The sequence below is a fragment of the Thalassobacterium maritimum genome (assembly GCF_031127805.1).
Lineage (GTDB): Bacteria > Verrucomicrobiota > Verrucomicrobiia > Opitutales > Coraliomargaritaceae > Thalassobacterium > Thalassobacterium maritimum.
In genome coordinates this window covers 57,672-114,906 of record NZ_JARXHW010000007.1, presented here as the reverse complement: position 1 = coordinate 114,906, position 57,235 = coordinate 57,672, and the positions used below count along the sequence as shown (strand labels likewise).

Genomic DNA, 57,235 nt, shown 5'->3' with positions numbered 1-57,235 from the left:
ATTTTCACATCTGGACGCAAGGCATGCATGAAGAGCGCACGGGGCTTGAAGAGCAGCATATGGAAATTCTAGGTTTGAAAGTGCCCTTGATGGAGATCCCCGTTCGTCCCGGACGTGATATGGCGCGCTTGGTCGAGGTCGCTGCGATGGTGCAGGCGTTGATGAAAATCGGACATGATTCGGCGGCTGAGTTCAATGATCGCTTAATTGCGCATATGACAAAGTAGTGAATAACTGCCCTGTTTTTGAAAAATATTTCCCGTGCCAATTTAAAATTTCGCGCTTCCTTGCAAAAAAAAGAGGAGTTTCGATTGTAGCTCAGAGATTCCCGAAATGCCACTTTTTCAGTGGTTAACAGAACTGTCACAGGTACGTGACATTCATGGCAAAAAAACTTATAAACTTATTCGTGAGTCGAGTGTTAATAACTTGTGCAGAACTTGGCCTTGCCTTGTGCATTTTGCTGCCGATTCTTTGATCCATCGCCGACATTGAACATCTCAGTTTCGCTGATATTCAACCGCTTGCAGTTTATTTTTAATTGTAGGTGCCATATTTAATAAAAACATAACTTACTTATCATCAATTGCTAAGCTCTTGTTCTTCGAACATGCTTGCTGTGCTTTTTGATTTTAGGGATCCTATCTTTCATTCACAACTTTCAGTTTTTTCAGTCTCGCGTATCGAAGTGGCTCGCACTCTACGCAGGACTGTGAATAATTGGCGAGTTTCCCACTTCTCACACGTCCATGTCCTCAACACAAACAGCCGCCTCTCTCTGGCACAGCACCAACGAAGAACTCAAGAATCTCTTTCCCGCAGACGTTTACGAAATGTGGTTTAGTGAGCTTGTGTGCACTGTTGAGACGGACTCGAAGTTGGTATTGACGACCAATAGTGAATTCAACGCTATCTGGATCGAAAATAACTTTCTGGATATTATTACGCAACAAGCTCGTAGCTTTGCTGGCTCCGCACTTGAGGTTCGAATCGAAGCTGGCTCGGCTAAGGATGTTAAAGCTGCTAGCCAATCAGCTTCCGGAGGTCGTTTGGGCGCTCCAGCGAATCGGGCAAATGAATCGACTGTGGCTTCACCTGCGGGGCAAGGTTCTCAAACACCTGATCTACGTAATGATCGTCCGGTCAGCCAGGGGGCGCCTTCGCATCGTACGCTGATTAACCCGAGCAACACATTTGAGAATTATGTGGTGGGTTCAGGTTGTCAATTGGCACACGCGGCTTCGATCGCAGTGGCGAATGCTCCTGGTCGTGCGTATAACCCACTTTTTGTTTTTGGTGAGACTGGTCTTGGCAAGACGCACTTGATGCATGCGGTGGCGCATCAGATGCTGACTAATAATCCCAAGGCACGCATCGCTTACGTGTCTACCGAGAAATTCACGAATGAGTTTATTCACGCGATCCGCGAGAACAAGCTGTCGAAGTTTCGTCAATATTACCGCAATGTGGATGCGCTCTTGGTGGATGATATTCATTTCCTTTCAGGAAAAGAGAGCACGCAAGAGGAGTTTTTCCACACTTTCAACGATCTCTTCGAGTCTGGGCGTCAAATCTTTTTGGCGAGTGATCGCCCAGCCAATGAAATCGAGCGCCTTGAAAATCGTTTAATTTCACGTTTCCAATGGGGCTTGGTCACTGATATCCAAGCGCCTGATTATGAGACGCGGGTTGCGATCCTTAAAAATAAGGCTTCGACCATGAACCTTAAGCTCGACGACGAGATTGTGAATTTCCTCGCCGAGCGTGTGTCGCGCAATGTGCGCCGCATGGAAGGCGCGCTCACTCGTATCGCTGGTTATGATAATCTGATTGATCGCAAATTGGACTTGAACGCCGTCGAGCGCTTGCTGAGCGATCTGCTGCACGCCGAGGCTGTCAGCAAGGTGACCGTAGACCAGATTCAGAAGAAGGTGTCCGATTATTATAAGATTCGCTTTAGCGAGTTGATTGGTCGTCGTCGCACCAGTGCGATCGTTTTTCCTCGCCAAGTGGCAATGTATATTTCCCGCACTTTAACCAGCGACCCTTTGAAATCGATTGGTGATGCCTTTGGTGGTCGTGACCACGGCACTGTGATTCACGCCTGCAAGCAAGTGGAGAACATGATGGAGCAAGATGCCAGCGTGAAGCGCGGCGTCGATTATTTAATCCAGCAGCTCTCTAAAGAGCGCGCGTAAGTCGGCTGGGGCGTCGGAGCCCTAGTTCAGATAATTTGAAAACTCCGTTTCAGGAGTGGCGTATAAGCTGTGTAGCCTCGAAACTTCGTTTCGGGGGGAGCGTATCAGCTGTGTAGCCTCGAAACTTCGTTTCGGGGGGAGCGTATCAGCTGTGTAGCCTCGAAACTTCGTTTCGGGGGAGAGCGTATGAGCTGTGTAGCTTCGAAACTTCGTTTCGGGGAGAGCGTATGAGCTGTGTAGCCTCGAAACTTCGTTTCGGGGGGAGCGTATCAGCTGTGTAGCCTCGAAACTTCGTTTCGGGGAGAGCGTTTCAGCTGTGTGTGTCGATCGGCTATTATTGAACTTGTTGCACCCCGCAAGCTAGTTGGCTGATGCTGGATGAACCGCCGCAGTGTAGGCGCTTAAGCTCGTGCTTGCGCATTTATATCTGTGTGTGTGTAGGCCGTGTCACATATCTGCGCCATGGGTCTGACGACTGTGACACGCAGTGTGACACTATGGCATTTATTTTGTGTCTGAATCTATGCTGAAATGATCTAATATTTAATTATCATTCTGATTATCAGAGCCTTATGGATTAGTTTCTGTGATGGCATCAGGGGTGCTTAATGTTTGGCATGGGTAAAATCATTGGAATCGACTTAGGAACAACGAACTCTTGCATGTCCGTAATGGAAGGCGGGGAATCTGTTGTTATACCAAACTCGGAGGGTGCACGCACGACTCCTTCAGTAGTGGCATTTGCCAAGAACGGCGAGCGTCTCGTCGGTCAAGCGGCGAAGCGTCAAGCTGTGACCAATCCGAGCAATACGATCTTTTCGGCGAAACGTTTTATCGGCCGCAAGTTCGACGAAGTGCAGGAGGAGGCAGAGTCTCTTCCTTATAAAGTGGTCTCCGGTAAAAATGGCGACGCTTACATCGAAGCTGAAGTAGACGGCAAGAAGGAGACTTTCGCACCAGAGCAAATTTCTGCCATGGTCTTGCAAAAGCTCAAGGCCGACGCTGAGGCATACCTCGGTGAAAAAGTCACTGAAGCTGTGATCACCGTGCCTGCTTACTTTAATGATGCGCAGCGTCAGGCAACTAAGGATGCCGGTCAGATTGCAGGTCTGGAAGTGAAACGTATCATCAATGAGCCAACTGCAGCCGCACTTGCGTATGGTCTGGATAAGGGCCAAGACGAAGTGATCGCTGTGTATGACTTGGGTGGGGGCACATTTGACGTCTCGATCCTTGAGATCGGTGATGGTGTCTTTGAAGTTAAAGCGACCAACGGTGACACACACCTCGGTGGTGATAACTGGGACAGCGCTTTGATCGATTACTTGATCGCTGAGTTTAAGAAGAGCGATGGCATCGACCTGCGCACTGATAAGATGGCGCTGCAACGCTTGAAGGAAGAGGGCGAAAAAGCTAAGATCGCTCTGTCCTCAACACAAAGCACCGACATCAACCTTCCGTTCATCACTGCAGACGCATCAGGTCCAAAGCACCTGAACATCACACTTTCACGTTCCAAGCTGGAGCAAATCTGTGATTCGCTCTATCAGCGCACCATCGCTCCTTACGAAGCTTGCTTGAAGGATTCTGGCCACAGCAAGTCCGAAATCGGCGAGTTGGTGCTGGTCGGTGGTATGACACGTGCGCCTAAGGTGGTCGAGATTGCTAAAAACCTCACAGGTAAAGCACCGCACCAAGGTGTGAACCCCGACGAAGTTGTCGCCATCGGCGCGGCGATTCAAGGCGGCGTGCTGCAAGGTGATGTGCGCGACGTGCTCTTGCTCGACGTGACTCCGCTTACATTGGCGATCGAAACGGCCGGTGCAGTGGCCACGCCTATGATCGAGCGTAACACCACGATCCCAACCAAGAAGAGCCAAACTTTCTCGACCTACGCCGACAACCAAACTGCGGTGGACATCAAAGTCCTCCAAGGTGAGCGTCCTATGGCGAAGGATAACAAGATCCTAGGTAACTTCCGCCTCGACGGCATCCCTGCGGCATCACGCGGCACACCTCAGATTGAAGTGACTTTCGATATCGATGCCAATGGTATCCTCAACGTTAGCGCTAAGGATCAAGGCACAGGTAAGGAGCAAAAGATCACGATCTCCGGTTCTTCCGGTCTGGATAAGGACGAAGTAGAAAAGCTGAAGCGCGAAGCCGAAGCACACGCTGCTGAAGACGAAGCACTCAAAGCACGCGTCGAAGCTCGCAACGAACTCGACAACATCGTCTACCAAGCTGAAAAGCAAATCAGCGACATGGGCGACAAGATCCCAGCCGACAAGAAGACTGAGCTCGAAGGCGCGATCGCCGAAGCGAAGGCAGTTCTTGAAAATCAAGAAGCCGATGCCGAAGCTCTCAAGGCTCCTAAGGAAAAGATCATGGAAATCATGCAGTCTTTCGCGGAAGACCTTTACAAGGCACAGGCTGCTGAAGCCGGCGCCGCTCCAGAAGGCGACGCTGCTGCGGGTGCTGAGTCCAAGCAAGCTGAAGATGCGGACACTGTCGATGCCGACTTCGAAGTCGTCGACGAAGAAGACAAGAAATAAGCTTTTAACAAGTCGCGCTCAGACCATCCGTTTGAGCGCGGCTTTTTGTTAAAAAACATAAATCTCCAAAAACATACATAAAAACAAATATGAAAATCAAACCACTCGGTGAACGCGTTCTATTGAAGCGCATTGAAGAAGACGAACAGATCCGCGGCGGGATCATTATCCCAGACTCCGCTAAGGAAAAATCTCAGGAGGCAGAAGTTGTCGCCCTGGGCACTGGTAAGAAGGATGACAACGGTGACGTGGTCGCTTTCAACGTCGCAGTCGGCGATAAGGTGCTCCTTCCTCAATACGGCGGCACACCCGTCAAAGTCGATGGTGTCGAGTACATCCTGATCGATGAGGATAGCATTCTCGGCGTGATTGCATAAGTTCACTCCGCATTAAACTCTAAAATATAAAACTAAAGATAACATATTATGGCTAAGCAAATTCTATTTGATGAAGCAGCTCGCAAGAAGATCCTGAAGGGTGTTGAAACACTTTCACGTGCAGTGAAGGTCACACTCGGACCTAAGGGACGCAATGTCTTGATCGACAAGAAATTCGGCGCACCGACTGTCACTAAGGACGGCGTGACTGTGGCTAAGGAAATCGATCTTTCCGATGCTTACGAAAACATGGGTGCACAAATGGTGCGCGAAGTCGCTTCCAAGACTGCAGATTCTGCGGGTGATGGCACCACAACTGCTACTGTTCTTGCCGAAGCAGTTTACCGCGAAGGCATCAAGAACGTCGCTGCGGGTGCAAATCCAATCTACCTCAAGCGTGGTATCGACAAGGCAGTTGCTGCGGCAACTGAAGCCTTCGCGAAGCAAAGCAAGAAGGTTAAAGACCGCGAAGAAATCCGCCAAGTCGCGACTGTTTCTGCAAACTGGGACCGTGAAATCGGCGACATCATTGCAGACGCAATGGACCGCGTCGGTAAGGACGGCACCATCACAGTTGAAGAAGCCAAGGGCATCGAAACATCCCTCGACGTGGTCGAAGGTATGCAGTTCGACAAGGGCTACCTCTCTCCTTACTTCTGCACCGATGCAGAAGCTCAGGAAGTGAACTTCGAAGATGCGCACATCCTCATCCACGAGAAGAAGATCAGCAGCCTCAACGAAATCCTGCCATTGCTACAATCTGTGGCGAAGACCAACAAGCCATTCCTCATCATCGCTGAGGACATCGAAGGCGAAGCCCTCGCTGCACTGGTTGTGAACAAGCTTCGTGGCACACTCAACGTGGCTGCGGTCAAGGCTCCTGGCTTCGGCGATCGCCGCAAGGCAATGCTGGAAGACATCGCTGTCCTCACAGGTGGCCGCTGCATCACAGAAGATCTCGGCATCAAGCTTGAGAACGTTCAGCTCAGCGACCTCGGTAAGGCCAAGCGCGTTTCCATCGATAAGGAAAACACCATCATCGTGGAAGGTGCCGGCAAGAGCTCCGATATCCAAGGCCGCGTGAAGTTGATCCGCAAGCAAATCGAAGCCACTTCCTCCGACTACGATCGTGAGAAGCTGCAAGAGCGTCTTGCAAAGATCGCTGGTGGTGTCGCCGTCATCAATGTAGGCGCACAAACTGAGCCAGAGATGAAAGAGAAGAAGGACCGCGTCGACGACGCCCTGCACGCAACTCGTGCCGCAGTCGAAGAAGGCATCCTTCCAGGTGGTGGCGTGGCACTTCTTCGCGCTGCTGGTGCGATCGAAACGGCTGCTTCTGCGCTTGAAGGTGATGAAGCCCTCGGTGCCTGGATCGTGCGCCGTGCGATTGAAGCACCGCTTCGTCAGCTTTGCACCAATGCCGGTGTTGAAGGTTCCCTCGTTGTGGCTGAAGTCCTTAAGGGCAAGGGTTCCAACGGTTACAACGTCGCCACTGGCGAATACGTTGACTTGCTCAAGGCAGGTATCGTTGACCCAGCCATGGTGACACGCACAGCCCTTCAAAATGCTGGTTCCGTAGCTGGTCTGCTGCTCACAACTGAGTGCATGATCACCGACGAGCCAGAAGAAGGTGGCTCAGCTGGCATGCCTGACATGGGCGGCATGGGCGGCATGGGTGGCATGGGCGGCATGGGCGGCATGATGTAATCTCCGGTGGAGATACATTCGCTCACACCAAGCAACACATTCTAAAGCAAAAGCCCCGACCGAAAGGTCGGGGCTTTTTTTTAGTGCGACTTGCTGAACTGCGTGCCGAGCTGTGAAACTATTTGATCGCATATTGACTAGGGGATTGATTTGCCTAATGCGTACACTTTTACTCGGGTAAATCATGTATCCTTTGCTTCTAATATGAGTCAATCCAGAGTCGTTGCCGCCGTCGAAATTGGGACGTCCAAAATTGCTGTACTTTTGGGCGAGATTCTTGGGGACGCAGGTCTCAATATTATCGGGCACGCAGTGAGCTCTTCCAAGGGGGTGAAGAAAGGGGAAATTACAGATCTGGATAAGGCAAGTGATTGCGTGCATGCAGCTATTTTAAAGGCAGAGGCGAATGCGAAGACACGGGTGGATGAAGTTTATTTGGCCCAGACCGGGCGCCATCTTATGGGGAATTTTAATGTTGGTAGTTCCAATATCAGCTCTTCAGATGGAGTTGTGCGTTTAGCAGATATCGATGCAGCCAAGGAGGATGCGAAACGCCGGACGCTTCCGCGTGATCGAACCTACATTCACCACATTCAAAACCCATTTACATTGGATGGCCGGCCGGTGGATAACCCGCTCTCGAAGGAAGGGCGACAATTACAAGTTGGTTATTGGTCGGTGCATGGAGACAGCGAAGCAGTCAGTGACAGTTTGCGAGTGATTCGCGGCATAGATCTGGATGTGTCGGATATGATTATATCGAGCATTGCCTCTGGCGTGGTCTTACTCGAGGAATCCGAAAAAGAGAATGGAGCGCTGGTGATTGATATGGGCGGTGGCACTACTGACTATGTGCTCTATCGTAAAGGCTTTATTGTGAAGACCGGAGTGGTGCCGGTGGGGGGGGATCACATTACTAACGATCTCAGTATTGGGCTGCGGGTGGCACGCAAGAGTGCTGAAGAATTTAAAATAAAAAATGGTCGTGCGTATTATGAGAGCGAAGATCGCGAAGAGAAAGTCTGGCTCTTCGGAGACATGACGATCGGCGACCACGAGTATCCATTGGCAGCGATCACTAAAATCATCGAAGCACGGGTAGCAGAAGTTTTTGATATTATTAAAGAGCAATTGATCGCCGATGAAGTGTTTGAGCCGAGTGACATCGCTTCAGGAGTGGTGCTCACGGGGGGGAGTTCGCAGTTGGTGGGGATCGATGAAGCCGCCCGCCGCCGTTTCGGTTTAGATGCGCGGGTCTCCGAGGGCCCGAAGGATGTGGCCGAGGAACTACGTGTGCCAGAATACAGCACCACGCTTGGTTTGTTGCACTATGCATTGACTGGCCAGGAAGAAAACCAGCAACAAGCCAAACCCTCTGGGATCTTGCGCCGATTGACGGGCTTATTTAATTAGCGATTAAATGGATACGACGACCGACATAATGTTTGACCAAGACACAGCGCAGGCGGATCTTAAGATTAAGATCGTCGGGGTCGGTGGTGCCGGGACCAATGCAGTGGTCGGGCTCAAGCTAGATGATTTGGGCGATGTTCGGCTTGCTGCAATCAATACCGATGCACAGGCGCTCAATCAATCGCCTCTGGCTGAGAAGTTGGTGATCGGCCGCTCTGTGACTCGGGGGCTCGGCGCCGGGGGCGAAGTCGAAATCGGCCGAGCAGCTGCGGAGTCGGATCGCGATGGCATCTCGCGTCTAGTCGGCGATTCGGACTTGATCATTATTGTTGTCGGGCTCGGCGGTGGCACCGGGAGCGCCGCTGCGGCGGTTGTGGCCGAGGTGGCCGCGCAGACCAATGCATTGGTGCTGGCCTTTGCAACATTGCCCTTCAGTTTTGAGGGGGCACGTCGCAAGCGTATTGCAGAGGAAAGCATCGGCGAACTGCGTCAATTAGTACATGGGTTGATTCCATTGCCCAATGATGTGCTGTTGCAGGAGGGCGATGAAGACACCAGTGTGCTCAACGCATTTGCGGTCGCAGATAGTTGGATTGGGCGTGGGGTCAACTCGCTCTGTGCGATGCTCTTAAAGACCGGTCTCATTAATCAGGATTTTAGTTCATTACGCTCAGTCTTTCAGGCCCGAGGGGGGAAGACGATCTTCGGCACGGGCACCGCGACGGGGGGCGACTATGTGAAGGATGCCTTGGAGGAGCTGTTTATTTGCCCCTTGTTGCACCTTGGAGATCGCCCCGCGCAACTAGATCGTATTTTGGTTAACATCATTGGCGGCGCAGATCTCGGCATTGCCAAGGTGAATGAAATTATGACGCAAGTGACGCAGCGTTTCGGCTCGCGCGAAGATATCGTCTTCGGTGCGGTGATCGATGAGAGTCGTCGCGAAAGCATCGAACTGTGCATACTTGCTAAGGCAGAAATTGAGGCGCGTGTCGCACCGCCCGCGGAGCCCAGTGCATCGATGCCCAAGGCGAAGCGCGTGATGACGACGGGGCTCGGCCTAGAGACGGAAATCTCGCAGGACACCCGTGCGCCGCGCCCCGTTCATACCTCAAAGCTGCTGCAGAAGAAAGCATCTGATGAGAGCCAGGATGAGTTTACTTTCGTCGATGGTGAAGACCAGCGTGGCTATTTCGATAAGACTGACCGCAACGACTATAACGACGAAGATCTCGACGTGCCCACCTTCATGCGGAGGGGGATTAAGATTAAGATCAAATAACTACTATGCCTTGGTACCTTTACCATGCCCTGAAACAGTTGTTTCCTTCTGGGCGTTTCTTTTCCTTCTTCTCGCTGATGTCGATCATGGGCGTGATGTTAGGCGTCTGTGTTTTGATCATTGTGCAGAGTGTGATGAATGGCTTTGGCGAGGGGATTCGCCAGCGCTTAACCGAGACGCAGGGAGATATTCGCATACGCTCCAGCGAGGTGATCTATGATTGGGAGTCGGTGCAAGAGACTGTGCTACAGCAGGATTCAGTGGTGGGGGCATCGCCGTTTGCTGAGGGCGTGATTATGCTGCAGCATCAGAATCGGCCACAGTTCCCCTTTGTGCGGGGAGTGGATCCCTGGTCCGAAGAGGAGGTCGTGCCCATTAAGAAATTTTTGACTTTAGGAAATATGGAAGACTTCGACGATGATGGAGTTTTTCTAGGCGAAGGTCTCGCTTATGCTCTCAAGGCAGGGCCGGGTTCGACAGTCGAAGTCTTTACACCGTTGATGCTGGAAGCCTTAAAGCAGGATGAGGTGTTACTACCACGCGAATTTAAAGTGGTGGGGCTCTTTCGCACAGGATCGCCTCAAGTGGATGGCAATACGATGATCACAACTCTGCGTGTGATGCAGGAGCTTTACGGTTTAGAAGATGGTGTGCATGGCATCGTGCTCAAGTTACGCCCGGGGGTGAATGCGTATGATTATAGCGTCGATTTGGAACGCGAAGTTCTTCGGCCCGGCTTAGATGCCGTCAGCTGGATCGAGTCGAATCAGGATTTTCTTTTTGTGATCGAGCAAGAGAAACGAGTGATTTCTTTTATCATTATCTTTATCATTCTGGTGGCTTCGTTTTCGATTGCGATCGCTCTGATGATGGCCGTCATCCGAAAGACACGCGAAATTGGGCTATTAGTCGCGATGGGCGGGCGGCCGTATCAGGTGGCGTACAGCTTTTGTTTTCAGGGCTTCGTAATTGGTTTTGTCGGCACGGTGATGGGCATGTTGATGGCCTTAGTATGCTTGCACTATCGTCGCGGCATACTTTCCCTCTATACGGACATTACCAATACTCAGGCGAACTTCCTGGGGCAGTATGATGTCTACGAAATTCCTGTGCATTATTTAGCTTCCGACTTTATCACAGTGACTTGTTTCGCGCTCGTCATTTCGACACTGGCCGGGCTATTGCCCGCGCTGCGTGCTGCCCGACTTAAACCCGCTGATGCCCTCCGTAGTGAATAATCCATACTTACTTGAAGCCAAAGCGCTGGGGAAGCAATTTCCCGGTGCCGACAACGCGATCTCAGTGCTCGCAGGGGTGGACTTTGCGCTGCTGCCGGGCGAGAGCGTGAGTATCCGCGGTGAATCCGGGAGTGGTAAGTCCACTTTATTAAATGTGCTTTCGGGCCTGGAGCGTGCAGATGCGGGGCAGCTCTTTTGGCAGGGAGCAGAGGTCACCAAATTTTCTCTTTCGAAGTTGGCAGCGGCCCGCACGCGCTACATGGGCTTTGTATTTCAGGCCTATTATTTGGCCCCCGAATTAAATGCACTTGAAAATGTACTGCTGGGGGCGCGTATCTCCGGGCGGGTGGATTCGAGCGTTCGTGAGCGAGCCGAAGCTTTACTGGTGCGTGTGGGGCTTAAAGAACGTATTAAGCACAGTTCCACTAAAATGTCGGGCGGAGAGCGGCAGAGAGTGGCCGTGGCCCGCGCCTTAATTAATGATCCACCGCTGGTTTTGGCCGATGAGCCTACAGGGAATTTGGATGAAGCCACCGGTCTGGCCGTCATGGATCTCTTACTGGAAATCGCAGGGGAGGCTCAAAAAAGCTTGGTCTTGGTGACCCATAATCCTGAATTTGCGGCTCGAACACAGCGCCAACTTACATTGCATTTGGGGCAACTTTCTTAGACTGGCTTCAATCGCGCCAGCTTAGGCATTACAATTTATATCGAATGGATACGCATAAACTAAAAATTGGATTTATCGGGGCGGGGGCTAATACCCGCAAAATGCACATACCTGGCTTTCATAAACTAGAGAATGTCGAACTCTCTGTTGTGGCGAATCGCAGTGTTGAATCCGCCCAAGATGTCGCCAAGAAAAACGGTATTCAGCGCGTCGCTAAAGATTGGCGCGAAGTGGTCGAAGATCCTGCGATTGATGCCGTCTGCATTGGCACTTGGCCTTATCTGCATGCTGAGGCGACCATCGCTGCCTTGGAGCATGGCAAACATGTGCTTTGTGAGGCTCGCATGGCATGCGATCTCGCCGAGGCAAAGGCCATGTTGGCTGCTGCTCAAGCGCATCCTCATCTAGTGGCTCAACTCGTGCCCGCGCCGTTTTCTTTAGACTTTGATGCGACTATTCGCGAGATGCTACAAGCTGGCAAATTAGGTGAACTGTTGGAGGTGCGCGTCGTGCATACCAGTGGTCAGTCGGCAAATCCCGAGGCTCCTATGACGTGGCGGCAAGATGTCGCGTTGAGCGGTAAGAATATTATGAGTATGGGCATCATGCACGAAACGGTGGAACGTTGGGTGCAAGATGAGCCTAGCTGGTTGCTGGCCGATGGAGCCGTCTTTCAGCCACAACGCAGCTATCCGGATTCTGAAGAGCTTAAAGAAGTCAAAATACCCGATAGCCTAAGTGTGATGGGGCGCTTTGCTCAGACTGGTGCACGCTTAGTGTATCACTTTAGTAGCGTCGAGTCGGGCAAGCCACGCATGGAGTTTCGGCTCAACGGCTCTAAGGGAGCCCTGCGCTTTGATACCTATGATACCGAACTGCTCTATGCGGCCGCCGGGGAGGTGGAAGAGAAAAAAATCATTCTCTCGCGCGCGGAAAGCCGAGGCTGGCAGGTTGAGGCAGATTTCGTGCAATCGATACGCACAGGTGTGCCTGTTAAGCTCACTTCATTCGAGCAAGGGCTGCGTTATATGACCTTTACCGAGATGGTGTCGCAGTCCTTGGCCAACAATTCCAGCCGTGTTGATTGGCTGGGGTAAATATTACGAATGTAGTCTTGCATCTTAGCTGCGCTAGTCTCAATACTGTCTCAATAAGAAATATGGATGCCGAAAGTAAAACGACCACAGAAATTCGAGACACCTTTAAGGACTTTCTCAGTAGTAAAGGTTTGCGCGTAACCAACCAGCGCCTGGCCATATTCGATGCTGCGTATGAGCACCCGGATCACTTTACCGCCGAAGACTTGCTGGAGCGCTCACGCGAGATCGACGATTCGGTTTCTCGCGCGACTGTTTACCGAGCGCTTCCCATCCTTACAGAAAGTGGGCTGATCCGCGAGGTAGATGTGGGGCGCGATTATAAGTTTTATATGGCGAATCGTAACGCCACCACCTTTCAAGCTCAGGTTATATGTTTGGACTGTGATAAGATTTTTGAAATTGATGCCCCCTTCATGGAGTGGTATGGCAAGACGGTGGCGGATAAGCTCGGGCTCAACGTCGAAAGCCAACGCCTACAGGTGACCGCACGTTGCGATGAACTTCAGACGGCAGGCATCTGTAAACGCAGTGGCAAGAAAGCCTCTTAGCTTTCTTGATTAGAGGCTTGATTAGAGGCTTGGCTCGGCCACTTCGAAGCGTACGCCCAGCATATTATAGTCGGCGTGGGTGCCTTTCTCGAATTGCACTCCCTTGGGAGGATTGATCATGCGTCCGTCCACCACGATTGGGATTTCACGCATATGATAGCCTGGAGCACTGAGCCGTGCGGTGTAGGGACCGTCAGTTATATCTTTCAAGGGCATTAGATTGCGTCCGATTCGCAGGTTTTCGAGCGTATAGACTACTGAACCGTCCGGGGCGATCAGTTCGATGGTGGCGCCGGGGCCATTTTTACCATATTGATTAAAGGCCAGGCTCATTTCATTGGCATAGCGCACTCCGATGTGGACGATGCCAGGGGCGCGTTCCGTTGCTTTGGGCCCCAATGCTATAAAAAGCGAGCCCACGATGCCAGTCAGTAAAAAGAGAGCGACCACGACGATTGGACCTTTAAGTTCAAGAGTTTTAGACATGCGATAGATGAAATGAGCTGCATTCGTAGGCTTGTCAACTGGCCCGTGTTTCTTGCCACTGGCTTCTATCTGTGCGTTTTAGTGACATCTCTGGCGCCGATTAGCCTCTTGTGCTCGTGTGAGTCATTGCCGATAATCTCTTTATTTATGATTTATGAAGGCTTATAGTATCCTATTTCTAGCAGGACTTTTTTTTAATTTGTGTGGCTTTGCGGCTGAACCTCAGCCACAGAATGCAGATATTCAGCCTTTTGTGCATTGGTTGTTGGATGATGGGGAGCGCTTGGAAGATGTTCGCTTTGCGGCGGTGGCCGAGGCGGTTTCGGGGCGCCGAGTGTTGCCCGTCGATCGCTCGGACGCGGTGGATGCGGCGATGCTCGCTCAAGTCGAGGCAAGCTTGGATGCGATGTTGCTGGAATTGGCGAAGCCGGAGAATGCAATCCATGCGGTCGGGCGGGTGAACGAGATCAGCCGGCATGTGGAAGACTTTTTACTACAGCAGCTCAATGCGCTGGAGGGCTACGAATGTTCGATTCCGCCCAATGCCTCTGGCAAGGAGCAACGTTCTGGCTATCCAGATTTACGCTTCGTGCATTCGGCGAGTGGGCGGGTTTTTTACATTGATCCGAAGGTTTACAAACAAGGGAGTGAGCGTAGTAGCTTCCGTACCTTCTATTTTGAGCCCAAGCGCGCGACAAACAAGATTCTAGATGACGCGAGTCACCTAATCGTGGGGGTCGCGCACGCAGGTAAGGTCGACGGCTTGTGGCGGCTGAATGCTTGGAAGCTAGTCGATTTGATCGATTTTCGGGTGCGGCTCAAAGCGGAATTTCAGTCGAGTAACCGTGAGCTGTATCAGGCGGGCGCGGTCCTGAGCGAAGGAGGGCAATAAACGCGCTCAATTAGCGCGTAGTCGACTCTTGTCCCTCTTGGACCTCTTGCCCCTCTTGGACTCGCTCGATGCCGCTTTCTGTGATCAGTATTAGGCGCTGTTTGTAGAGTCTCCCGATTCCTTGCTTGAATGCCTTTTTGCTGGTGTCGAAAGTGGCGCGTATGTCTTCGGGGGTGCTTTTGTCATTGAAGGGTAATGCGCCGCCAGCGGCTTCGAGTTTCTCTAGGATGACTTTACTGACGCCGTCGACCCGGCCGTAGCCAGAAGGATCGCGCCGGAGGTCGATCTTGCCGTCGTTGTGAACCTTTTTAATATAGCCGGTAAATTGATCGCCAGGTTCGAGCTGGTCGGAGGTCTCCTCATGGTAGAGGAGGCCGCGGTAGCGCTTGTCGATGATGGATTTGAAGCCGAGTGGTGAGTCGCCGTAAATCAGCACCTGCACGGCATCGCCCACTTCGTAGGGTGGCTTTTCCGGTGGCAGGTGATTATGTAAACGGGTGGAGGCGACGACGCGATTGGTATATTCGTCGACATAGACGGCGACAATGGCTCCGTCGCCTTCGGTGAAGAGTGTGTTACCTTGCTCGCGGTAAGGGAGTAGCAGGTCTTTGCTCAGTCCCCAGTCAAGAAAGGCGCCCGCAGTGGGGTGCACGCTGATCACTTCAAGATAGGCGAATTCGCCGGCTTGTGCGTAGGGCGTTTCGGTGGTGGCTACCAGTCGATCCTCAGAGTCGTTATAAACAAAGACTTCGACTTCGGAGCCGATTGTCATTTCGGGGGTGACATAGCGTGTGGGCATGAGGATTTTTTCATGCGCGCCGCCGTCGAGATAAAGGCCGTGGTCGCTTTTTTCGAGCACGGTGAGGGTGTTGTATTTTCCAATATTAGCCATTTGATAGAGTGCTGCTAGTGTATACGCGTTTCGAGCTCGCGCACGAGATCAATTAGTAGCTTGTTTTCGCCGCCGAGCTTTTCGAGTGCTTGTATGGCCGCTTCGGTGTGGCGTTTGGCCTCGGCATGTGCGCCTTCGATCCCGTGGAGGGCGACATAGGTGGATTTGTCGGCAGCGGCGTCATTGCGGACGGGTTTGCCCATGGTTTCGGCGTCCGAGGTGGCGTCGAGTATGTCGTCGACGATTTGAAAGGCGAGCCCTAGGTGGTAGCCGGCTTCCTCGACGAGTTGAATCTGCTCGGGCGTGGGCGCGCAGAAAAAGAGGCCCATTTTGAGTGCGGCCGTGAGCAGGGCGGCCGTTTTATTTTCGTGTATGTAGCGCAGGGTGTCGGCATCGAGCGGTTTACCTTCGTTTTCGATATCTTCTTGCTGGCCTCCGATCAGGCGCTCGCTGCCGCTGGCGTCGGCTAGTTCGCCGATCAAGCGAGTGGCCAGTGCGGGATGCTCGCTGTAGGCACGAGCTAGTAGCTGGAATGTATAGGTCAGTAGCGCGTCGCCTGCCAGCACCGCGGTGGCTTCGTCGAACTGTGCGTGGCAACTGGGGCGTCCGCGGCGTAGCTCGCTGTCGTCGATCGAGGGCAGGTCGTCGTGGATGAGTGTGTAGGTGTGTAAGCACTCGATCGCAACGGCGGCGGCGAGCGGATCGGCCTGTGCTTCAAATAATTCGCTGGCGGCAAATAGCAATGCGGGCCGGATGCGCTTGCCGCCGGCTTCCATCGAATAGCGCATGGCAGCATGCAGCTTAGCCGGACGTGTGTCGGCTGCAGGTAAGAGTTGATCGATGCCGCTTTCAACACGTGCACGATACTGATCCAATTTTTCTTTTAATACGGGATTCACTGCGCTAGCTTGGACCATACTTTTTATGAAGGAAACGCCAATATTTGAAGAAGTTTTTAATCGTCTGCTTAAGTTGCCCGGATTTTGGGTGAATCTTTTGATCGGCGGCCTCTTGTCTTTCGTGCCGATTGTGAATCTGTTTGCCTTCGGCTACCTGTTCCGACTTTCGCATGCGGTGCGTCGATCGGGGCAGCCTGTCTTGCCCGCCTGGCGCGATTGGTCGGGCCTGTTTCAAGATGGTTTGCGCTTTGCGGTGGTTTGGTTGGGCTATTGGCTGCTGCCGATCTTGTGTGCGTGCTTTGTCACTTGGTTGATGGCATGCATTGGGCTGGGGGCCTTGAGCAATATTTTCCTATTGTCGGTGGTTTTATTGGCGACGCTTTTGTTTAGCTCTGCGCTCTATCGTTATAATATGCGCAAGGACTTTAAGGACTTGTTAGACTTCGCATTGATTCTTCGGATGACGCGGATGGAGTGGCCGCGCTTATTGGTGCCAGCTCTGGTTTTTCTTGGGATGATGGTGTTATTTTTACCATTTTATGGTTTTGCGATCTTCGCCGGCTTCCTCATGATGATTACCTATACGAGCTTGCGCTTCCGTAGTCTGGAGCAAAGTTAACTTTATTTTTTAAGATATGCCGATTGACGCTGAAAAAACACCGAGTGCCATAGGACTCTACTTATGTGCTCTGTTAATGGCCTTATTTGGAGCGCTTCTGGGCTTTGTTTACATGTCGAGTTTTCCGGCGCAGGCTTTTGGGAGTCAAGCTGAGTATAAAGCATCCTTGGCAGAGGCTGCCGCAGCGGTTGAAGCGGCGCAGGTGGCTGCCGAGTCGGGGGAGCCTATAAAAGGAAAGGATGCTGCCAGCGCTAAAGGGGCTTTGCCGACTTTGGGACCAAAGCCAGGAAGCGCACATTTTATTGAGGGCGAGGTTTATAGTTCGCGCACATGGGAAGCGAAACGTAAGCAGTTGAGCGCTGCAGGTGCGCAGAGCGTGGCATTTTCTGTCGGAGAGATGAATGCGTGGATGGCGTCTAAATTTCGTCCGGGGGTGGTTGATAGCGACGACGAGGAGGCGGCAAATTTATTGATTGTGCCAGGTGTGCCTAACCTCGGCATTGCGGACCAAGGAGAGTTTTATCTAAATGTGCCCACGAGCATCACAGCTTTCGGCGCGACTGGGGACTTTATGATATTTGCACGTTGTGCGCTAAAGGGGAATCAGGTGAAGCTGCGCTCTGTTAACGTGAGAAGTGCTAAGGTGCCACTACCAGGGATCTTGGGAGCTCGCATACTAGGGGTCTTAATGCAGGGCTTCGCCACGTCTGAAGAGTATCAAATTATCTCTGAGGCATTTGCACGTGCGGATACGGTCAAAATCGTGGACAATCAATTTGTCTTTGAATTGCGCTAATCGCTTCATATGCGTCGTTCTTTTGTTATGCGTAAATTAGTCTCCTTGTTGGCTCTTTGGCTGCTGGCCGTATCCACGCTGGGAGCGGCTCCCCAGTTGCGCACCGTGCGCAATCAGTATTTTGAAGTGCTGGGGCTGGATTTACGCTCCGTCTCTTATGTCAGCGAGTTGAGCGTATTTAGTGCAGAGATTGCGCAACGCTACTTGAAGGCAGAGGGCATGGATTTTCCGCAACCCATTTTGCTGAGTCTGCGCCCAGAGATACATGTTGATTTTGAGGGTGATTATCGAGTGGGGCTGGGCGAGCGTAATTCGGTGCAACTGGATGTGCGCTGGGAGGATGATATGACCTTACAGCGGACCTGCCGTGCACTGGCCGAGGCCTTGCTGCGCCAGTATTCGTTATTCAATTATGGCAGGCTCGCAGCCACTAATTTACGCGCTTGGCCAGTGGAGGCATTGGCCGACGAAATCTATTATGGCTTGCGCTCTGCCGAGTTTGTCGAGGCACTTGAGCGCAGACGAAAGAGCCCGCTCGGTTCGCTGCAGGCGATCGTCGCAAGGCTACAATCCGAGCATGCGAAGGCTGCCGGTAGTGTGGACTCAGATGCGGGCTACTGGTTACTCACTGCATTGAAATCGAGTCATTTAAAGCGTGATACTGTGGTGAGTCTATTTCAGCAAGCGACGGCGGGGAGAGATATCGAACAAGCCTTGAGGACAGCGATTCAGCCGAGTGGCCCCACGGCGGAGCCCGTGAGCGCAGAGGACTGGTTCCATGCGCGCATGGCGGATCTACTGGAACAGGAGTATGATGTGATCGACTCGATGGATACTTCGCGCGAATGGTTAACTACATTGGCCAACTTGCAGGAGCCCTTTGCCTTAGAGTCCGGCGAGAAAAAGTTAAACCTTCGTTCCTTGTGGCTACATCGCGCCGATCCTGCGGTGCAAGAGCGAGTTCGGGCACGTTACGAGATCTTGCTACTGCGTATGGCACGTATCAACCCCGCATACTATAATCCAGCCCGCTCTCTGGGCGTGCTCTTCGAGAGCATTCTTCAGGAGACGCCGTCGCATCTTTATTTACACCACTTGACGATTTATTTGAGCGATTGGGAAGATGCCAAGGAAATGCAGGCTGAAATTATAAAGCATTTATAATTAATTATCCTGTAAGCTATTGTCTAGGAGTTGGTTGTGTCGTGTTTTTGTTTTTTTGAAATAAAAATGTCTGAGAATTGAACGCGAGCAGGCCGACTGCGTCTATAACTACATACTGCATTATAGTTTTTTGTTAAGTTTGTTGTTTGTTTAAGCGCCGTCTCTCACGAGGGACGGCGCTTTGTTATACACATTGCACATGTGGACTAGACAAAAGCATATCAGCTCTCAATATTGTTCATTTTATGAAAATTTACTTAAATGATCAGTTAGTCGATGCAGACGAGGCCAAGGTTTCAGTATTCGATCACGGGCTTCTTTATGGCGATGGTATTTTCGAGGGCATCCGTCTGTATGATGGTTGCGTCTTTAAGCTAGAGGAGCACTTGGAGCGTTTAGAATACTCGGCGAAGGCGATCATGCTGAAGATGCCTTGGTCGCGCCAACAGATCTCCGATGCGGTCTGTGAAACTTGTCGTGCCAATGGTCTTAAAAACGGTTATATTCGTTTAGTGATTACGCGCGGTGTCGGAAGTCTGGGGCTCTCTATCAAGAATTGCGATCAGCCACAGCTCATCATCATTGCCGACACCATTCAGCTCTATCCTAAGGAGTTTTACGAACACGGTCTGCCGATCATTACGGTGCCCACACGTCGCTGTAACCCGGCAGCGCTGCCGCCTACAGTTAAGTCGCTCAATTATTTAAATAACATTTTGGCCAAAATCGAGGCGCAGCACCTTGGCTATCAAGAGGCGATCATGCTCAACGACCAAGGCTACGTGGCTGAGTGCACCGGTGATAATGTATTTATCATTCATAAGGGCGAGTTGATCACTCCGTCTGCGAGCGCGGGAGCACTCAAGGGCATCACGCGCGACACCGCGTTGGAGATTGCTGAAGAGCTGGGCATCCCTTGGCGGGAGTCGAATATGACCCGCTACGATGTCTGGGTCGCAGACGAGCTCTTCTTGACTGGAACCGCAGCGGAAATTGTCCCGATCGTTGAAGTCGACGCTCGCAAGATTGGTGACGGCAAGCCGGGCAAGATCACCGCTAAGTTCCTCGAAGCCTTCCGTCGCCGTGTGTGCGTCGAGGGCACGATGCTCTAGTTTTAATAGTTCATCTTACGATTGGCACAATTTATGCAAATTGATGTCAAATTTACGTGAACCCGTCAATTTTGGGATCGCATCGCTGAAGTCACTAAAAATTAGCTTTAGCTTTGCGATCTCAGTTGGCATCGCTATCTTTACATCATGGCCAAAAACCTGAAGTGCAGTCATTGCAATAATCCCGCAACCGTCCACCTGACTCAGATCGTTAATAATAAGATTATTAAAGTCGATCTCTGTGAGTCCTGTGCGCAAGCCAAAGGGGTGACCGACCCCGAAGGCTTCTCCTTGGCGGATTTACTCTCAAAGACCAATCTCACTCCTGAAAAGGGTGAGCCTCAAATCACATGTCCCGATTGTGGATTGAGCTCTGCGGACTTCCGTCGCACAGGCCGTCTCGGTTGTGCGGCTTGTTATCAGAGCTTTGTGCCTTTACTGCGCCCGGTCTTGGAAGATATGCACGCAGGCGTCGTCCACAAGGGCAAGGTCCCTGAAATCGCATTCTCACGCCAAAGTAGTGAGGCTGAATTGCAGACTCTCGAAAATGCTTTGCAGCGCGCCATCGAGGAAGAAGCCTACGAGGACGCGGCTAAATATCGTGATCAAATCCACGCCATTAAACAAGCTGCCGAAGCGGAGGCGGTCGAATCATGATTGAGTCTTTGATTAACTCCGACAACGCCGAGCTGACCCAAAGCACTAAGAAGGGCGCTCCCGTTGTGCTCAGCACCCGCGTGCGCTTGGCTCGTAATATAGTGGGCACACCCTTTCCGGAGCGTGCCAATTCGTCACAGCGGAGTGACGTTATGACTAGGTGTGCGGAGCAAATTGCGGATCTTACACAAATGAAGCACGGTGTTTTTTACGACATCGCTGAACTTTCGGACCTCGAAAAGCAAGTGTTGGTCGAGCGCCACCTGATCAGTCGCGAGCTCTGCGAGTCCAAGTCTGGCTCTGGTGTCTTTATCAACAAAGATCAGACCTGTTCGGTCATGATTAATGAAGAGGACCATCTGCGCATCCAATTTTTGAAGTCTGGCTTTAGCTTGCGTTCGGTCTGGAAGCAAATCGATCGTTTCGACACAGGCTTGGAGGACGGCCTCGACGTGGCCTTCTCACAAGAGTTTGGTTACCTGACTGCATGCCCCACCAACCTTGGCACCGCAATGCGGGCCTCGGTCATGCTGCACCTGCCAGGGCTGGTCATTTCGGAGCACATGGAAAAAGTCATCCGAGCAGTCAACCAACTCGGCATCACCGTGCGCGGCCTCTTTGGCGAGGGCTCGGATGCGACTGGACACGTCTTTCAAATCTCCAACCAACAAACCTTGGGCGAAAGTGAGCAAGAAATCATGTCGCGACTAGGGAGTGTGTTTAAGACGATCATCGATCACGAGATCAATGCGCGCTTTAAATATCTAGAGGAGAACCGCGCCCGGTTGTTGGACCAGATCGGGCGCGCTTTTGGTGTATTACAAAATGCGCACGTGCTTAACTCTAATGAGGCCATGAACCTGCTCTCGTTGATGCGTTTGGCTGTCGATTTTGAAATGCTACCAGAGGCCAACCGATCCGATGTCGACCGACTCTTCATCGAGTGTCAACCAGGCCACATTCAATATTCCGCAGGAGAGGGCATCGAGCCCGAGGCCCGCGATCTCTGCCGGGCAGATATTCTTCGCGAAAATTTTGCCCGTTTACCATCTCTCGATTTTGACAAGGTCAAAGACCTAGGTTAGATACATTTAAACGACGCTCTTATCGCACTTATGGAACCTATGAATAACTTTACCCCGCGCGCTCAACAAGTTTTAGCACTCGCTCGCAAGGAGGCCGACCGCTTTCATCACAACTACGTGGGCACGGAGCACCTGCTGCTCGGTCTTATCAATTTAGGCCAAGGGGTCGCTGTCAACGTGCTTCAAAAGATGGGGCTCGACCTGCAGACCGTGCGTTCGGCAGTTGAAAAACAAGTCGGCACTGGTCCCGAAAGTAAGCCCTCCGGGAATATCCCTTACACACCTCGTGTGAAGAAGGTGCTCGCACTTGCTGGTAAAGAGGCGAAGGCCCTCAACCATTCCTACGTCGGCACCGAACACATCTTACTCGGCCTGCTGCGTGAGGGCGAGGGGGTTGCTGCCCGTGTGCTTAAGTCGCTCGATGTTGATATCGAGCGTTGCCGCAACGAGATTTTGACCGAGCTTGATCCCAATTTTTCAGGTGAACCGGAGGCGGCGGCAGCCGGTGGTAAGGCGAATACGCCCGAAGATAAGAAAGACAGCAAAACGCCCGCGCTCAAAGCCTTTGGTCGTGATCTGACCGAGCTGGCTAAGAAAGGGGAGCTCGATCCCGTGATCGGACGTTCCGACGAGATTCGTCGCGTCGTGCAAATCCTTTGCCGCCGCACTAAGAATAATCCAGTGCTGATCGGTGAAGCTGGCGTTGGTAAGACTGCCATCGTTGAAGGCCTTGCTCAGGAGATCGCCTCTGGCATTGTGCCCGAAATTCTTGCTGATAAGCGTGTCATCACACTCGATCTCGCGCTCATGGTTGCTGGCACCAAGTATCGTGGCCAGTTTGAAGAGCGCATTAAGGCCGTGATGGATGAAATCCGCCGTGCCAAGAATGTGATCATTTTTATCGACGAGCTGCATACTATCGTGGGTGCTGGTGCCGCTGAAGGTGCCATGGACGCGTCTAATATTTTCAAACCATCGCTCAGTCGGGGTGAACTGCAGTGTATCGGTGCCACCACTTTAGCGGAATACCGTAAATACATCGAAAAGGACAGTGCGCTGGATCGTCGCTTCCAATCTGTCAAAGTGGAAGCGCCCTCGGTCGAAGACACCGTGCTTATTTTGAAAGGTATTCGTGGTAAATACGAAGATCACCATAAGTGCACCTTTACTGACGGCGCCCTCGAAGCAGCTGCCAAGCTCTCCGAGCGCTACATCACGACTCGCTTCCTGCCCGACAAAGCCATCGATATTCTCGATGAGGCCGGCGCACGCGCACGTATCGAATCCCTGCAACAGCCTTCAGAAATCGAGGCTATGACAGCAGAGATCGAGGAAGTCTGTGCTAAGAAGGAAGATGCCATCGCTAAGCAACATTTCGAAGGTGCCGCGAAATATCGCGACGAAGAGAAGCAATTGCGCAAGAAGCAGGCTGACTTCATCGAAGAGTGGAAGAAGAACCGTGAGGAGAACCGACTCCTTGTGGATGAAGAAGAAATGCTGCAAGTGGTCGCCGCATGGACCGGGATTCCGCTCTCACGCATGGAAGAGGCCGAAAGTAAGAAACTTCTGAAGCTGGAGAGTGAACTACAGCGCGAAGTGATCGGCCAAGGCATTGCCACCGAAGTTATTTCTAAAGCACTCCGCCGCTCCCGCGCCGATCTAAAAGATCCTAAGCGCCCGATCGGTTCCTTCATGTTCCTCGGACCCACAGGTGTGGGTAAGACTCTGTTGGCTAAGGTGCTGGCGGAAGAAATGTTCGGCGATAAGGATGCCATCATTCAGATCGACATGTCGGAATATATGGAAAAGTTCGCGGTGTCGCGCCTAGTGGGTTCGCCTCCCGGTTACGTCGGCTACGAAGAGGGTGGACAACTCACCGAAGCGGTGCGTCGCAAGCCTTACTCCGTCGTGCTCTTCGATGAAATCGAAAAAGCACACCCGGACGTGGTGCAACTGCTCTTGCAGGTGCTGGAAGAAGGTCGCCTCACCGACAGCCTTGGCCGTAAGATTGATTTTCGAAATACCATTTTGATTATGACCTCCAATGTCGGCGCTGACATCTTGCAGCGCAACACATCGATGGGCTTCGGGATCGAGAGCAATGCGGAAAACGAGTATGAAAAAATTCGCGAGAAAATCCTCGATGAAACTAAGCGCGTCTTTAAGCCTGAGTTCCTCAATCGCTTGAATGACCTAGTCATCTTTAAGTCACTTGCTCGCGAAGACATGAAGGCCATTGTGGAGCTTGAGCTTCGCAACGTTTCCAACCGTCTGAAAGAGCGCGAGCTCACATTTGATTTCGACGATGCTTCCAAGAGCTTCCTGATTGATAAAGGTTACGACGAGAAATACGGCGCACGTCCCTTGCGTAGAGCCGTAGAGAAATACCTCGAAGACTCCCTCGCTGAAGCCATCCTCTCCGGCGAGATCAAGCCAGGCGAAGTCATCAAAGTGACAGTCAATGAAGACGGCAAAGGCTTGCTATTTACTCAAGAGCAGCCCGTCGGCTCCTAAGCTCTAGAATCAAGTTTTCCAGCGCCCCTCTCGAGTCCGAGTGGGGCGCTTTTGTTTTCAAGGGGAGCTATCCAATCAAAATTAGTTTGTTGGGATAAAATTACAGCCCAAGTAAGCGCATTCCGAAGGTAATCCACAAGGGGATGGTGGCAAAGCTCACAACCGTGGTCGCGAGCACGACTTTTAGGGCCACTTCCGGTGAGCCATCAAATTGCCGGGCAAGTACGATCGGAAAGACGCCACAGGGCATTGCGGCTTGCACTAGCATCACCGCTTTGAGCTCTGTGGGGAAGGGGAACAGGAAGGCGAATAGTATTAAGAGCGCGGGAAAGATCCCGAGGCGAATTAACACCGCCACCACCGGTATTCGCAGGCGATTGAACATGCGCACGCCCTTGGCGAGGTCGGCGAAAGTGGCTCCGATAATGAGTAGTGCCAGTGGAATCGCGCATTGACCGAGAAGGTTGATCGATTCAAATGCGAAATTGGGCAAGTGTTGGTCGACCTTCAGCCAGTTCAGAGGGACTGCGATCAGAATCGCGATCACGGGCGCGCTCAGCAGGCGCCGCCAGATAGGCTTAGGATCGTTGGCCGAAAGGATATAGCCGACCCCGAGCGACCACATCGCGATTTCGACCCCAACATTATAGACTAACAACACGCCGGTGGTCTCGCGGCTGAAAAGCAGCGCGATGATCGGAATCGGGAAGTAGCCGTAGTTATAAATCCCAGTGCTGAAAGCGAAAGTGCGACATTCGCGCTGGTCCCCGATATTGAGTTTGCGCGCGAGCCACATAATACTACCAAAGCCTGCTATAATCGTGGTGAGTCCGATCAGCGGGGGCAGTACGATATTGGCCGGATCGCGTAGCGCTTCGTTGCCCAACACCAGCGAAAAGATAAAGGCCGGGTAGAGTAGGTTGACCACCACCGTCATCAAGCTGCGGTCGGCGGCTTCGTTCAGCCAGCCTAGCCGCCGAGCGATGAAGCCTGCCAATATAATGAAAAAAATCGGCGTGATGGCCGAGAAAATGAGTCCGGAGTCGTGCATGTGTTAATCGCTCTTCACTTACCGAGTATGCGCTTGAGCGAACTCTCAGATACGCGTTGATAGGCACGGTAGGCGTGTTGGGCAGATTCTAGTACCTGCTCGAATTGCGCATGCGCCTCGGCTGTCTCAAATTCAAAGCCCAGCAGTGCGCGGCCTACGCGCTCGCCGGAATATACATAATTAAAGTAGGCGAGATTAGAATGTGGACTGACTGCTCGCAGGAAGTCGGCGAGTGCACCGGAGCGTTCGTGGAACTCCAGCGTTATAAAAATCGGGTGCCGGAGCAATTTGGAATCATAGTGGATTAGTCGAAAGGCTACATCCACATCGGTCTCCGAACTGACTTCATTGTAGGGATAGTTGCCATCGCTGAGCGCTTGTGTGAGCACGCTAAATTGCATTGGCGACAGGTCAAAGCCGATCACCGGCCCCGCCAGTTCGGCGTCTGTTTTCCCGTATTGAAAGTCCACGATATTCACAGTGTCGGGCAGTGACTCAAGCAAACCATACATCGCGCCAGCTTTTTCTGGGATCTGGATTTTTAGATAGCGTCGCCGTGCCGCGCCGACCGCCGAGCGGCGTGCGATGGTGGCCAGCTGTTCAAAGTCCATGTTGGCCCCGCAGAGGACACTGAGCACGCGTTTTCCGGCGAGTGCTTCACGTTGTTTTAAAATGGCCGCTACCCCCATCGCGCCCGAAGGCTCGGGAATGCAGCGCAATTGCTCCCAGAGAAATTGAATCGCGGCTGAGACTTCATCGTTACTCACCGTCACCCACTCATCGACTAGTTCGGCACAAATCTGGTGGGTGAGCGTGCCGACTTTGCGCACGGCAGTGCCATCGCAGAAGACGTCGACTTGATCCAGCGCGACCGGCTTGCCTGCCTTCACCGCGGCTGCCATCGAGGCTTGTTGCACGCCTTCGACACCAATGATGCGGATGTCGGGGAAGTTCATTTTTAACCATGTGGCGGTGGCTGCCGCCATGCCGCCACCACCGACTTGTAGATACGCGACATCGAAGGGACCCTTGCCAGACATCACGATCTCGTCGGCCAGTGTGCCTTGGCCGGCCATTACCGCTAGGTCATCGTAAGCGTGTATGTAAGTAAGCCCATCTTGCGCGGCGCATTCGTGTGCGGCCGCGCTGGCGCTATCATAACTGTCGCCGTGCAGGCGGATGGTGACACAGTCGCCCCCATGGCGTTGCACGGCCACTTGTTTCATGCGCGGGGTCGAGAGTGGCATGTAAATGATTGCGTGGCAGCCCAGTTTGCGAGCGGCTAGGGCCACTCCTTGCGCGTGATTACCAGCAGAGGCGGTCACTACGCCGATGGCTAATTCTTCTGAGCTGAGCAGTGCCATGCGATTGTAGGCGCCGCGCCATTTGTAGGCATGGATCGGCGAGAGGTCTTCGCGTTTTACGAAAATCTCGAGCTCGGGCTCTTGTAGAATAATCGAATGCAGCGGCGTTGCTTCGCCGACCTCATAGATCCGGCGACGTGCAAAAAGTATCTCCTGACGGAGACTGCGCTGTAGTGATTCACTGTCCATAGGCTAGAGTGGACAGTGTTTTGTGCGCAGGCTCAACTTCGAAAGCGCCTTTGAGTGTGCATGTTTTAGCCAGAAACATGCTTTGCCCTGTTCCAGCCTTTACGCAGGAGAATGATTCTGCCTCAAATGGTGCGGCACTACATTCATGAAATCATCTACTTCAAATCTCCCTATTTACGATGTCGCCGACGATTTACTGGCAGGTCTAGCCGCCACGGGGCGTGTCGTGCTCTCTGCGCCCACGGGGTCAGGTAAGTCCACGCAGGTGCCGCAAATTCTATTGGACCGTTCCGGTATCGAGGGAGAGATCGTCGTGTTGCAACCACGGCGTTTGGCGGCGCGCTTGCTCGCCAAACGGGTCGCTTTCGAGCGTGGCGTTAAATTGGGCGAAGAGGTCGGCTACCAAATACGTTTTGAGAATGTAGTCAGCGCGAGGACCCGCATTCGCTTCGTTACTGAGGCGATTTTGTTACGACAGATCTTATCAGACCCGGGCTTAAAGGGCGTGGGGGCGGTGGTCTTTGATGAGTTTCACGAGCGACATTTGACCAGTGATCTAAGCCTCGCATGTGCCCTGCAATCTGTGGCTGCGCAGCGGCCCGATTTGAAGCTGGTTGTGATGTCAGCCACCTTGGACATTGATGTCTTACAGTCCTATCTGGACCCTTGCGCCCGAGTGGAAGCTTCGGGACGCATGTATCCGGTTGAGGTCAGCTACACTGGTGCCGCGCTCGGGCGGCAGGCGGCGCCCGTTTGGGAGCGGGCCGCCAGCGCTTTTAAGAAATCAATCGCGGGACAAGTGGAAGGCGATGTTCTGATCTTTATGCCCGGCGCATTTGAGATTCGTAAGACCATGGAGGCGATACAAGCACTGCCAGAATCGCGTGCGTATGAGGTGCTTCCCCTGCACGGCGAATTACCGCCTGATGCGCAAGATCGAGCGGTAAGCAGTGGTGAGCGCCCTAAAATCATAGTCTCGACCAACGTCGCAGAAACTTCGATCACCATCGATGGCGTGCGTGCGGTCATCGATGGCGGACTCGCGCGTATTGCACGCTATGATGCACGGCGTGGCATCAATTCTATCTTGGTCGAGCCGATCAGTCGTGCTTCGTCTGAACAACGAGCGGGTCGAGCGGGGCGGACGGGGCCGGGTGTATGCCTGCGACTATGGAGCGAGGCCGAACACCTGGCTCGCTCAGAGCGCGACGAGGCGGAAGTGAAACGGGTCGACCTCTCCGAAACGGTGTTGATGCTGGCGGCGGCTGGCATTTGTAATTTAACTGTGTTTCCATGGTTTGAAGCACCCACGGATGAGGCGCTGCGGCGCGCCTACCAGTTGTTGCAGGATTTAGGGGCCTTCGAGGGCATGGGCGCTGTCACTGACATGACAGAATCGGGGGAATTGGGCATCAGTCCGCTGGGTCGTCAGATGTCGGACTTCCCATTGCATCCCCGCTATGCACGCTTATTAATTGAGGGAGACCGCTTGGGGGTGCTGCCAGATGTGGCTTTGATCGCGGCACTCAGCCAGGGGCGGCCCTTCTACCGAGCCGCGCGTGAAGACCGTGTGCGGCGTGAGCAGTTGCGCCAGATTGAAGATCATGCCGATGCGCGCTCCGATTATTTTGTGCATTTAAAAGCTTGGGAGCTGGCACAAGCGGCCAAGTTTAATGCGCATGCATGTGCTGCTCTAGGCATACATGGAGGGGCTGCGCGGCAAGCCAGCGCCGTGGCGCAACAGATCTTGAGATTGGCCGAAAAGGCTGGCTTAGACACGCGTTCCGGTCCCTTGCCTGATTTCGAAGAGCGCATCTGTAAGTGCATACTGGTGGCGTTTTCGGATCATCTCGCACTGCGAAATGATCGTGGTACACGTCGCTGCCGTATGGTGCATGGGCGCTCGGGAGAGTTACGTCGCGAGAGTGTGGTTGAGTCTGTCTTGTTGGTCGCCTCTGAGCTCGAAGAGCGTGAATTACGTGGCGAGGTCACTGTGTTGTTGGGGCTCGCCACCGCGGTGGAGCCTCAGTGGTTGGAGGCACTGTTTGGCGCGGACTTCAGCGAGGGCACGGCCACTAGCTATGATGCTTCGGCGCGTAGAGTGGTCTGCCGAACGGAGCGACGTTTTCGTGATCTAGTGTTGCAGGCCAAAGATCAAGGAGAGCCTGACTACGACCAAGCCGCGGCTTTGTTGGCCGCTGAAGTGCAAGCTGGCAAATTGAATTTGAAGCATTGGGATGCGGCGGTCGAAAATTGGATTCAACGTGTTAATTTTGTAGCACGTCATTGCCCCGAAACAGAGATCGCCGCGATCGACGACGAGGCACGCCAGCTCTTGATAGAACAAATTTGCCACGGTGCTCTTAGTTACAAAGAAATCAAAGACCGACCAGTGCTGGATACTGTCAAAGATTGGATCCGCCCAGAGCAGCTATATTATATCGACACCTACGCGCCAGCTGAAATGGATTTGCCGCGCCGTAAGCGTCCCGCTCGTATTCGCTACGAGGCCGATGGGCGCGCGATTATCGCCTCTAAATTGCAGGACTTTTACGATGTGCCGGGCGCACAGCTACGAGTCGCCAATGGGCAGGTGCCACTGCTAGTCGAGCTACTTGCGCCTAATCAAAGGCCCGCTCATCTGACCGAGGATCTCGATGGTTTTTGGTCCGGCGCCTATGCGCATGTGCGTAAAGAGCTAGCTGGTCGCTATCCCAAGCACGAGTGGCGCTAGGGGAGCGCTGGTTGTCAGCCCCTTTAATCTTCCAGCAAGCGGATCATGGAAATGAAATCTTCCTTACTGTGGCCCGCAGCCTCGGTGGCGGCTAAGGTTTGTAAAGTGCGCTCTAGTTGAGGCAGCTCGCGCTTGGCTGTCTTTTTGGCCAAACGCATGTCTTTGTGCAGGTTTTTGACTGAAAATTGCGGACTGTAGTCTGCCTCGCGCAGCTTGGGCTCCTTTAATTCTGCCAAGCCGGACCAAGCTACGTTGGCGCGTAGCACATCGAAAAAGCAGTCGTCGCTGATCTCGGCGCCGCGTGCGAGGGTAATGCCCTCACAGAGTGCTTGGCTTAGGCTGGCGATTTGCAGATTCATGGCCAGCTTGATGGCGGTCGCCTGCTGGGGCTCTCCAATATGGAAGCGCTTATTGGAGACAGTGGCGAGCAGGGGCTCCACTTCTGCCACTAAGGAGGCATCGCCGCCCAAGAAGAATACTGTCTGGCGCTGCTCGGCGGCAGGCTTACTACCGGTGAAAGGGGCCTCTAAGTAGCGTGCGCCAGTGGCTTGCACCATGTCTGCAAACTCGCGCGCACTTTCGCCGTCGATGGTCGAAGATTGAATCACCACGTGCCTGGCGTTGAGGTGGGGCAGGAGTTGTTTTAAAACGTCCCGCACCGAGTCCGCGTCGTACAAGCATAGCTGTAGATATTGCGCCGCTGCGGCGCAGCCCGCCAAGTCCGTCTGTTTCAAGTCCAGCTGTGGCTTAGGTGTGCGGTTCCAGCTGGCTACCAGATGGTTATCTGAAGCGTAGTGCTGTGCCCAAGTGGATCCAATGATTCCCAAGCCGATGACGGCTACTTTTATTTCGCTCATGCTCTCAGGATTCGGTCTCCGAAGCAGATGTCAAACGCAGTGCCGACTCTTTGCGTGCTTTGTTTGGCGCGAGCTCATATTTTTGATCGACAGACGCGCGTGCATTCAGAGAACTAAGCGCATGTCTGAAACATTCGAAAACGTCACCATCATCAAAAAGGCCAATGTATATTTCGGCGGCCAAGTCACTAGCCGCACGGTGCAGTTCGCCGATGGCTCGAAGAAGACCCTCGGCTTTATGCAAGCTGGTGATTACGAGTTTGGCACGGAAGCACCCGAGTTGATGGAGATGCTGGGCGGCTCGATGGATGTGAAGCTCGACGGCAGCGATGAGTGGAATACCTACGCGGAAGGACAGTCCTTTAATGTCCCAGGTAACTCTAAGTTCAGTTTGAAAGTTGCTGAGGGCGGCGCTGATTACTGCTGCACCTATCTCTCGTAGCCACTGCATTTTGTACGCTTGCGCTCGGGCAGCGACTGGCTAGTTTAGCTGCTATGGATGGCGTATTAGTTCTAACGATTAGTGGACAGGACCGCGCAGGACTTGTCGAAAAACTCGCGGATGTGATCGCGACGCACGGTGGCAACTGGGAGCACTGCCGGATGGCACATCTGGCCGGACGTTTTGTCGGCCTGCTGGAAGTCACTGTTGCGGGCGATTTACAACAAGAGTTGGAGATCGCCTTGCGCACGATTAGCGACCTCGATGTCATGATCGCAGCTGGCTCGACCTGTTCTCCGGCGGAGCCACTGCGTCAGTTTGACTTGGAAGTGGTGGGCAGTGACCAACCGGGCATCGTGCGCGATGTCTTTAAGGCGCTGGCACTCGCAGGCGTCAATGTCGAGGAGCTCAGCACGCGCGCTTACAGCGCGCCCAGTTCGGGCGGCATGCTTTTTGAAGCCAAGGCCCGCTTGGGCTGTGATCCTGAAATCGATCGCGAAGCGATTCGTGCACGTCTAGAGCAAATCGCTCAAGATGTGATGGTCGATATCCGCCTCTTAGATTAAGAGGCGGTTGTCAGTCTCTAATTTTTTGCAGTTTCCTCGCTTGCTTCCGCAGTATCTGTGACTGTTTCGGGGGCATTGCTATTAGTTAACTGTAGCGTACCGCAGGGCAGCACTCGGTCGCTGTTATCAGCTAAAGCGACAAGCTTGTAATGGTTGATCGAGCTGTCTGCATTGATTGTTAGTTGCGCATTCGAGTGACCTTGCCAGCTTTCGGGCGTTGTCAGGGCTGCGCCGTAGGCGCGCAAAATGAAGTCACTATCGGTAATTTTAAGTGTCTTCTCTTTGAGCAGTGTGTGTATCAGCAATTCGTTAACAATTGTGTTCTCGAATTCGGAGCTCACCTTAAATATGTAAAGATCACCTAGATTGGACAGGGTTTCCAATGCATTCGCTTCGTCACGTAATTTGAGTTGGTCAGGTGTGCGATCAACTAGATTCTCGCTTTCTAAGCCTAGCTTTTCAGCGGAGTCTTTGATTTTGATCAAGTGGTGCGCGACAATTTGCTGCGTGCCCAGGTCGATGGCTCGCAAGGAGAGTAGCCCTGAACTGGAGCCCGCGGGTTGTATCATTTCGATCACTAGCAAAGCCTTTTTGTCATCTTTGAAAATGGGTGCATTCTCATATTCAAAGATACTGCTGGTGGAGCCAGTGGTGTCGGGCTTTAGCTGGAAATCCACTGGAATCGTGACGCTAAACGCTGTGCCATCAATTTTGATGAGTTGGTCGTAGGTGTTGTTGTGTAACTCGGGGCTGGATCGCTGCGTACTCTCGCTGTCTTGAATAAAGACGCCATCAAAAAAGAGGGTTTCATAACCGAGTTCCCAACAGGTATTTAGAAGTCGTTTACAAAGCACTGTGATTGCATCGTCGTAGTTGGCTGATTCGAGGTCGTAATCGAAGCGCTTTAAATCCACTGCGACCTGATGGGATTGTTGCTGTTGTACGATTTGTAAGAGTTCAACCAGTCCTTGTTGAGAATTTTTTATCTGCAACTGAGCGCTTTCAATGAGCAGTTTGCCACGTTCGATGAGCGGTTGCACATCTTGCTCGGGATTTAAATTAGAGGGCTTGCTATTCGCTAAGTATTGACCGCTCTTTAAATCCGACTGTGCCGAGTCGATTGCACGTTCTAAGCGCAGATACTGCATCTTCTGGGACGCTGTCATGTAAGGCATTAAAGTATCGCTTTGTTTTAGGATACTTAGATCTATGGCCTCATCGTTGCTGGCAGCATGTGTAAGTGCTGGCAGTAGGGACAGAGCTAGAAGGAGAGACTTTGCGTAGGATCTGATTTTGGATCGGAGCATTGTATGATATGGGGATGTGGACGGGATGAAAAGAGAGAGTATTTCAACAGCAATGGCACATTGCCAAGTATATTCCTCTGTTCTGGCCCGGCTGTTTCGTAAATGGTGCAAGCTTTATCTCCGCTGTGGATTGACATTAGTCGTGGTTATGCTGTTTTGAGTTCTATGCAGTTTAACGAAGAATTAACTCTTGTTCGCGATACCGAGGCCACAATCATTCCAGCGGGAGAGATTAAGGTGCTTAGCTCAGGCACGCGCGCAGTCATTTCGCAAGCACTTGGTGGTACAGTCACCATACGCACAGACTCGGGGCTTTACCGCCTTTCGAGCCGTGATTGGGATGCGCTTGGAGCTGAAGCTCAGGCTCAGCTCGATGCTAGCGTTGAAGCTGAGCAGTCGGCGGATAGTGATGTGCCTTTTAGTGAAGAGCTCGTGTGGGATGCCATGCGTGGATGCTTCGATCCCGAGATCCCTGTCAATATTGTGGATTTAGGGCTCATTTATGATCTGCAATTGAGCCAACCAGATGCGGAGGGCCAGCACCAGGTTGAGGTTAAAATGACTTTGACGGCCCAAGGCTGTGGCATGGGCCCAGTCATTGCGGAGGACGCCAAAAAGAATATTGAAGCACTGACTGGCGTCTCAAAGGCCCAAGTCGATATCGTCTGGGATCCACCCTGGACCCCGCATATGATTTCTGAAGCTGGCCGCCAGAAACTAGGGCTAGAGTAGAGGCTAGCGAAGTCCTTCGCTGATGCGGCCGCTTAATTCTGTTTTAATTTTAGCTTTTGACTGATTAGATTGTCTTGCCAGTTGGCTGAACGAGTACACATTACCAGCTTTTGGAATGAGGGTGTAGCTCAGTTGGATAGAGCATCGGTTTTCTAAACCGACGGTCCTGGGTTCGAATCCCAGCGCCCTTGCCATTGCGTAGTCATGCGATTACCGCGAAGCGGAACTGGGATGAGAATCCACTCGGGGGTTCGACGTAGCGAACGCAGTGAGCGGAGCAGGGGCCAGCTTTAGCTGGATCGCGTAGCCAAGCGATTGAAAGCTGAACTCTCTGCGAGTGGTTGACTCTGGTGGCGAATGAGCCCCTTGTGGTTTAAATTTTCGAAAGTTCGGCTTCCATTGGGAGGGGGAGTTATGTCATATCTCATCGTTCGCTCTTTCGGATACGCCCTTTTATATACACTCAACCCTTTATTATGATACGCACGCTTGGACGCTCAGCACTCAGTGTGGTCTTTGAGCTGGGAGAAATTTCTCTCTTTGGCTTGGAGGCGCTCCGTGGATTTTTTGTGCAACGTGGCCGCTTGGCTAAGTTGACGCAGGCGATCCATGAGATCGGTGTGCGCTGTTTGCCAATTGTGGCGACGGTGGGCTTGTTCACTGGCTTGGTGATGGGGCTGCAGCTTTATTATACTTTGGTGAAGTTTGGAGCGGAGTCGGCATTGGGCACGGCGGTGGCGCTTTCGCTCATTCGTGAGTTGGGGCCTGTTTTGACTGCCTTGATGGTGGTCGGGCAAGCGGGCTCGGCGATGGCTTCAGAGCTGGGGATTCAGCGTAATGATGAGCAGATTGATGCTTTGCAGACGATGAGTATCGACCCGCTGGGCTTTTTAGTGGGGCCGCGACTGGTCGCGACTTTGATTTGTTTCCCGATTTTGACTGCGGTCTTCGATTTAATTGGGATTTTTGGGGGCTATTTGACGGGCTCGGTACTTTTGAATTTAGACGCGGGCGTGTATTGGAACCGTGCGTTTGAGAGCGTCAGCTGGGCGGATGTGCAGGGGGGCTACATTAAGTCGCTGGTTTTCGGCCTATTGACGATTTCGATTTGTGCCTATCGTGGCTTTAACACACACCGCAAGGCCTCGTTCCCCGGAGTGCGCGGGGTGAGCGAGTCGGCCACGCGCGCGGTGGTGTGGTCGAGTGTAATGGTGCTGGCGGCGGACTATTTAATCACTTCTTTTCTTTTGTAGTATGGATGCCTTTCTCAAAATTCGTGGTCTTAAGAAGCACTTTGGAGACAAGCGTGTGCTGGATGGGGTCGATCTGGACGTGGCGGCAGCTTCGGTGACCACGATCATTGGCAAGAGCGGCATTGGTAAGTCGGTGCTACTAAAATGTATCGCAAATCTCCTGCAGCCGGATGCGGGCACGATTCAGTTAGACGGGCAGGCGATTTCGCAGAGTCGGCGGCGCGCGAATAGTGATGCGGGCGTGTCTTTTAGTTACATGTTTCAAAATAACGCCTTGTTTGATTCGCTGTCGACTTTTGATAATGTTGCGCTGCCTTTGCGTGAGGCGACGAAGCTGGGGCGGGTGGATATCCAGCAGCGGGTGAGTGCGATGCTGCAGCAGCTGGAATTGAGCGATGCCGCGGATCGTTTCCCCGGCGAGCTTTCGGGGGGCATGAAGAAGCGAGTGGCCCTCGGGCGGGCTTTGATTACGAAGCCGCAGGTGGTGCTTTTCGATGAGCCGACCACAGGGCTGGATCCCGAGCGTAAGTATAGCGTGTTTGAAATGATTGCGGACTATCGTGAGCGCTTTGGGTTTACTGCGCTTTTGGTCAGTCATGATATTCCGGAAGTCTTTGAGATCAGCGATCAAGTGGCTTGGTTGGACGGAGGCCGCATTCAATTTTGTGGTCCGCCCGAGGCCTTGAACTCGGAGGCGCAGACGGCTTTGTCGGGGTTTTTAAGTAAGGCAAACTATGGCCGGAAAGCATCCGCTCAGTTTGGAGGGACTCAGTAATTTATGAATAATCGTAGCATTGAATTTTTCGTGGGCTGTTTTGTGCTCGTGGGGCTGGCGGCCGTGCTTTATCTGGCGATCCAGGTGGGGGGGGCACGTTTCTTTGGTAGCGATCGCTACACGATTACGGCTCGCTTTAGTAGTGCGAGCGGTGTGAATCCAGGCAGCCGTGTCGAGATTGCTGGCGTGCGAGTGGGGACGGTCAAGGAGGTCGTCTTAAATGAACGTTTTGATGCGATCGTTACGCTAGAGCTGCCCAATTCCTTGGAATTGGACGAAGATACGATTGCCTCTGTGAAGACGGCCGGGCTGATCGGCGACCGTTATATCAACCTCTCGCCCGGTGGCGGCATGCCGATGGAGCCTGGCTACGAAATTGTTGACACCGAGTCGGCGCTTGATATCGAAAGCTTGATTAGCCGATTTGCCCTTGGAGGTATTGACGAGAAGTCTGAATAGCTTACCCACATTATTATGCTCAAATATTTAACTAAAGCGATTTTACTACTGAGTCTCATTTGGGGCGCTAGCAGCGTTTCAGTTTCGGCTGAAGAGGCCCAGCGTGCCAAGCTACAGGGCACGATCGATGCGGCGCTCAATGTCATTTATTCTGACTGTTGCGCGAGCCTCTCTGATGAAGAAAAACAGGCAAAGGTGCGTCAAACCATAGAAGCCAGTTACGATCTGGACGTGATCATACGCCGGGCGATCGGCCGTAACTGGGGCGTGCTGAGTCCGCGTGAACAAGGAGAGGTTTTGGAATTAGTGAAGCAACTGGTACTCAAAGCCTACGTGAAAGGGCTGAAAGGTAAAGGGCGCCCGCAAGTTACATTGGGAGAAGTTACTACGACCTCTGAGGGGCGTATGGAGATCGAGTCCAAGATTTTCTTAGACGGTAAGACTTTTTACGTGCTCTATCGTTTGCGCAAAATGCAGTCTGGTTGGCAGATTTACGATATTGTGGCGGAAAATGTGAGTGTGGTCTCCAATTACCGTGAGCAATTAGACGATCATTTTCGTAAGGGAACAGGCGCTGAGCTGATTACTCGATTGAAGGAACTACTGCAACAAGATGAGATCAATGAAGACACTAAAATCTAAATTTTTTATCGCTCCTGTTATGGGAGCTGCACTGCTGGGCCTTACGGGCCTGCAAAGCTTGTCTGCACAAGGCAGCACGCTCTCGGACGAGGACTTTTATTACGAGGATGTGGCCTCGAGCTCCGATGTGTATGATCCTTTGGAAGTAGTGAATCGCTACACTTTCGAGTTTAACGATTTTGTTTATTTACAGCTACTAGAACCCGTGGTGAATGGCTATACTGCCATTACACCGGACCCGATTGAGCGTGGCGCGAGTAATTTCTTCGATAATTTGAAATATCCAGTCCGTTTAGCGGGCAATCTTTTACAGGGCCGACTAAAGGGCGCTTGGGTGGAAACGGGGCGCTTTGCGATTAATAGTACCCTCGGGATTGCAGGCATCCTGACACCTGCGGATTCTATTGAGGGCTTTGCGCCGATTAAATCAGAAGATGTGGGCCAAGCGCTGGGAGCTTGGGGCATCGGAGAAGGGCCTTACTTAATCTTACCGCTGTTGGGGCCGTCCAATTTACGCGACTTAGGGGGCTTGATCGGTGATCGTTCGGTGAATCCTTTGAAGGAACCCTTCAGCTTGATTGATGACTGGGATTGGGAGGCGCGTCTTGCGCTTTCAGGCTCTGAGTTTGTTGCAAAGAGTCCCGAAATCCTTCAGCGCTATAAGCAGCTGAAGGGGAGCGCAATCGACCCTTATAGCTCGATGAAGAACGGCTATACCCAATTCCGCCGCGGCGCGATTGCAGAATAGTCGGGCGATCCGATTTGCTAGCTCTCGCTTTCCAGACTATTAAGATCTTTCGATGTCAGTAGATCGATGAGCTTTTTCATCGCAGGGGTCAGCACGCGACCCTTGCGGTGGATGAGCGCGAGTGGGCGTTTGAAGACCTGATCTTTAAATTTGATCACCTTGAGCAGGCCTTGCGCCTCTTCGCGGGTCACGGTGGTCTGCGGCAAGATGGCGATCCCGGCGTTGATTTCGACAGCGCGCTTGACGGTTTCGACATTGTCGAACTCCATGACGGGCTCCATCTCCAAGTTGGCTTCGCGGAAGATCTGATCGGTCGCTTTACGAGTAGGAATATCAGGCTCGAAGCCGATGAATTTCTGGTCGGAGATTTCTTCTAGAGTGACATTGCTGTTGCCGGCCAAGGGATGCTCCGGACTGACTACGAGCACCAAAATGTCGTCGTGGAAGGGCAGCACTTCGAGTTGCTTATGCTTTTGCGGGTATGCAACCAGGCCCAAGTCGATGGAGTTGGTGAGAATGTCTTCGTAGACATTGTTGGCGCGACGGTATTCGACCCGAATGTTGACTTCCGGATATTTGGATAAAAATGCTTTCACATACGGTGGCAACTCGTGCAGGCCGATACTATAAACGGTCGAAATGTGGATCGTGCCGCTGATGACCTTCTTCATCTCCTGCAACTCGCTGTTGAGCTTGTCGTAGAGATAGAGGATTTCCTTGGCGGATTCATACAGTTTTTGCCCTTCACGTGTTAGACGAAATTGCTTTTGACTGCGATCTACGATTAGTATACTAAAGTGCTTCTCCATCGCCCGCAGTTGCTGGCTCACCGCAGATTGGGTGATGCCGTTTAGCTTCGCGGCGCGAGAAAAGCTTTCGCTCTCAACTAAATCTGAGAATATTTTGAAATTTTCGACGTGCATGAGATATTTGTATAACTGAGGCTTATTGAAATGCAATAATAAATTAAGCGATTCTAATGCATCTTTTTTTATTAATAAATTTTCTGAATAACTTATGATTGATTACTCTATTTTTGAGCAAAACTTATCGGCTGTCAGAGCCCGAATGGTCCAAGCTTGCGAGCGCAGTGGGCGACCTGTGGATGCCGTAAGGTTGCTGCCTGTCACTAAGAACCATCCGGTGGCTGCGGTGGAATATGTGCTGCGCAGTGGGATGGGCGCAGTTGGCGAAAATCGTGTGCAAGAGGCTGCCGATAAGCACAGCTCATGCAATACGGGGCTACAATGGGAATTAATTGGGCATTTACAGAGTAATAAGGCTCAGGATGCGGTGGCGATTTTTGACCGTATTCAGTCGGTGGACTCCTTAAAGTTGCTTCGTCGCTTAGATCGTTTCGCGGGGGAGCAAGACAAGACTCTGGCTATATTATTACAGTGCAACACAGGGGAGGACCCCAACAAGCACGGTTTTAAGGTATCGGAAGCGGACCTCGTGTTAGAAACGGCGCTGGGGCTAGAGCACTTACGGGTCGATGGGCTGATGACGATTGCGCCCTTGAGCGAGAATCCTGATGTCGCGCGGGCGGCCTTTGAAGCTTTGCGCTGCCTGAGGGATTCTTTAACGGAGCGTTTTGCGGTGCCGCTGCCGGAGCTTTCGATGGGGATGACGGGCGATCTCGAAGCGGCCATTGCAGCTGGATCCACTCAGATTCGAGTCGGCACGGCGCTCTTTGGTGAGCGGGAATATTAGGAGGATTATACGCGGGTGTGCCATTTAGGCTCGGCTTTTTAGAGTTGCGGGGCCTTCTCTGGCACTTTGTTGTTAGCGGTTTTTCTACCCCCACAATCGCATCAAAATTTAGAATATGTATCTTAAAGAGATTGTCATTAGTGGCTTTAAGAGTTTTGCCGACCGCACTCGTTTGGATCTGCGCCAAGGCGTGACTGCTGTGGTGGGACCGAATGGTTGCGGTAAAAGTAATATCGTGGATGCGATTCGTTGGGTGCTGGGGGAGCAAAGTGCCAAGGCGCTACGTGGCGCATCTATGCAAGACGTGATTTTTGAAGGCACCGACAAGCGTAAGGGCTTGCCGACCTGCGAGGTCAAATTGACTTTTACCGACTGTGAGGCGGAACTGGGCACTCAGTTTAACGAGGTGGCTATTTCACGTCGCGTCAGCCGTGATGGGGGCAGCGATTATTATATCAACGGCAAGGTGTCGCGCTTGAAGGATATTCAACGACTCTTTGCCAATACAGGGGTGGGGCGTGTGTCTTACTCGTTCATGTTGCAGGGGCAGATTGACCAGATTTTGTCGACCAACCCCGCCGAGCGTCGCACTATTTTCGAAGAGGCTGCGGGGATCACGCTCTACAAGGCACAGCGCAAGGAAGCACTCAGTAAGCTGGCGCTCGTCGATGCCAATTTGGCTCGGGTGACAGATGTCATCGATGAAGTATCTCGACAGATCGGCTCTTTAAAGCGCCAAGCCAGCAAGGCGCTACGTTACCAGCGTATTAAACATCGTTTGACTCACCTTGACCTGGCCTATAGTGCTTATCGTCATTCCGACTTGAGCCAGTCAATCACTCAGTTGGCTGAGCGAGCCTCTGGACTGCGTAAGCAAGTAGAAGCGCACACTGGTTCGCTGGAGCGTGATGAGTCCATTCTGATGGAAAAGAAGGCGCAGCGCGCGGGGCTTGCGCAAAAAATGGAAGAGTTGCAGCAGCGCGTCTATAATTTGCGTTCCGAAAAAGAGAACGCCGATAATCAGTCCGAGTTTTCCACGATTCGCTCTAAGGATATGGTGGCGCGCATCTCCGAGTATCAAAAAGAGATCGCCGACTTGGAGCAGCAGAAAGCGGAACTCGCCACCCGTGCGAAGGACGAGAGCGAGAATAAGCAAATGCACCTCGAAGTGGTGGATGACTCCGACCGTATCTTTCGTGAGCGTAACCAAGAGTTGGCCGCCGCGCAGGAACAACTTGCCGCCATGGAAGGGCAGCTTAAAAAGCGTCGCCAAGATCTACTGACCGCAGAAAATCGTATCAACCGTGCACGCTCACGCTGCACCACACTCGAAGTCGACCTCAAGACCTACCAAGTCAAGCACGCCTCTTTGACCGAGAGTGCGCTGAATTTAAAAGAAGAAGTCGTGGCTCTGGAGCAGGGCTTAGCTGAGGTTCAAGGCCTACTTGAGCGGCGCCGCGCGGAACAGGCCAGCAGTGAACAAGCGGTTGAAGAAGCACGTGCGGATTCGCGCGAGATTTTGACGCAATATCGCAGCTTGCAGGAGCGCATTCAAGAGCAAGACCGTGGCATCGCGCGCAAGACGGCTCAACTCAATGTGCTCGAGAGCTTGCAGGCTAAGTTTGAGGGCTTTGGTGAGGGCGCGAAGGCGATCCTTGGGGATAAATTACACGATGTGGTCTCGCAGGATCGTGTCTCGATTATTTCAAAGGAACTTAAGGTCGATAGCACCTACACCACCGCTCTAAAGACTCTACTGGGATCGGCGGCGGACGCATTGTATATCGGTGATTCTGCCACCGCACTCTCCGTCATTGGCAAGCTGGATGCCGACTTTTTAGGGCGTGCTTGCTTACAAATTGACCTACCGCCGGGCCGTGCTGTCGCTGTCGGCGAACTACCGGCAGGATTGGTTGCCGCTGCGGATGTGGTGACGGTGCGTGATGCTAAGCTGCAAGCGCCGGTGGATCGTTTACTTTCGGGCTGCTACTTTGCAGATAGCTTAGAGTCGTTTCTCACGTATTGGCAGGCGCAGCCAGATTTCGATTTCCTGCTGGTTGCCACTCGTGACGGGGAGACCGTTGATTGTCGTGGCCTGATCCACGGTGGGCGTACGACGGGTAAAAAATCTTCCAGTGTGCTGGAGCGTGAGTCTGAGATTCGCAGTTTGCGTCAAGAGATCGGCGCCGAGCGTGCGGCACTCGAAGAGTTGCGGGGACAAGCCGAAACACTTGAGGAACGACGTAATGTGGCCGAAGCCACGGTGGAAGCGCAGCGTAAGCGCTTAGGCGATCTGGCCAGTGAGGTCTCCGGTCTGGTGGCCGAAGAGCGCAATCAAAGGCAAAAAATCGAGCAAAACGCTCGCACGCGCAGTCAGGCCGAAGACGAGATTTTTCGCCTCGATGAGAAACATGGTGATTCGATTACCGAGTTGGAAAATGCCCGGGAGGAACTTGCGGGTGCAGAGCAAAGTCTGAAAGACGAGCGCCAGGGGGGCAGCGACCTCGAGGCCGCGATTGATGAGGCTCGTCAGCAGCGTGATGCCAGACGTGAGGCGCTCTCGGATGTGCGCCTCGAATTGGCGGAGAAGAAGCAACGACTGGAATCCGTCGACCGTGCTTTGAGTGAAGTGCAGCGAGAGACCGCCAGCTTAGAGCACCGAATCGTGCGTCGACATCAGGAAATTGATACCATTAACGAGCAGATTGCACAATTGAAGCAGTCGAGCGAGCACCAAGCCAATAAGAGTGTCGAGTTGGCCAAAACCTTGGCCATCGCAAATGATGAACTCGACAAAGATCGCGAGCAGCTACAAGGCATCGACGCGGTGATCAATGAAATTGATGAAGGACTCGCAGGGCGTCGCAATGAGAGCCGCGGCTTGGATAAAGACTTAACCAAACTTGAAATTCGTCTGGCCGAAGAGCGCTCGCAGCTTGGATTTATTCAAAACACCGCGCTGGAAGAGTATCAGATCGACCTATCACAAGTGGACTGGAAGGCGGAGCTCTGGGAGGGCAATGTTGAGTTCGAAAAACGGGTCAATCTCGACGAGTTAGATGACCCCGATCAGCTGGCGGCGCAACCCAAGCAAGAGCGCCGCGACCCCAGCGAAGAAGAGCTGGCCGAGATGGACCACACCGACTGGTCCACCATCGAAACCGAGGTCGGTGAACTCAAGGGCCGCATCTCTAATATGGGCCCCGTCAATCTGGACGCTATTAGCGAATACGCCGATTTGAAAGATCGGCACGATTTCTTGCTCAGCCAGAGCGAAGACCTGAATCATTCAAAAAACAAATTGGTCGAGACTATCGACGAAATCAACGAGACCTCTCAGGCCCTCTTCCGCGATACCTTCGAACAAGTGAAGAAGAATTTTGCATTCACCTATGGCAAAATTTCCGGCGGAGGCGATTCCGACCTCGTTTTGGTTGACTCTGATGACCCGCTAGAGTCGGGGATTGATATTATCGCGCGCCCCCCGGGTACCCGCCTGAAAAGTGTGACACTGCTCTCTGGTGGGCAGCGCACCATGGCGGCTGTTGCCTTACTTTTCGCCATCTATATGGTCAAGCCCAGTCCTTTTTGTGTGCTCGATGAGATTGACGCTGCCTTGGATGACGCTAATATTGGACGATTCTGTGATACTCTGCACGGATTCACCGATAAATCTCAGTTCTTGATCATTACACACAATAAACGCACGATTTCCAATGCGGATACCGTCTTCGGCGTCACGATGCCAGAGAAGGGGGTCTCCACCTTGCTATCCATGCGGTTTAATAAGGATCATAAACGTCCCGAGATCGCAGCTGACGAAAATCAGCAACCTTTCTAATCTTGCTAAATTTTTTTAATGGTCGGAAACATTTTTTCTAAGCGCTTTGGTTGGGCGTGGTTCGTTAGCCTCTTATTGTTGGCCGGATTCTTACTCATTAGTATTAGCAGCTATCTCGTCTCGCGTGGTAATATTCGCGATACGATCACGGAGAGTACACTGCCACTGACCTCGGACAATGTGTATTCCGAAATTCAGCGCGATCTCTTGCGGCCTGTGTTTATTGCCTCCTTGATGGCGCATGACACTTTCCTACGCGATTGGGCGATTTCGGGTGAGCTGGATGACGATGCGATTACGCGTTACCTGCATGAGATTAAAATTAAGTATGCCACCGTTACTTCGTTTTTCGTGTCGGAGCAGACTCAAAAGTATTATCATTCATATGGTTTACTAAAAACGGTTCGTGAATCTGAGCCGCGCGATGAGTGGTACTATCGGGTGCGTGACATGGAGGATGCGTATGAGATTAATGTAGACCCCGATTTGGCCAATGCGGATGAGATGACGATCTTTATCAATTACCGGACATTTGATTACGACGGTAATTTTATCGGAGCCACTGGCGTGGGGCTTACCGTGAATAGTGTCAATAATTTGATCAGTCGCTACGAAGCCAAATACGAGCGGCAGATCTACTTTACCGATGCAGAGGGGAAGATCGTCTTACGCCCGATGAATAGCCCCCTGCTCAAGCATACTCACCTGAAAGAAATCGAGGGCTTAGGCGAGCATGTTTCTGACTTGCTAAATGACCAGGGGAGCCAGCTGAGTTATCGACGCGACGGTGAGAACCGCTTATTGCACTGTCGCTATGTCCCGGAGCTGGATTGGTACCTGATCGTGGAGCAAAGCGAGGCCGCGATGCTAGCGCCGGTGAAGGAGCAGTTGTTCGTCAATATCTCCTTGGCGCTGTTGGTGACTTGTATCGTGGCTTACATCTGCATCGCAGCGATCAAGCGCCAGCAAGGTCGACTCGAGGTGCAAAACGAAGCACTGAGTCGGACCAATGCGATGAATGAAAAGCAGAAGTTTGAGCTCTTGGCCACCGCTGAAGACTTGGCAATCGCTAATCGCACGCTAGAACGGATGAATCGTGAAAAGGACGATTTTATCGGTGTGCTCGCACACGACCTACGTAATCCACTCAATTCAGTGATCGGGCTGTGTGATTTGGCAGAGGGCGGCTTCGATGAGTTTACTTGCGATGAGTTTATCGATGATATCAAAAGATGCGGCATCCGGATGCTGGATTTAACCGAGCGCTTGCTGGATGTGTCACGGATGGAGAGCTTTCACGGCCCGGTGGCGACGGAGGATCTGATTTTCAATGAAGTGGTGGAGTCTGTGCTGGCACAATTTTTGCCGCAAGCGGCACACAAAAACATCCATGTGCAGATCAATTTAGAGCAAACGGAAGGAGTGCATCTACAGAGTCATCACGATTGGTTGGATGTCTGCATTAGTAATTTGATTAGCAATGCGATCAAATACACGCCCAAGTTCGGTAAGGTCGGGATCACCACACGCTGTGTCGATTCGCTTTTGGAGCTCGAGATTTCGGATTCCGGGTGCGGGATCAAAGATGACGATTTGGACAAATTATTTGGTAAATTTGTGCGTTTGTCTTCCAAGCCCACCGACAATGAATCCTCGTTGGGCCTAGGTCTTTACATCGTTAAGCAAATGAGTGAACGCCTCGGTATGCAGGTGCAGGTGCACAGCGAGCTGGGCAAGGGCACTTCGTTTACACTCATTAGAAAACTCGGCTAAGGGATTTTGCCCAGTTTCATGCTCGACAGCGCGTATTACTTAAAAAAACTGCTTCAATATGAGCCGACCGATTACAGCCCTGATTGTTGATGACGAAGCTCACTTGCGTGCTTATCTCAAGCTGATCTTGAAACAACTTGGTTTCGAGCGAATTTATGAGGCCGCAAATGGGCAAGAAGGCATCGATCTGTATAAGCGCTGGAAGCCAGAGCTTGTGCTAATGGATGTGAATATGCCGGTTAAAGAAGGCTTGGAGGCGCTGAAAGAGATCGTGGAGTACGATGACGAGGCTGTCGTGGTCATGGCTTCCTCGGTGGCTTCACGCCAAGCAGTTGAAAAGAGCGTCGAGTGCGGTGCTTCCTACTATTTGCGTAAAGACATGAAGAAGGAAATCGTCGTGGAGACAATTAATAACCTGATCGAAGAGATCTGGGGCGAATAAATTAATGATATTGTAGATCGATCATGAGCGAAGATACACAGCAGCCCCATTCCAGTATACCGCAGGGCGTGCGCTATTCGCTAAAAGAGATCATGGAGGAAGTTGCCATCGACCGCAGAGATTCCGCTTTGGGCCGCGAACTTGTGGATGCGACCGAAATTAATAAAATGTTCGGCAAACAGGTTCGAAAGAAGAAAAAGAAGAAATGAGTATAACGATTCGCGAACAGCTGCTACAGAAGCACCACGTCACACTTTCAAACGAAGTGTATGACCGTGCATTGCTGAGCGCGGAGGAAAACTCATTGGCTTTGATTGAGTATTTAATCGAGGAAGCTTACATCAAGAAAGAGGTGGGCTGTCGCCTATGGAGTGATCGCATCGAGGCGGCTTACGTCGACCCACTTTCTACGATCATTAGCGAAGAAGCCATCTTCAGCATACCTATCGAAATCGCACGTAAGGGGAATGTGATGCCCCTGTATGTGATCGAGTCGGCCTTGACGGTGGCCATGCCTGATCCACATAATCAGGCCTTGATCACTCGCCTTGCTGCGATCACCGGAAAAGAGATCAGCCCTGTCTTTTGTTTGAGCTCCGAGGTGCAAGCCGCAATCGAGCTGCATTATAGTAGCGACCAGAGTGTCGAAGAGTTAATCGAGCAGCTGGAAAAGAGCCAAGGCGCGATTCTCGCGAAACTAAAGCCGGAAGAACTCGAGCGCATGAGCGAATCGAAGTCGATTATCGGTCTTTGCGATGCGTTGCTTTACCTCGCGATTAAAGAACGTGCCTCCGACATACACATGGAGCCACGCGAAAATTCGACCAATATTCGCTTTCGCATCGACGGTCGATTACAACATGCCTTCACCATCGCAGCTGCCTTACATGCACCGCTTAAGTCGCGCATTAAGATCCTCAGTCATCTCAATATCGCGGAAGCACGTTTCCCGCAAGATGGCCGCTTTTCCGTGCCGCTTGGCACAGAGCAGGTAAACTTTCGGGTGTCCTCCATTCCCACTATTTATGGTGAGAAGTTGGTGTTGCGTATTCTCGCTCTTACGGGGAAGAAGGATTTTCGTTCGCTGGATCAGATGCTGATCTCGCAGTCGATTCTGGAGCCGTTCAAGCAAGTTATTCGTAATCCTAACGGCATGATTTATGTGACCGGGCCGACGGGGTCGGGGAAGTCCAGCACCTTATATGCGGCCTTGCACGAGATCAATACGCCCGAGGTCAACATTTGCACGATTGAAGATCCCGTCGAAACACAGATGGAAGGAATCATTCAGTCTCAGGTGAACGCGCAGATTGATTTGAACTTTTCTTCACTGTTGCGTTCTTTACTGCGTCAAGATCCTGATGTGATCTTGGTGGGGGAGACCCGTGACTTAGAGACCGCGAAAATCGCAACCGAAGCTGCACTGACGGGCCACTTGGTCTTTTCCACTTTGCACACTAATAATGCGATCCAGGCTGTCGTCCGTTTGGTCGAACTCGGCGTCGAGCCCTACATGGTGGCGCCCTCGTTACTGGCGGTCCTGGCGCAGCGTTTGTCTGCACGTATCTGTGAGCATTGTAAGCGTTCGTATACGCCCGATGAGGAAGTCCTCGCTAAGTTTTTCTACGATTATAAAGAAGTGGAAGCGCCTATTTTTTACGAAGGGCGCGGCTGCCCACATTGCCGGAATTCGGGCTATCGTGGTCGGATTGCGTTTCATGAAATGGCGCTGATCACAGAGGAAATGCGCGGACTCATTTTGTCTGGCGGTAGCGATGCGGAATTGGCTGCAGCTGCGAAGAAAGTGGGCTACCGTCCACTCCGCTACGATGGTTTGAAGAAAGTCTTGCTCGGCTTTACCACCGTGCAAGAGCTCGAGTCGCATGCCGCCTTCGATTGGGTCGGCTAGCTGCTGTTCGCGCTGTTCGCATCCTATGGATCGTTGCCGGATCGTTGCCGGATCGTAGTCGGATCGTTGTCGCTTGCTCTGTGAGTGATTAAAGGGCTAGGGGAGCAAGCGCTTACTTTGCTTGGGATTCGGTCGCAGGCAAGTCTGCCGACGCCAGAGCCGATCTCGATTATTCGCGATCCATTGATAAATCGCGTCGCGCCAAGTCAGAGGGATGCAACGGGCCAAGTAGGCTGGGTAGCGCCAAGCAGTATGCATGTCAATCAAGGCACACAACACTGCATCCGAGCGTAGTAAAGTCTTAGCCGGCTGGCCGTCTGTCGTTGGCCGCAGGTAAATCACCGATGATAGGGCGGTCCTTAAATGCGCAGATAGGTACTGCTGCGCGGTCACGCCTTGAATCGGGGCAAAGTAGAGCACTTCGCCCCGATCGCGTCGTAATAAGAACTGCACAGAGCGCTGGCAAAGCCCGCATTCCCCGTCGTAAAAAAGGATCGCATCTCGAGGGTCGTTCACTTCACGAAACTATTTCCTCAAGCCGCAATTCTCGCTTAGTCCTGAATCTCGGCAAAGGCCCAGTCCAGCCATGGCAAGAGTGCCTCGATGTCTGCAGTGTCGACTGTGGCGCCGCCCCAGATGCGAAGACCTGCGGGTGCGTCACGGTAGCTGCCGAAGTCGTAGCCGACGTCTTCTTTGTCCAGCAGGCTGACTAGTTCCTTTGCTTTGGCTGCTTGCTCGTCTGCGGACAGTGCTTGATACCAATCGGCTGTAATTTTGAGGCAGATGGATGTGTTGGAAATGGTGGCTGCGTCTTCAGCCAGGAAGTCGATCCAGTCAGTCTTAGCGACCCAGTCCGCGATGGCCTTAAGGTTGGCTTCGGAGCGTTCGATCAGTGCGGGCAAGCCGCCGATACTCTCTGCCCAGCGTAGGCCGTCGACTGCGTCCTCGATGCAAAGCATCGAAACGGTGTTGATGGTGGCGCCGCTAAAGATGCCTTTGATCAATTTGCCGCCTTTAGTCATGCGGAAGATTTTGGGCAGAGGCCATGCCGGCGTGTAGCTCTCTAGACGTTCAATGGCACGGGGGCTCAGCACGATCATGCCGTGTGCGCCTTCACCGCCCATAACTTTTTGCCAAGACCATGTCACTACATCCAACTTACTGTAGTCGATGTCCATTGCAAAGACTGCCGATGTCGCGTCGCAAATAGTCAAGCCTTTGCGGTCCGCTGGAATCCAATCGAGGTTGGGGACTTTCACTCCAGAGGTGGTGCCATTGTATGTAAAGACGACGTCGTTATCGCAGTTTACCTTTGAAAAATCGGGCAGTTGGCCGTAGTCGGCTTCGTGCTTGGTCACATTATCTAATTTCAGTTGCTTGAGCACATCCGTGACCCAACCGGAGCCGAATGATTCCCAGGCGCACATTTCAACGCCGCGTTCGCCCAGTAGCGACCACAAGGCCATTTCGACTGCGCCGGTGTCGGATGCCGGGACGATGCCACAGACATAGCCCTCGGGCAGACCGAGGATGGAGGCCGATTTTTCGATGACTTCCTCGATGCGAGCTTTTGCTGGTTTAGCTCTGTGGGAGCGGCCGACGAGTGCCTCGTTGAGCGCGTCGAGCGACCAACCAGGACGCTTGCTGCAAGGTCCAGATGAGAAGAATGGGCGATTTGGCTTTGTGCTTGGTTTCATGGTTGAAAGGTGTCCGAAATTAGGAGTTCGCATCTGGATGTCGAGAGTCGGTTTCGCAAAAAATAGGATGTGCAAATTTCAATATTTCTGATTTTTACGAAGAATGAACTACTCTCGCCTCGCTCCTTTTTATCAGTGCATCGAGCGTTGCACGATGGGCAGCGCCTTGCAGCGTGCACGCACGGGCCAATTGGATCGCTTGGCGGCCATGACGCAGCCGCAGCGTGTCCTGATCGTTGGAGAGGGGGATGGCTCGTTTTTGCTCCAGTTCGCGCGCTTATTTCCGACGGCCCACATCACAGTGGTGGAGCCGAGTGCGGGTATGGTTGCACGTGCGCAAGCTCGCTTGCGGCGGGCTGGTCTGGCATCGGAACGTATTGCATTTAGGCAGGAGCCGCTGCTGGAGGCCGAGTTGCCAGAGGCGGCTTATGATCTCATTGTCACGCTATTCTTTTTGGACAATTTTGAGGATGCCTTGATGCGTGCGTCTGTGGCGAAGTTGAATGCTTGCGCTTGTGATTCGGCTTATTGGCTATTGTCGGACTTTTGCCTTCCGAGCCGCGGTTGGCGGCGTCTGCGCGCTCGATTCTGGTTGAGGGTCTTATACGGTTTTTTTGGTCTGTCTGCGGGCCTGAGCGCACGTGTTTTACCTGATTTTGAACGAGCTGTTCAAGCCACTGAATTTTGTGAAGTGCATCGCCATGGCTTATGTGGGAGTCTGCTCTTCAGCGCGCTGTATCGTATGCCAGCGCGCGTGATGACCGTTTGATCTGGGCTCTGGCACTCGAGAGTATGGCCCACTGGATGACTGTGGCCGATCTGGGGGAGCTCAGCGTTACATGAATTTAGCGGACGGGGCCTGAGATCGCGACTGGATTAGTCAACATGAGCGCTATGGCGATTGCATAAAGAACCAGTCCGATGAAAAGCAGTGTGCCGCCCAGCGTATAGGCGCTCGTCTTACGGTTGCGGCGGTAGAGCGCGTGTTCGAGCGCATGCTCGCGGTCTTGGCTGGCTAAGCTGGTCACCCATTGCACACGCATGACACGGCGAAAGACCCATGCTGCGCTGCTAAGTGAGACGAGTAGCCCCGCCACGATAAACATCTGTGCGGCCGAACTGCTGCCCGCGATCAGGCGTCCGGAAAATCCAGTCACAGTCACGACCATGCCTGCTAGGCTCATCAAAACCTGCGCGCGGGTGTATACAATGTTGAGTTGGGATTCCGCAACTTTGAGTGCGGCCATCAGGTCGCCTTGGCAAAGCTCTAAGATGGTCTTGGCTTCGGCTTGGATCGCGGGTGTAATTTGCATGATGCTAAGCTTCTATTGCAGGTCGGGGTAAATAGCACGTCAATTGATGCGCGCTGTGCGCTTCAATCTAGAGGGCGCAGCGCATCATAACACGGTTGATACGCCGCGATGATTCGGTCGAGCCGTTGGTGGCAGGCTGGACCTGTTTGCATCCGTTCGGGCTTCGCCTCAAACCACGCTAGAGTTTGCCGGATGCCTGCCTGAAAGGAGGTGGTGGCTTGGAAGCCTGGCACCACGCGTTTGATTTTCGTATTGTCGAATAGGCAGCTCACTGCTTTATCGCCGAGTAGGCTGCCCTCGGCACGGGGCTCCAGTTTCGCTATGAAGCTGGAGGGGATGTGCACTTTCTCGACCGGTCCAGTGCCGGCGGCAATGCCCACAGCGTCGTAAATTTGATTCCAAGTCAGTAATTCGTCGGAGGTAATGTGGAAGGCTTCGCCCAGTGCCTGTTGATTGCCGAGCAAGCCGACGAAGCCCTTGGCGAAGTCGCTGGCGTGAGTGAGCGTCCACAGGCTACTACCGTCGCCGTGCACCACCACTGGGCGCCGTTGGCGCATGCGCTCGATGATCGTGTAGTCGCTCCAGCCACCGATCGCGGTGGGAATTACGGTCTCATAGGTGAGTGAGGGGCGGACAATTGTGATCGGGAAGTCTTGCTCGCGATAGGCGTGCAGGCAACGGTCTTCACATGCGATCTTGTCGCGCGAATATTGCCAGTAGGGGTTCTTGAGCGGGGTTGATTCAGTGATGATTGGCTGTACCAGCGGCTTTTGATAAGCGCTGGCAGAACTGATGAAGATGTACTGCGCACAACGCCCTTGAAACAATCGAATGTCGCGCTCGATATCGCTCACTTTAAATGCGATAAAATTGGCGACGACATCGAAGTGGCGATCTTCGAGTGCGGCACGGGTGGCCGCCTCGTCTTGGATGTCGGCCACGATCGATTCGGCCCCGTAAATACCGTAATCCTCCAGTGGGCGCTTACCGCGATTCAATAGGGTCACAGTATGCCCCTGTTGCAGGGCCAAACGAACGCTGGCTGCGCTGATGTTTCCGGTGCCTCCAATGAAAAGTACGTGCATGGGCATAGGCCTAATCAAGCTTTGCTCAAAATACCAAGCAATTCTGGCGGACAATAGGTTAAAAAATCCACCAAGCAATCGTAGCCAACACTAGTATCAGTAAGATGACTGATAGACTTTTGCGTTCTTGGCTGGTGAGGCGCATCTTCGCATTAAAACAGCTGCCTTCGCAGTGCACAAGGTTCGACTGAGGCTAACTTAGAAGCCGAGCTCGCGCAGCCAGCGTTCTGCGAGTGGCCGCCATTGCTCCGCGCTGCCTTGACGACGGTCGGCAATACTGACGAGGCCCAGCCCGTGAGGACCATGCGGGAATACATGCACTTCGTGGGGAATCTGCGCTTGCTGCAGGCCGATCGCCATATGGTAGCTGTTTTCTACGGGGACGACCGGGTCTTCTGCCGTGTGCCAGAGAAAAGTGGCGGGTGCATGCGAGTGTATTTGCTTTTCCCAGCATACGCTTGCCAGCAGTTCGCGATCCACTCCAGGGCCAAACAAGTTCTTCATGCTGCCCTGATGGCAATAGTCGGTGTTAGAGCTTAAGACTGGATAGGATAAGATTGATGCATCCGGACGGGCGGAAGTGCCCGCCAGACAATTATCGGGGTCGATCAACCACTCGCTACGGTCAAAGCCATGCGAGACGCAAGCCGCCAGATGGCCGCCTGCCGAAAAACCAATCACCCCGATCTTGCTGGGCTTGATGTTCAGTTCTTCCGCATTGGCACGTAGCCAGCGCATAGCATACAGCGCTTGTTGTTGTGGCTTGGGGTAGGTGCTTTGACTTTCTTCAGAGGTGACCGAGTATTCCAGCACGGCGGCAGAGATACCCATGGAATTCAGCCAAGCGGCGACTGGAGGGCCTTCTTGGTGGCTGACATGGGAATAACCGCCGCCTGGAAGGACTAGCACGCAAGCGAAGTCTTCACCATCTTCTAGAAAATATGGATATAAACGCGCAGAGCTGAGCGTAGGATCGGTTTCGTGTAAGGGCTGCGAAGGTTCTTTAAACATATTAAATCACTCAGTTACTTTGTGATCTAAAATACAATCTGAAATTATATTTTCGTAAAGAAAATGAGCCTATGTTTTAGCCGTCATACGAAGTTATAAACACAGTTTTTCTAGTGGTGGTGATTCAAGCTACAGGATTTTCTAGTGATGCAAATTATGAATCGTGAGCTTTCTTATAAATTCTTTGACTATGTAAGTTTTTGATATAAACGATTGTTTTTGTATTTTATAAGAATGACCTAATCAACTGTCCTTGCCCCGCTACAATGTTCCTCCGATCGCTCCATCAGTTTTTTTATCTGTTTCTGATGACTTCCATTCAAATGGTGGCTGGTGCTAGCTCCGCAGTGATTGTGACCGGTATGGTGGGCAATGAACAAGCGGACGTAAAGTATGCAGAAATGGTGGTACAGGCTCGGCAAGCGTTACAAGCTCGCGGCATAGAATCTGATCAAATCGAGACATTGGGGGGTACTTCAAACAAAACTGCTGACCGTGAGACTATTTTGAAAACGATCGCGTCACTGAGTGCGGGGCTGACGGAGACAGATGAGTTTTGGTTGATTTTGCTTGGCCACAGTGGCTTAGGTCGTCGAGATGTGCCAGAATTTCAAATTCGTGGGCCGCGGCTCAGCGCCGTGGATCTTGCTGAAGTGCTTGACGCAATTCGTGCCAAGCAAGTGATTTTTATCGGGACCGCACGCAGCGGGGCTTATATTCCATACCTAGCACATGGAAATCGAGATGTGCTGACTGCAACCACGGAGGCGGGGGAGTTGAACGTGCCGCGCTTTCCTGAGTTTTTTATCACTGCATTGGCGGAGGCTCCATCGGACTCGTTGCATCAGCTTGCTGCAACTGCTGCCCAGCGCTTAAGGAGTTATTTGGAGTCTGTCTCTCTGGCTCAGGGAGAGCATGCGCGCCTGTATGATGCCGTACGTGGCGAAATCCTTGCCGCGCCGTTTGGGCTCGAAGAAGCTGCGGATCTTGCTGCGGCAGCATCGGAGACGGAGTCGGCGACACCTGTGCCCGTCTCGCCTCAGGATATTGAGATTCCGTTGGAATTTAAAGAGGCACTATTCGCTCGCGTGGAGGCCGATGACGCCTCCTTGGCGTTGATCGAAAGCGCGCAGTCGAAGCGCAACCCCGATGGCTTTCACGCGCTCGTGCTGCAGCGCACGGTTGAATTAACAGTCAACGCGGATCATTCCAGCCAAGAACGAATCCGATCTCGCGTGTATTTGATCAAACCCTCCAGTTTCGACGAGTGGGGCAACTATCGTTTTGCGGTGAATCCACCCGCGGTCGATACCGAGGTCGAGGGGGCTCGTATCATTTTACCGGACGGTGTCTCGTATGTCTTAAATACGGAGGTGTTTAAAGCGAACAGTTTTGGCACTTCGACGCTCTTTTTCCCGCAAGCTTTGCCCGGTTCGGTGGTTGAGTTGAGCTATACGATTTCACGCAAAGCCGATTATAGTTTGCCTGAATTCTATATTGAATACCCGCTCCAGGAATCGATTCCTGTGCTGCAGGCGTCTTTGGAGCTCAAACTACCGCTGAAGACGACTTTTCACTTTTACTTAAAAAACCTCGAGGGAGAGGCGATCGAAAGCGAAACGGAGTTTTCGAACGTTTATAACTGGAGTTTTGAAGACATTCCCGCCTACGAGCCTTTGCCTTATGATCCACCCGCGAGAGAGCTAATGGCATGGGTGGGCGTGAGTTCGTTGGAGTCTTGGCAGGCTTTTTCCGAATGGTATTTACGTATCTCAGCGGGGGCATTTAGCGGGGGGCCGCAGGTCGAGGCTAAAGCCGCTGAGATCATGGCGAATTATGGCTCGCGGATGGAGCGTCTCCGTGCTGCTTACGAATTTGTCAATGCATTGCGCTATGTCGCGATTGAGTTCGGCATTGGCGGTTTTCGACCGCGCACGCCGGAGCAGACGATTACCAATCGCTATGGTGATTGTAAGGATAAAGCCAATTTGCTGATCGCCTTGCTGAAAGAAATGGGGATCGAGGCGCAGTTTGTATTGATCAATCGCATGTCGAGCACAGATCCGGAATTCCCGGGATGGCAGTTTAACCATGCGATTGCTTATGTCCCCGCGGTTGAAGAGCAGACGGAGGATCTGTGGTTAGACTCGACCGATACGACGACGCCGTTTGGTTTTGTTGCGCCGGGGAATGTCGGGCGTCAGGCTCTTGTCTTTGATTGCTCACCGAGCCGATTTATGGAGGTGACGGCGGGGCGCTCTGAGCAATCCGCCGAGACATATGCATGGGATTTATACCAGCGCGAAGATGGAATATGGGCGGGGGAACTGAAGGTGACCTGGGCTGGCCTGCCGGGCTACTATGCGCGTCGTCGCTTCATGGGGGCGAGCCCTCAGCAACTATCTTACCAGGCGAGTGCCTTGCTGGCAGATGATTTTTCAGTGAAGCCATTGCAGGCCTTGCACGTGAACGATCCCAGTGATTTCAGTCGTCCGATGACTTTGCATGCCGAATTTGAAGCGGAAGCGGATGTCGAATCACTACCCACATTCGGTGACGCCTGGTCCAGATACTTTACTGCGCCTGAACGCAACCGCGATCTTATGCTCAACGACAATCAGCGCGTGGTGTTTCAACAGTCCGTTCGGTTGCATTATCGTGCTGGAGAAGCTCCTCAATGGATCGGCGAAGATTACCGTCGTGAACTTCCTGGGCATTTGTGGTCGATTACATATGTGCGCGAAGATGAGAACATCTGGCGGCGTGATGCCGTCTACGATGTGCAAGTACCCCGCGTGATGCCGTCTGAATATCGCATCGTGCGTCGCGAGTTGCGGCAATGGATTCAACGTCTGCGAAACGCTCCCTTAAATCAAAATCTGAATACACAATAAAATGTCAATGACACCACAATCACCCGCTTCGTCTGGCAATACTGCGTCCGTTTTGGAGCAAGATACCGTCGCCCATCTTCGATCACTTCCCGCAATTTACGAGAAGGTCAAAAGTCAGCTCGAGCGCCGGATTATTGGACAGGAAGACATTATTCGTGATCTTTTCATTGCCTTGGTTTGTCGCGGTCATTGCTTGATGGTGGGCGTGCCTGGTCTCGCCAAGACTCTGTTGGTTCGTAGCTTAGCGGAGATCATGGATCTGGATTTTCAGCGTATTCAGTTTACGCCAGATCTTATGCCGAGTGATATTACCGGTTCGGAAATGATCGAAAATACGCCTGACGGACAGCGTGAGTTTCGTTTTATCAAAGGGCCTCTGTTTACTCAGTTACTGCTCGCCGACGAGATCAATCGAACACCGCCGAAGACTCAAGCGGCCTTACTCGAAGCCATGCAGGAGCAGCAGGTCACGGTTGCAGGGCACACTTATGCATTAGAAAAGCCGTTCTTCGTACTCGCGACGCAGAATCCGATTGAGCAGGAGGGCACCTATCCTTTGCCTGAGGCGCAGTTGGACCGCTTTATGTTTTGTTTGAAATTGGACTATCCAAGCCGGTCTGAAGAAGTTGATATTTTGCTCAATACCACCACCGATGAGGATGTGAGTCTGGATGAAGTAATCACTGGAAGTGAAATCCTTGCGTTGCAGCATGCTGTTCGGCAAGTCGTCGTGCCACAGTCGGTTGCTGAGTTTGCAGTCGATATTGTGCAAGGAACCCGTCCGCAAGCTGCGTCACCTGAGAGTTCGCTCGGCAAGTATATTCGCTGGGGAGCTGGACCGCGTGCTTGCCAGTATTTGGCGCTGGCGGGCAAAGCAATCGCCGCTCTGGATGGCCGCTTTAATGTGGCGCGCGAGGACATTGCTCAAGCGGTGCCTATCGTTCTACGTCACCGTGTGCTCGCCAACTATCGAGCTGAGGCGGACCGCGTGAGCATCGATACCATTCTGGCCGATCTTGTTACCTCCATCAAATAGTCGCGGCTGCTGCATCAGTTGATTGTCACTCATTCGTGAAACGTTCTCCGACATTACCAAATCAAGCGCCGCGCTACATCTATCCCGATCCACAACCGATCGACCTGAGTCTGCTGGCTGCCTTACCGAACCTTCCGTTGCGGTCGCGTTATCTGGTGAATAGCTTTCTGCACGGCATGCACCGCAGTCCATTGAAGGGGGAGAGTGTCGAATTTGCTGAGTATCGCGGCTATCAGCAAGGCGACGACATCCGGCATGTTGATTGGCGTTTGCTGGCGCGTTCGGATCGACTCTACGTAAAAACGTTTGAGCAGGAGACCCAGATGCGCGTGTTTCTGGTGCTTGATGCCAGCGCTTCGATGGCTTATAGCAGCCCACGCGCGGCCTTGACGAAGCTCGATTTTGCCAAAACCGTGCTGGGAGGATTGGCGCATTTAGCTAAGCGGCAAGGAGACCCTTACGGTTGTGCGGTCGCGCTGGGTGGTTTGCAGCACTATTTAAAGCCGCGTTTGAACTCTATGCACCTGCAGGCATTGTTGGCTGCGCTGGAGACGCCGACTGCGGCTGGTGAGGGTGCCTTTGCCCAGACGGTTGACACACTCGCCAACCTATTGCCGAGGCGTTCTTTGTTGATTCTCGCCAGTGATTTTTACGAAGAGCCGGAGCGGATGCGGCAGACCTTAAACCGCCTGCGTTACGATGGCCATGATGTTATTGGGCTTCAGGTGCTCGACCCACAGGAATGTGATTTGGCAGATGAAAACAGCGGAGTCTTTTTCGACCTCGAAGATTTTTCGGAAGTGACGCTCTCGACCGAAGAAATACGTCGTTCCTATTTACGTGAGTTCGGGCAGTTTCGGTCTGATTTACGGCATGTCTTCGAAGATGAAGGCGCCGCACTGGTCGAGCTGATTACCGACCATTCACCGGTTCAAGCCTTGGGGCAGTATTTAGCGAAACGGGAGCACCAGTTATGAGCTTATTATTTACGAGTTTTCTCATTGGCTCTGCGATGATTGGTCTGCCTCTCTGGCTACATTTTTTGCGTAAGCGAACGACTGTGCGGGTGCCGTTTCCCAGCTTGAAATTTCTGTCTCCTAAAGTGCTGCGTGAGAGCAAACGCCACCGTATTCGTCGTTGGCTGGTGTTAGTTTTTCGTTGCCTCGCGATACTCTGTGTCATCATCGCGTTTGCACGG

General features: G+C 52.5%; 52 protein-coding genes and 1 tRNA gene (2 of these 53 only partly in view). 40 read left to right on the top strand and 13 right to left on the bottom strand.

What is annotated here, in order from left to right; translation table 11 throughout:
• From hprK to QEH52_RS04890, 11 genes are all read left to right on the top strand, one after another.
• Positions 1–227, top strand: partial view of an HPr(Ser) kinase/phosphatase gene (gene hprK / locus QEH52_RS04940; protein ID WP_308948967.1) — the end only. It extends 736 nt beyond the left edge of the window; only the last 227 of its 963 coding nucleotides appear in the window; its start codon lies beyond the left edge, outside the window; it ends in the stop codon at positions 225–227.
• Positions 228–749: 522 nt separating this feature from the next.
• Positions 750–2,198 carry a chromosomal replication initiator protein DnaA gene (gene dnaA, locus QEH52_RS04935; protein ID WP_308948966.1) on the top strand — a complete coding sequence of 483 codons (1,449 nt, stop codon included), beginning with the start codon at positions 750–752 and terminating at the stop codon, positions 2,196–2,198.
• Between the two features lie 617 nt (positions 2,199–2,815).
• Positions 2,816–4,753 carry a molecular chaperone DnaK gene (gene dnaK, locus QEH52_RS04930; protein ID WP_345785446.1) on the top strand — a complete coding sequence of 646 codons (1,938 nt, stop codon included), beginning with the start codon at positions 2,816–2,818 and terminating at the stop codon, positions 4,751–4,753.
• A gap of 89 nt (positions 4,754–4,842) precedes the next feature.
• Positions 4,843–5,130 carry a co-chaperone GroES gene (locus QEH52_RS04925; RefSeq protein ID WP_308948964.1) on the top strand — a complete coding sequence of 96 codons (288 nt, stop codon included), beginning with the start codon at positions 4,843–4,845 and terminating at the stop codon, positions 5,128–5,130.
• 48 nt (positions 5,131–5,178) lie between these two features.
• Entirely contained in the window at positions 5,179–6,837 is a 1,659-nt protein-coding gene (gene groL / locus QEH52_RS04920; protein WP_345785445.1) for a chaperonin GroEL, read from the top strand.
• Between the two features lie 204 nt (positions 6,838–7,041).
• Complete coding sequence (ftsA, locus tag QEH52_RS04915; protein ID WP_308948963.1) at positions 7,042–8,250, top strand: cell division protein FtsA; 1,209 nt, start codon at positions 7,042–7,044, stop codon at positions 8,248–8,250.
• A gap of 7 nt (positions 8,251–8,257) precedes the next feature.
• Positions 8,258–9,532 (top strand): cell division protein FtsZ, encoded by a 1,275-nt coding sequence (locus QEH52_RS04910; protein ID WP_308948962.1) that lies wholly within the window; start codon positions 8,258–8,260, stop codon positions 9,530–9,532.
• 5 nt (positions 9,533–9,537) lie between these two features.
• The gene (locus tag QEH52_RS04905) at positions 9,538–10,770 is read left to right on the top strand and encodes an ABC transporter permease (RefSeq protein ID WP_308948961.1); all 1,233 of its coding nucleotides are present in this window, start codon (positions 9,538–9,540) and stop codon (positions 10,768–10,770) included.
• A complete protein-coding gene (locus QEH52_RS04900) occupies positions 10,763–11,440 on the top strand; it encodes an ABC transporter ATP-binding protein (protein ID WP_308948960.1) in 678 nt (225 codons plus the stop codon). The genes QEH52_RS04905 and QEH52_RS04900 overlap by 8 nt, the downstream gene beginning before the upstream one ends.
• 44 nt (positions 11,441–11,484) lie before the next feature.
• Positions 11,485–12,537, top strand: a complete 1,053-nt coding sequence (locus QEH52_RS04895; protein WP_308948959.1) for a Gfo/Idh/MocA family protein — start codon at positions 11,485–11,487, stop codon at positions 12,535–12,537.
• Positions 12,538–12,599: 62 nt separating this feature from the next.
• Entirely contained in the window at positions 12,600–13,088 is a 489-nt protein-coding gene (locus QEH52_RS04890) for a Fur family transcriptional regulator (protein WP_308948957.1), read from the top strand.
• A gap of 21 nt (positions 13,089–13,109) precedes the next feature.
• Here QEH52_RS04890 and QEH52_RS04885 read toward each other — a convergent pair whose 3' ends face one another.
• Positions 13,110–13,574, bottom strand: a complete 465-nt coding sequence (locus QEH52_RS04885) for a hypothetical protein (RefSeq protein ID WP_308948956.1) — start codon at positions 13,572–13,574, stop codon at positions 13,110–13,112.
• Positions 13,575–13,728: 154 nt separating this feature from the next.
• On the opposite strand from QEH52_RS04885, the gene QEH52_RS04880 reads away from it, so the two are divergent.
• Entirely contained in the window at positions 13,729–14,466 is a 738-nt protein-coding gene (locus tag QEH52_RS04880) for a hypothetical protein (RefSeq protein ID WP_308948954.1), read from the top strand.
• Positions 14,467–14,476: 10 nt separating this feature from the next.
• Here QEH52_RS04880 and QEH52_RS04875 read toward each other — a convergent pair whose 3' ends face one another.
• Together QEH52_RS04875 and QEH52_RS04870 are read right to left on the bottom strand one after the other, a co-directional pair.
• The gene (locus QEH52_RS04875) at positions 14,477–15,358 is read right to left on the bottom strand and encodes a CvfB family protein (RefSeq protein WP_308948953.1); all 882 of its coding nucleotides are present in this window, start codon (positions 15,356–15,358) and stop codon (positions 14,477–14,479) included.
• A gap of 14 nt (positions 15,359–15,372) precedes the next feature.
• Positions 15,373–16,275, bottom strand: coding sequence for a polyprenyl synthetase family protein (locus QEH52_RS04870; RefSeq protein ID WP_308948952.1), 903 nt, complete (start codon positions 16,273–16,275; stop codon positions 15,373–15,375).
• A 7-nt stretch (positions 16,276–16,282) separates the two neighbouring features.
• Between QEH52_RS04870 and QEH52_RS04865 the strand changes: the two genes are divergently transcribed.
• The 7 genes from QEH52_RS04865 to QEH52_RS04835 all read left to right on the top strand — a co-directional run bounded on the left by QEH52_RS04865 (position 16,283) and on the right by QEH52_RS04835 (position 24,204).
• A complete protein-coding gene (locus tag QEH52_RS04865) occupies positions 16,283–16,876 on the top strand; it encodes a DUF4013 domain-containing protein (protein WP_308948951.1) in 594 nt (197 codons plus the stop codon).
• A gap of 16 nt (positions 16,877–16,892) precedes the next feature.
• The gene (locus QEH52_RS04860; protein WP_308948950.1) at positions 16,893–17,672 is read left to right on the top strand and encodes a hypothetical protein; all 780 of its coding nucleotides are present in this window, start codon (positions 16,893–16,895) and stop codon (positions 17,670–17,672) included.
• Positions 17,673–17,699: 27 nt separating this feature from the next.
• Complete coding sequence (locus QEH52_RS04855; protein ID WP_308948949.1) at positions 17,700–18,836, top strand: hypothetical protein; 1,137 nt, start codon at positions 17,700–17,702, stop codon at positions 18,834–18,836.
• A gap of 245 nt (positions 18,837–19,081) precedes the next feature.
• Positions 19,082–19,948: a branched-chain-amino-acid transaminase gene (gene ilvE, locus QEH52_RS04850; RefSeq protein ID WP_308948948.1), complete on the top strand. Its 867-nt coding sequence runs from the start codon at positions 19,082–19,084 to the stop codon at positions 19,946–19,948.
• Between the two features lie 147 nt (positions 19,949–20,095).
• A complete protein-coding gene (locus tag QEH52_RS04845) occupies positions 20,096–20,605 on the top strand; it encodes a UvrB/UvrC motif-containing protein (protein WP_308948947.1) in 510 nt (169 codons plus the stop codon).
• Positions 20,602–21,690, top strand: a complete 1,089-nt coding sequence (locus QEH52_RS04840; RefSeq protein ID WP_308948946.1) for a protein arginine kinase — start codon at positions 20,602–20,604, stop codon at positions 21,688–21,690. The genes QEH52_RS04845 and QEH52_RS04840 overlap by 4 nt, the downstream gene beginning before the upstream one ends.
• A 30-nt stretch (positions 21,691–21,720) precedes the next feature.
• A complete protein-coding gene (locus tag QEH52_RS04835; protein WP_345785444.1) occupies positions 21,721–24,204 on the top strand; it encodes an ATP-dependent Clp protease ATP-binding subunit in 2,484 nt (827 codons plus the stop codon).
• Between the two features lie 100 nt (positions 24,205–24,304).
• Here the strand turns inward: QEH52_RS04835 and QEH52_RS04830 are convergent, their stop codons facing one another.
• Positions 24,305–25,255 (bottom strand): AEC family transporter, encoded by a 951-nt coding sequence (locus tag QEH52_RS04830; RefSeq protein WP_308948943.1) that lies wholly within the window; start codon positions 25,253–25,255, stop codon positions 24,305–24,307.
• A gap of 14 nt (positions 25,256–25,269) precedes the next feature.
• Entirely contained in the window at positions 25,270–26,808 is a 1,539-nt protein-coding gene (gene ilvA / locus QEH52_RS04825) for a threonine ammonia-lyase, biosynthetic (protein WP_308948942.1), read from the bottom strand.
• Positions 26,809–26,953: 145 nt separating this feature from the next.
• On the opposite strand from ilvA, the gene hrpB reads away from it, so the two are divergent.
• Positions 26,954–29,542 (top strand): ATP-dependent helicase HrpB, encoded by a 2,589-nt coding sequence (gene hrpB / locus QEH52_RS04820; protein WP_308948941.1) that lies wholly within the window; start codon positions 26,954–26,956, stop codon positions 29,540–29,542.
• Positions 29,543–29,565: 23 nt separating this feature from the next.
• Here hrpB and QEH52_RS04815 read toward each other — a convergent pair whose 3' ends face one another.
• The gene (locus QEH52_RS04815) at positions 29,566–30,399 is read right to left on the bottom strand and encodes an NAD(P)-dependent oxidoreductase (protein WP_308948940.1); all 834 of its coding nucleotides are present in this window, start codon (positions 30,397–30,399) and stop codon (positions 29,566–29,568) included.
• 121 nt (positions 30,400–30,520) lie between these two features.
• Here QEH52_RS04815 and ppnP point away from each other — a divergent pair, with 121 nt between their 5' ends.
• A complete protein-coding gene (gene ppnP, locus QEH52_RS04810) occupies positions 30,521–30,841 on the top strand; it encodes a pyrimidine/purine nucleoside phosphorylase (RefSeq protein WP_308948939.1) in 321 nt (106 codons plus the stop codon).
• Between the two features lie 53 nt (positions 30,842–30,894).
• Positions 30,895–31,407, top strand: coding sequence for a glycine cleavage system transcriptional repressor (locus tag QEH52_RS04805; protein WP_308948938.1), 513 nt, complete (start codon positions 30,895–30,897; stop codon positions 31,405–31,407).
• 17 nt (positions 31,408–31,424) lie between these two features.
• On the opposite strand, the gene QEH52_RS04800 is transcribed toward QEH52_RS04805, so the two are convergent.
• Positions 31,425–32,582, bottom strand: a complete 1,158-nt coding sequence (locus QEH52_RS04800) for a hypothetical protein (protein ID WP_308948937.1) — start codon at positions 32,580–32,582, stop codon at positions 31,425–31,427.
• Between the two features lie 297 nt (positions 32,583–32,879).
• Here QEH52_RS04800 and QEH52_RS04795 point away from each other — a divergent pair, with 297 nt between their 5' ends.
• From QEH52_RS04795 to QEH52_RS04765, 7 genes are all read left to right on the top strand, one after another.
• Positions 32,880–33,446 (top strand): iron-sulfur cluster assembly protein, encoded by a 567-nt coding sequence (locus tag QEH52_RS04795; RefSeq protein WP_308948935.1) that lies wholly within the window; start codon positions 32,880–32,882, stop codon positions 33,444–33,446.
• A gap of 117 nt (positions 33,447–33,563) precedes the next feature.
• Positions 33,564–33,640, top strand: a tRNA-Arg gene (locus QEH52_RS04790).
• Positions 33,641–33,922: 282 nt separating this feature from the next.
• Positions 33,923–34,699: an MlaE family ABC transporter permease gene (locus tag QEH52_RS04785; protein ID WP_308948934.1), complete on the top strand. Its 777-nt coding sequence runs from the start codon at positions 33,923–33,925 to the stop codon at positions 34,697–34,699.
• 1 nt (position 34,700) lies between these two features.
• Entirely contained in the window at positions 34,701–35,474 is a 774-nt protein-coding gene (locus QEH52_RS04780) for an ABC transporter ATP-binding protein (RefSeq protein WP_308948933.1), read from the top strand.
• A 3-nt stretch (positions 35,475–35,477) separates the two neighbouring features.
• Complete coding sequence (mlaD, locus tag QEH52_RS04775) at positions 35,478–35,933, top strand: outer membrane lipid asymmetry maintenance protein MlaD (protein ID WP_308948931.1); 456 nt, start codon at positions 35,478–35,480, stop codon at positions 35,931–35,933.
• Positions 35,934–35,948: 15 nt separating this feature from the next.
• The gene (locus QEH52_RS04770) at positions 35,949–36,575 is read left to right on the top strand and encodes an MlaC/ttg2D family ABC transporter substrate-binding protein (protein ID WP_308948930.1); all 627 of its coding nucleotides are present in this window, start codon (positions 35,949–35,951) and stop codon (positions 36,573–36,575) included.
• Positions 36,556–37,323 (top strand): MlaA family lipoprotein, encoded by a 768-nt coding sequence (locus QEH52_RS04765; RefSeq protein WP_308948929.1) that lies wholly within the window; start codon positions 36,556–36,558, stop codon positions 37,321–37,323. Before QEH52_RS04770 ends, QEH52_RS04765 begins: the two co-directional genes overlap by 20 nt.
• A gap of 17 nt (positions 37,324–37,340) precedes the next feature.
• Here the strand turns inward: QEH52_RS04765 and QEH52_RS04760 are convergent, their stop codons facing one another.
• Positions 37,341–38,246: a LysR family transcriptional regulator gene (locus QEH52_RS04760; RefSeq protein WP_308948928.1), complete on the bottom strand. Its 906-nt coding sequence runs from the start codon at positions 38,244–38,246 to the stop codon at positions 37,341–37,343.
• A gap of 94 nt (positions 38,247–38,340) precedes the next feature.
• On the opposite strand from QEH52_RS04760, the gene QEH52_RS04755 reads away from it, so the two are divergent.
• The 6 genes from QEH52_RS04755 (at position 38,341) to QEH52_RS04730 (ending at position 47,001) form a co-directional block, all read left to right on the top strand.
• Positions 38,341–39,036: a YggS family pyridoxal phosphate-dependent enzyme gene (locus QEH52_RS04755; protein ID WP_308948927.1), complete on the top strand. Its 696-nt coding sequence runs from the start codon at positions 38,341–38,343 to the stop codon at positions 39,034–39,036.
• 115 nt (positions 39,037–39,151) lie between these two features.
• Positions 39,152–42,877 (top strand): chromosome segregation protein SMC, encoded by a 3,726-nt coding sequence (smc, locus tag QEH52_RS04750; RefSeq protein ID WP_308948925.1) that lies wholly within the window; start codon positions 39,152–39,154, stop codon positions 42,875–42,877.
• Between the two features lie 18 nt (positions 42,878–42,895).
• Positions 42,896–44,650: a sensor histidine kinase gene (locus tag QEH52_RS04745; protein WP_308948924.1), complete on the top strand. Its 1,755-nt coding sequence runs from the start codon at positions 42,896–42,898 to the stop codon at positions 44,648–44,650.
• A gap of 58 nt (positions 44,651–44,708) precedes the next feature.
• Positions 44,709–45,092, top strand: a complete 384-nt coding sequence (locus QEH52_RS04740; protein WP_308948923.1) for a response regulator — start codon at positions 44,709–44,711, stop codon at positions 45,090–45,092.
• Between the two features lie 23 nt (positions 45,093–45,115).
• A complete protein-coding gene (locus QEH52_RS04735; RefSeq protein ID WP_308948921.1) occupies positions 45,116–45,301 on the top strand; it encodes a hypothetical protein in 186 nt (61 codons plus the stop codon).
• Positions 45,298–47,001, top strand: coding sequence for a GspE/PulE family protein (locus QEH52_RS04730; RefSeq protein WP_308948920.1), 1,704 nt, complete (start codon positions 45,298–45,300; stop codon positions 46,999–47,001). Before QEH52_RS04735 ends, QEH52_RS04730 begins: the two co-directional genes overlap by 4 nt.
• 96 nt (positions 47,002–47,097) lie before the next feature.
• On the opposite strand, the gene QEH52_RS04725 is transcribed toward QEH52_RS04730, so the two are convergent.
• Positions 47,098–47,517, bottom strand: a complete 420-nt coding sequence (locus QEH52_RS04725) for a thiol-disulfide oxidoreductase DCC family protein (protein WP_308948919.1) — start codon at positions 47,515–47,517, stop codon at positions 47,098–47,100.
• A gap of 35 nt (positions 47,518–47,552) precedes the next feature.
• On the bottom strand, positions 47,553–48,698 hold the full coding sequence (locus QEH52_RS04720; protein WP_308948918.1) for a phosphoserine transaminase: 1,146 nt from the start codon (positions 48,696–48,698) through the stop codon (positions 47,553–47,555).
• Positions 48,699–48,801: 103 nt separating this feature from the next.
• Between QEH52_RS04720 and QEH52_RS04715 the strand changes: the two genes are divergently transcribed.
• Positions 48,802–49,467 (top strand): class I SAM-dependent methyltransferase, encoded by a 666-nt coding sequence (locus tag QEH52_RS04715; RefSeq protein ID WP_308948917.1) that lies wholly within the window; start codon positions 48,802–48,804, stop codon positions 49,465–49,467.
• 76 nt (positions 49,468–49,543) lie between these two features.
• On the opposite strand, the gene QEH52_RS04710 is transcribed toward QEH52_RS04715, so the two are convergent.
• The 3 genes from QEH52_RS04710 to QEH52_RS04700 form a co-directional block, all read right to left on the bottom strand.
• Positions 49,544–50,011, bottom strand: a complete 468-nt coding sequence (locus QEH52_RS04710; RefSeq protein WP_308948916.1) for a hypothetical protein — start codon at positions 50,009–50,011, stop codon at positions 49,544–49,546.
• 62 nt (positions 50,012–50,073) lie between these two features.
• Entirely contained in the window at positions 50,074–51,096 is a 1,023-nt protein-coding gene (locus tag QEH52_RS04705) for an SDR family oxidoreductase (protein ID WP_308948915.1), read from the bottom strand.
• A 198-nt stretch (positions 51,097–51,294) separates the two neighbouring features.
• Positions 51,295–52,107 (bottom strand): alpha/beta hydrolase, encoded by an 813-nt coding sequence (locus tag QEH52_RS04700; protein WP_308948914.1) that lies wholly within the window; start codon positions 52,105–52,107, stop codon positions 51,295–51,297.
• Positions 52,108–52,415: 308 nt separating this feature from the next.
• On the opposite strand from QEH52_RS04700, the gene QEH52_RS04695 reads away from it, so the two are divergent.
• The 4 genes in view from QEH52_RS04695 to QEH52_RS04680 are tightly spaced (at most 35 nt apart) and all read left to right on the top strand, a layout consistent with a single transcriptional unit that may run on beyond the window.
• A complete protein-coding gene (locus QEH52_RS04695) occupies positions 52,416–55,001 on the top strand; it encodes a DUF3857 domain-containing transglutaminase family protein (protein WP_308948913.1) in 2,586 nt (861 codons plus the stop codon).
• Positions 55,002–55,008: 7 nt separating this feature from the next.
• Complete coding sequence (locus QEH52_RS04690) at positions 55,009–56,037, top strand: AAA family ATPase (RefSeq protein WP_308948912.1); 1,029 nt, start codon at positions 55,009–55,011, stop codon at positions 56,035–56,037.
• Between the two features lie 35 nt (positions 56,038–56,072).
• Positions 56,073–57,014, top strand: a complete 942-nt coding sequence (locus QEH52_RS04685; RefSeq protein ID WP_308948911.1) for a DUF58 domain-containing protein — start codon at positions 56,073–56,075, stop codon at positions 57,012–57,014.
• Positions 57,011–57,235, top strand: the start of a protein-coding gene (locus QEH52_RS04680; RefSeq protein ID WP_308948910.1) for a BatA domain-containing protein. Its footprint extends 1,767 nt past the window's final position; the window shows 225 of its 1,992 coding nt (coding positions 1–225); it begins with the start codon at positions 57,011–57,013; its stop codon lies off the right edge, out of view. The genes QEH52_RS04685 and QEH52_RS04680 overlap by 4 nt, the downstream gene beginning before the upstream one ends.

What these genes read in the sequence shown, in the direction of transcription:
- dnaA (WP_308948966.1), top strand. Translation starts at nt 750, where the DNA reads ATGTCCTCAACACAAACAGCCGCCTCTCTCTGGCACAGCACCAACGAA.
- dnaK (WP_345785446.1), top strand. Translation starts at nt 2,816, where the DNA reads ATGGGTAAAATCATTGGAATCGACTTAGGAACAACGAACTCTTGCATG.
- QEH52_RS04925 (WP_308948964.1), top strand. Translation starts at nt 4,843, where the DNA reads ATGAAAATCAAACCACTCGGTGAACGCGTTCTATTGAAGCGCATTGAA.
- groL (WP_345785445.1), top strand. Translation starts at nt 5,179, where the DNA reads ATGGCTAAGCAAATTCTATTTGATGAAGCAGCTCGCAAGAAGATCCTG.
- ftsA (WP_308948963.1), top strand. Translation starts at nt 7,042, where the DNA reads ATGAGTCAATCCAGAGTCGTTGCCGCCGTCGAAATTGGGACGTCCAAA.
- QEH52_RS04910 (WP_308948962.1), top strand. Translation starts at nt 8,258, where the DNA reads ATGGATACGACGACCGACATAATGTTTGACCAAGACACAGCGCAGGCG.
- QEH52_RS04905 (WP_308948961.1), top strand. Translation starts at nt 9,538, where the DNA reads ATGCCTTGGTACCTTTACCATGCCCTGAAACAGTTGTTTCCTTCTGGG.
- QEH52_RS04895 (WP_308948959.1), top strand. Translation starts at nt 11,485, where the DNA reads ATGGATACGCATAAACTAAAAATTGGATTTATCGGGGCGGGGGCTAAT.
- QEH52_RS04890 (WP_308948957.1), top strand. Translation starts at nt 12,600, where the DNA reads ATGGATGCCGAAAGTAAAACGACCACAGAAATTCGAGACACCTTTAAG.
- QEH52_RS04885 (WP_308948956.1), bottom strand. Translation starts at nt 13,574, where the DNA reads ATGTCTAAAACTCTTGAACTTAAAGGTCCAATCGTCGTGGTCGCTCTC.
- QEH52_RS04880 (WP_308948954.1), top strand. Translation starts at nt 13,729, where the DNA reads ATGAAGGCTTATAGTATCCTATTTCTAGCAGGACTTTTTTTTAATTTG.
- QEH52_RS04875 (WP_308948953.1), bottom strand. Translation starts at nt 15,358, where the DNA reads ATGGCTAATATTGGAAAATACAACACCCTCACCGTGCTCGAAAAAAGC.
- QEH52_RS04870 (WP_308948952.1), bottom strand. Translation starts at nt 16,275, where the DNA reads ATGGTCCAAGCTAGCGCAGTGAATCCCGTATTAAAAGAAAAATTGGAT.
- QEH52_RS04865 (WP_308948951.1), top strand. Translation starts at nt 16,283, where the DNA reads ATGAAGGAAACGCCAATATTTGAAGAAGTTTTTAATCGTCTGCTTAAG.
- QEH52_RS04860 (WP_308948950.1), top strand. Translation starts at nt 16,893, where the DNA reads ATGCCGATTGACGCTGAAAAAACACCGAGTGCCATAGGACTCTACTTA.
- QEH52_RS04855 (WP_308948949.1), top strand. Translation starts at nt 17,700, where the DNA reads ATGCGTAAATTAGTCTCCTTGTTGGCTCTTTGGCTGCTGGCCGTATCC.
- ilvE (WP_308948948.1), top strand. Translation starts at nt 19,082, where the DNA reads ATGAAAATTTACTTAAATGATCAGTTAGTCGATGCAGACGAGGCCAAG.
- QEH52_RS04845 (WP_308948947.1), top strand. Translation starts at nt 20,096, where the DNA reads ATGGCCAAAAACCTGAAGTGCAGTCATTGCAATAATCCCGCAACCGTC.
- QEH52_RS04840 (WP_308948946.1), top strand. Translation starts at nt 20,602, where the DNA reads ATGATTGAGTCTTTGATTAACTCCGACAACGCCGAGCTGACCCAAAGC.
- QEH52_RS04835 (WP_345785444.1), top strand. Translation starts at nt 21,721, where the DNA reads ATGGAACCTATGAATAACTTTACCCCGCGCGCTCAACAAGTTTTAGCA.
- QEH52_RS04830 (WP_308948943.1), bottom strand. Translation starts at nt 25,255, where the DNA reads ATGCACGACTCCGGACTCATTTTCTCGGCCATCACGCCGATTTTTTTC.
- ilvA (WP_308948942.1), bottom strand. Translation starts at nt 26,808, where the DNA reads ATGGACAGTGAATCACTACAGCGCAGTCTCCGTCAGGAGATACTTTTT.
- hrpB (WP_308948941.1), top strand. Translation starts at nt 26,954, where the DNA reads ATGAAATCATCTACTTCAAATCTCCCTATTTACGATGTCGCCGACGAT.
- QEH52_RS04815 (WP_308948940.1), bottom strand. Translation starts at nt 30,399, where the DNA reads ATGAGCGAAATAAAAGTAGCCGTCATCGGCTTGGGAATCATTGGATCC.
- ppnP (WP_308948939.1), top strand. Translation starts at nt 30,521, where the DNA reads ATGTCTGAAACATTCGAAAACGTCACCATCATCAAAAAGGCCAATGTA.
- QEH52_RS04805 (WP_308948938.1), top strand. Translation starts at nt 30,895, where the DNA reads ATGGATGGCGTATTAGTTCTAACGATTAGTGGACAGGACCGCGCAGGA.
- QEH52_RS04800 (WP_308948937.1), bottom strand. Translation starts at nt 32,582, where the DNA reads ATGCCTTACATGACAGCGTCCCAGAAGATGCAGTATCTGCGCTTAGAA.
- QEH52_RS04795 (WP_308948935.1), top strand. Translation starts at nt 32,880, where the DNA reads ATGCAGTTTAACGAAGAATTAACTCTTGTTCGCGATACCGAGGCCACA.
- QEH52_RS04785 (WP_308948934.1), top strand. Translation starts at nt 33,923, where the DNA reads ATGATACGCACGCTTGGACGCTCAGCACTCAGTGTGGTCTTTGAGCTG.
- QEH52_RS04780 (WP_308948933.1), top strand. Translation starts at nt 34,701, where the DNA reads ATGGATGCCTTTCTCAAAATTCGTGGTCTTAAGAAGCACTTTGGAGAC.
- mlaD (WP_308948931.1), top strand. Translation starts at nt 35,478, where the DNA reads ATGAATAATCGTAGCATTGAATTTTTCGTGGGCTGTTTTGTGCTCGTG.
- QEH52_RS04770 (WP_308948930.1), top strand. Translation starts at nt 35,949, where the DNA reads ATGCTCAAATATTTAACTAAAGCGATTTTACTACTGAGTCTCATTTGG.
- QEH52_RS04765 (WP_308948929.1), top strand. Translation starts at nt 36,556, where the DNA reads ATGAAGACACTAAAATCTAAATTTTTTATCGCTCCTGTTATGGGAGCT.
- QEH52_RS04760 (WP_308948928.1), bottom strand. Translation starts at nt 38,246, where the DNA reads ATGCACGTCGAAAATTTCAAAATATTCTCAGATTTAGTTGAGAGCGAA.
- QEH52_RS04755 (WP_308948927.1), top strand. Translation starts at nt 38,341, where the DNA reads ATGATTGATTACTCTATTTTTGAGCAAAACTTATCGGCTGTCAGAGCC.
- smc (WP_308948925.1), top strand. Translation starts at nt 39,152, where the DNA reads ATGTATCTTAAAGAGATTGTCATTAGTGGCTTTAAGAGTTTTGCCGAC.
- QEH52_RS04745 (WP_308948924.1), top strand. Translation starts at nt 42,896, where the DNA reads ATGGTCGGAAACATTTTTTCTAAGCGCTTTGGTTGGGCGTGGTTCGTT.
- QEH52_RS04740 (WP_308948923.1), top strand. Translation starts at nt 44,709, where the DNA reads ATGAGCCGACCGATTACAGCCCTGATTGTTGATGACGAAGCTCACTTG.
- QEH52_RS04735 (WP_308948921.1), top strand. Translation starts at nt 45,116, where the DNA reads ATGAGCGAAGATACACAGCAGCCCCATTCCAGTATACCGCAGGGCGTG.
- QEH52_RS04730 (WP_308948920.1), top strand. Translation starts at nt 45,298, where the DNA reads ATGAGTATAACGATTCGCGAACAGCTGCTACAGAAGCACCACGTCACA.
- QEH52_RS04720 (WP_308948918.1), bottom strand. Translation starts at nt 48,698, where the DNA reads ATGAAACCAAGCACAAAGCCAAATCGCCCATTCTTCTCATCTGGACCT.
- QEH52_RS04715 (WP_308948917.1), top strand. Translation starts at nt 48,802, where the DNA reads ATGAACTACTCTCGCCTCGCTCCTTTTTATCAGTGCATCGAGCGTTGC.
- QEH52_RS04710 (WP_308948916.1), bottom strand. Translation starts at nt 50,011, where the DNA reads ATGCAAATTACACCCGCGATCCAAGCCGAAGCCAAGACCATCTTAGAG.
- QEH52_RS04705 (WP_308948915.1), bottom strand. Translation starts at nt 51,096, where the DNA reads ATGCACGTACTTTTCATTGGAGGCACCGGAAACATCAGCGCAGCCAGC.
- QEH52_RS04700 (WP_308948914.1), bottom strand. Translation starts at nt 52,107, where the DNA reads ATGTTTAAAGAACCTTCGCAGCCCTTACACGAAACCGATCCTACGCTC.
- QEH52_RS04695 (WP_308948913.1), top strand. Translation starts at nt 52,416, where the DNA reads ATGACTTCCATTCAAATGGTGGCTGGTGCTAGCTCCGCAGTGATTGTG.
- QEH52_RS04690 (WP_308948912.1), top strand. Translation starts at nt 55,009, where the DNA reads ATGACACCACAATCACCCGCTTCGTCTGGCAATACTGCGTCCGTTTTG.